The following is a 56541-nucleotide window of genomic DNA, read 5'->3' on the forward strand; positions in this document are numbered from 1 at the left end:
CGCGAAAAACCTGAATCACAGATTTGCGCGAAACGCAGCGCAACATTCAGGCGTTGCACGCGTTTCGCCTTTCGCTGATGTCTCAGGTTAAAGGCGAAACGCTTGAGTTTGCGGAGGAACCGGCCAATCGCATCGGGGTGCGCCTGCACACCGGTTGCATCAACCAAAGCTCCAGCCAGTTCGGGCATGGTCATGTCGCCGTCCTGATCTATCAGCTCAATCAAAAAGGAACGATGCGGATCAAGCTTGCCCTTGCCGCAAGGCCGACCCTGAGGCGCGGCCCTTGCCTGACCCGTCCGCCGGATCGCGAGCCCCCAACGCGCCCCGGTGGCCGGCGAAAGTTTCAGGCGCAACGCTGCCGCCCGCCCGCTTAACCCTTCCTCAATCAACTGCTGAAACCGCGCCCGCAGCGCATCCGGCAAAGGTGCTGACATGATCCATCCTCCCAAACAGGATGAATCACAGATCAGCGCNTGGCGGAAATGCTGGCTGAACATCACAGGTGCAAAGTCTCACGCGAGACGATGCGAAAATGGATGCAGGACGATGGTCTTTGGTTTTCCCGCAAAAAGCGGCTGAACCTTTCATCAGCCCAGACTGCGCCGGGAGTTTTTTGGCGAGATGATCCAGATCGCCGGATCGGATCATCCGTTGGTTCGAGGATCGCGGGTCAACCTTCACCCTTCTCGTTTTCGTCAATGACGCGACCAGCACCTTGATAGAACTGCGGTTTGTAAATTCGGAGAGCACATTCGGCTATTTCGAAGCGCTTTAGGGCTATCTGCAAAAGCATGGCCGTCCCGCTGCCTTTTACAGAGACAAACACACCGTGTTCCGCGTGGATAAGGAAGACGCCAAGGTGGTGCGCGCATCACCCAGTTTGGACGCGCTTTGAATGAGCTGAACATTGAGATTTTGTGTGCGAACAGCAGCCAAGCAAAGATCGTTTGGAACGGGTGCAACCACACGCTGCAAGATCGGCTGGTGAAGGAGCTACGTCTCGCGGGCATTTCTGACATGGAGGTTGGAAACGCCTATCTGCAAGGTTTTAAGGAATGCTACAACACCAAGTTTGCTGAAGCTCCGGCCAAACCTGACAACCTGCACCGTGCGCTGAACGTCGAGCCGGATCGGCTGGCAGATGTCCTGTGCTGGCGCGAGAGCCGGTACGTCGGCAAGCAACTGGCTTTTTCCTATGATAGAAAGCGGATCATGCTGGAGGAAAGGGTTCAGGAAAGCCCTGCGCGAGATATTTGCAACAACCAGGGAACAGCGTTGCTGGGGCCATAATACCATAGACTTGCTGAACGCGATGCCGAAGTCCAGTCAGGCGAAGGCCAAAGGCCACCTGCACGAAATCTGGCAAGCCGAGACCAGGGCTGAGGCCGAAGCTGCCTTCGATTTCTTCTTCGAGACCTACGGCGTGAAATACGACAAGGCGGCCGCCAAGCTGAACAAGGATCGTGAGATGCTGCTAAGTTTCTATGACTTCCCGGCCGACCATTGGAAACATATCCGCAGATCAAACCCGATCGAGAGCACCTTCGCCACTGCCCGTCACCGCACTGGTAAAACCGAGGGCTGCTTCGGCCGCAAAACCGAGCTCGCCATGGCCTTCAAGCTGATGATGTCAGCCGAGACAAAATGCCTCAAACCCGATGGTGCCAACCGCATGCCCGAGATCATCGAAGGGATTGAACTCAAGGACAGAATCAAGCGACTTCAAGTCGCCACCTGATCACGCCGTCACCAACTTTTGGCCATAACTCCTATCCTTCCTGCATTTTCTAGTTTCAGGACAGTTGAGCCTCACAGATTGAGGCAAAACCCAATTAAGGGCTACGTGACACTCAGGATACGCCCGCAGCACAATCTAGAACAATCTCAGCTCCTTTGGCAGCGCGAATATTTCTTCTGTCTTTTCAAGTGTCATGTTGATCCCTTTAACCATGCACCAGCGCCGAGCTGCATTGTTTGTCGGTGTGATGAAGGCACCGTGATAGGACCACAGAGAGTTCAGGAAAATAGCAATTCGACCGTGTTTGAATGGGATAAGAGAATAGGAATCTATATTTATATCTGGTTCAGTAATGCCCGGGACTTTGGCAAAATTTGACCAAGGATCGACAATATTGGCCCGGTCGACGTCGAATAGCCTAGTACCCCAGCTTTCATCGGCACCCCCGTCAGGATCAAGATACAACACTACACTAACCAATCGGTTCGGCCAATCTATGTGTGGTGGCAGTTGGTTGCCCTGCGCGCGGATATTAATTGCGCCCGCCAGGTCCCAATCTGACAGTGCGATAGCATCCAATTTCCCTTTTGCGTCCGCACCAAAGACGGTTTCAAAGTTCTTCATCAACGAGGGCCGAAATCGTTGAAAAATTAACTCGGCTATAGATTGGGTAAACAGATCGCAATTGAGCGCGCGCAAGAAATGCGCTCTCTGCGCGGAGACCTGTTTCAGGTTTTCGGCCTCTTTCCAGATTTCAAGCACTTTCATGCCCGATCCAACATCTTGAAAATGCGTCTCGTCCCGAATGACCTGAACGATCTGTTCCATCTCTGCGGATGTGAATACATTGTCCAGCCAGAAATGGGGAAAGGGTGCGTGATGCAGTTCTGCGGCCCGGATCTCGTGGCAAAGACGCGCGCGGATTTTCGCAAGGTCCAACATGTCTATTCCTTATCCACAAAGTGAGATTCGGCAATCGTCAGCGCCGCGGAAACATCCTTACGAGGCAACGTAGACAAGAGATCCTGTGGCAACTGCCACCATGGGCTGCGCAGCAACCGGGTTCGGGTTGGTTCGTCGAACCGATACCTGAGATGTCTGGCAGGTACCCCTGCCACTATCGAAAACGGCTTGACCGATTGTGTCACGATGGCCCCCGCCGCAACGCAGGCGCCATGACCGATATGGCATCCTTGCAAGACGACAGCGTTTGCCCCCACCCAAACGTCGCAACCAATTGTTGTGATCGCCAAAGGAGAGCGGAAAATCTGCCTGTCATGCAATTCATCAAGCGCCTCGGCTTCGACATCCAGGCAGCCCGTGGTCAGATCACCGACATTATGGGAAACAGCGCCAATCAGGGCCAGCGCGTTTATCGAGCAGTGCCGCCCGATTATTGTCTGGTTCGGCATCTGGGTTCGGCAATGGTAAAAACTGTGGCGTCCCATCATGAAGTTGAAAGCATCGAAATCGACACCCGTGCGACAGGGTGTTTCCAGAAACTGCGCGGTTTCGAAAGTCCCATGAAACCGACATAGATTGGCGTCCTTAGGTGGCATCCAGTCTATACAATCAATGAGATAGCGAAATTGCTCTTCAATTGTGTTCATTCGTGGTTTGCCTTTTTCTGACGATACGCATTCCCATGCGGGTGCAGGTCCGCGGCCAGTATGTCCTGATATGGCACCCCGGCCAACTGACGCTGCGCCAGATCGGATTGGATATGGCCAAATCCAACCCTGCGCTGGGTGCCCGGCTGCAGTAATCCCCTGCGATGCGTGAGGGATGTATCGAATACGAGGACGGATCCTGCCGATGCCTCAAGCGTTTCGAACTCTTGTCCGAGACCCGCACATTCAGGTCTTTCGACATAGGGCCGGTTATCTTTCCACTCCTTCAAACGCTGAAGGTGGTTGGCATAATGCGTGCCGCGTACGATCTCGATGGCCCCGGTTTCTTTTGATACATCCGAAATATACAGCATCAGACGTAACGACAGACTGGGATCCCAATGCGGATGGTGATTGCCCGGCCCTGTGGGGTCTTGTTTCTCGTGGTCCAATGCCAGAGATACAAAGGAGACCGGTATGGGCGCGGACGCATTAAAGTAGCGTTGCGCAAGCGCCGAAAACCACCGCGGGCTGAGAGCCATCGCCAATGTATCGCAACCATGTGCCCTCAGGCCCACGGGGCTTGTCGGAACGATGCATTCACCATCATGCGACACTGCAGTCGCTCCAAGCGGATGCAGCGGTTTAAAAATCTGCACATGCTGCTCCGCCAGAGTGTCAATAATGGAAGTATAAAGCCCCGGCAGCGTAACGACACCATCGCGCTGCAAAAGCGATAACATCGCATCGACATCAATCTCGGGGTGATCTAGTTGCACTTCCTTGCACTTTCCGCATTCATGCTCTCAGCCAAATCGTAGAGTTCATATTCCCATCTGAACTTTTCCCGAAAGGAAGATTGCCAAGGGGTCAAATCCGACATGACGCCGAGCCTTGGTGCCCCATTTTTGCGAGGCATTGACCCAACGCTGGTCAGGTTCAACGCCACCGCCAGATTATCAAGCGACTGCGGCAGCCGTTCAACGCACCCAAGCCAGACGAATTTAGCTTCAACCTGATCCCGATCAAGGCGAGCATCATACGTCAAAGGCAATCCAATATAGGGAAAGAGGCGCGGCCAAGTTAACACATGCTCAATGTACCGATCTAACGTCGCAAAGGGCGCATCACCCATCTTACATTGATAAAAATAGCTGGAAATCATCATCTGCACCGGATCCCTCAGGACAGTAATGAACTGCTTCGCTTGAGGGTAATAGCACGCCGCAGAAATGTCCCACTGATGATGGAAAAAATGGCCATGTACACAGTGCACATTCGCTGTTGTCACTGGCTCGGGCGGTCCACTGTTCGGGTAATGCAAATGAAGGCGATCCCCAAACGCACCGGCCAGCCAGTTGCCAAAGCTTGTACCCGCGCATTTTGGAACATGCACGGAAATCAGCATTTTTTCCGGGCTATAGGACATCATTGATGCATCCCTTCCAAGCGCAGCACCGAAGGCAGGTCTAGTGGGTAAGCCGCGCGCAGAAGGCTGTAGCCAATCCCCGCCAGCCCGTCAAAAAGACCCGGAGCTAGGAATTTGTTACCGGGTGTTCTGAAGTTTTCCAACGGTCCAGCCCGCTGGACCATAGACTGGGCAACTTTTCGGGCCTGCTCTGGCTTTTGCATTTGCAACCACATGTCAATGGAGGCTCCTGCACCCGCAGCAAGCGTGTCGTACTCCGGCAAAGGACTGGTTGCAAAACCATCAAGAGCCAGAGAAATCTCGGGCAGATCTAGTCCGGCCAGCATGGTAAGGATCCCGGCATCGCCACTCGCCCAGCCCTCAGGCACTTCAGAGCGTAGGGTTTCTGACCGATCCGGCTTCTCCGGGTTCCAAGAAGCTATCTTTGGTTGCCAAAACGTGTCACGTAGCGCGTTGCAGGCTGTGCGCATCACTGCATCCGCATCGGCACAGACGGGTCGCAATCGATTCAATCCAAGGATAATCCCAGCCAAACCATGCCCCGCCCCACTTTGATGACGCGCCTTACCAGAGCTAAGCGCGCGTGAAATCGCTCGGGTAACTGAAGATGGGTAATCGGAATGCAAAACCTCTGGGTAGATCAGCAAAGCCGCCGCCTCGCCGGACAGCCCGGTAATCCAATCCACTTCGGCATCATTAGTGACCGATACCGATGTTAGCTCTGCGGCCAATTGCCTGCCGGCATCGTAATATTCCGCTGTGTTCAGCAAACGCGCACCAGTCTGAAAGGCGTATACAATAGACCCTGCCCCGACGCAGCCACCCCGATCACGTTGCAGCGGCAGTCGGGACGATACACCCACCAGCAGCTGATCATAGATACACCGTGCCAAACGGCCGCTTTCCCGGTGCCCCGTCGCCGCAAACAGCGCGGCCAGAAAGACCGCGATACCGCTGCGCCCGTCGTACAGATCGTTTCCTATAGTCGCCAATTCAAACAGGCCGGTGCGTTTGCAAGACTGAGGTGCAACCCAGTCCAGAGTATCCTCTCCAAGCGCCAATGCCGCGAGAGTTGATCCGATCTCCAACGCGCATGATTCCAAGTCACGGCAAGCTGAATCAACATGGATTGGTTTTGCAGCGTGCATCGAGGCGCGGATCAGGCCGACTTGGGCGTGCGCACCTTCTGGTGACATACCGCACAGTCTCTCTTGGATAACATCGGTTCCACTCTTGCTGAACAATCTGGGCACAGAGTTATTGTCGGCATGCCAACCATGTGCATTTGTTGAAGTCGTGAAATAGGGTATGTCGCCACGAAGCAGCGCCTCCTTTTCGTGCACGCACAGAGGCCAGAATTCAACCGTTTCCCTGGACGCCAAAAAGGTCGAACTGAGCACTTCGAGTTCGATATCCGCATCTAGAAGTGTCAGCAGATACCGAGGCAACCTGAGACGCTGCTGCAAAATGGCGTAGATGTTGGTGTCACGTACGAGAAACCGTACCGTACATCCTGCAAACGCACTAACAAATCTGTCCGTCCCATGTGTTTCAACCAGAGTGCGCAGCGCACTGCAACACGCCTCGAATCCCTCAATCAGCTGCGACGTATATACCGACGGTTCGTGCTTTGCCGCCTGCGCTACATTTGGGGACGAGACGACGAGGTCTTCGATGACAAGCCGCATATCATCGGTGTTCACATCCACAAACCGTTGCTGTTTCATGCCGGTCGATTGTTGCCGACCCCCCGCCAGCCCATTCACAAGAAGATCACTGCCATCTTCGTAAGACACCCATCGCGGCAGCAATCCAGAGCGCAAGACAGTGTTAAACTCGGTCATGTTTTTTCGATAGATCGGAGCCCCAGAAACGCTTTCCGGAATCGGCGAGGCAAACATTTCACCGTCAACGATAACCGGTGAGGTTGACATCACGATATTTTCATCGTGCAGATCCGTTCCCCCTAAAGCCCACGCCACCGCCAAAACAAAACCGGCATCAAAATAATATGGGGCAAGCTCCGGAATGTCGGTGCTGGCATGTGCGACCCACCCATACCCATTGCGGACCAAAGATGCTGGAAAAAGCGAACCACCGCTTTTCATCTTAGTACACAGCGGTTGGGTTAGCTGGCAAAGTTCCGCTTCCATGCAAATATCACGCGGCTTGTAATAAAAAATTCTGTCATTGCTTACGGTGACTTTGGTGACGCTCCGGCCTTTGTTGTGCGGATCTCCCAAACCGAATTCCAAAGCCTCTACGCGAAGGTACTCCGTGCCAGAGCCCGCGAAGCTATTCAACGCCGCACGATCGGCCGCAAACCGCGCAAGCATTTCGCGCATGTTGTGATTCCAGTGGTCGACAGATAACGTTGCAAAGCGCGCCGCCGCTGCGAATTTGATCATCAGATCATAAATATTACCGTCCAGAAGCGCATCAAGGAATTTTTCATATAGCTCCGTTCCAAGATCTACTCCTGCAACTTGGTCAGTTTCGGCCCTCTTTAGGCTTGGCACGGTCGCAAGCCGAAACCGCGAAAATTCGTGCTGCAAACATTTCGACAGATCGTTACTCAATGTCAGGCACAGATTTTTTGCAATCGCATATTCGGCGTCGGGACCAAGCATGCAGGGGTCATGCTCCAGATCATTCAGCAGGCTTTGCGTTTCAGACACGGCAAATTTTTCAAACAAATGACCGAACGGTACATCGCCGGTTTCGTGCCGATCAAAGGTGTATCCTAGACGGCAAATCTGGGACAGTATGCGCCAACACCTGTTCGCCCAGTCTGGTTGCTGGGCCTTCGGAACTTTCTCTACCGGTCGCAGCCTGAGTGCGATCTGCTCGAACGACAGGTCCTGCCCCGTTAGGCGCAGCCTTCGGGAAATCGCTGCGGCCTCGGAACGAGTGACGATTTCTTGCCATCGGGCTGCGCGTTGGCGTCCCATATCGTGGGCAGAAGCATCGTCTTTGAAAATCAGGCCATCGAGCAGCAAGTGATCCTGCAAAGTCAGGCTTCGGCAAGCGATCCGGGAAACAAACTCTACTCGCTTCATCGCTTAGAAAGTTCTTCTTCGCGTGTGCGCCAAATCTCGGCATAGCCGGGACAAAGCTTCATCAGTTCCTCATGCGTTCCGGCCGCAACGATCGCGCCATCCTCGACATACAGGAAATGATCGGCCTTCCTGAACAACTCAACTCGGTGACTTGCGAAAACGATCGTCCGGCCTTTAAGTTTGAGCATGATGTTGTCCAGAACAAAAGCTTCAGTGACGGCATCCAAGCTTGATGTAGCTTCATCGAACAACATGATCGGCCGCGGAGAATTCAGAGCGCGTGCGATCGCGACTCGCTGCCTCTCTCCGCCCGACAAATTATGACCGCGTTCGCCCACTTGCATGTCCAGCCCGTTCATCTTGGAAGCCACCACGGGCGCCAGTCCTGCCGCCACGACGATCTTGGCCAGTTCTTCCTTTGAGCGGTCCACATCTGGATAACTGATGTTGTAAGCGATCGATTGGTTGAACAGGCCTGCGGACTGAGCGACGTAGAGGACGTTTTGGGCAAGCTCCCCGAGCGTTATCATCTGCCCCTCTACCTCAATTTCGCACCGCTGATCACCCAACGCCCCCGCCAGTCCCCTCAGAAGCGACGATTTTCCGGAACCGGAAGCCCCGGTGATCAATGTCGTGTTGCCAAGCGGGATATCTAGTTTGCCCGCCACGAGGGTGCGCTGTTCATGATCCCTGAAATCACAGGATCGGATCGCAAGTGTCCCCGCCTCGGGGATCACCACACCCGCATCCGGTGCGACACTTGATCTCTGCGTCACTTCCGAAAGGCGCCGTTCCAGATTATTGATGTCGGTAAGTGCCTGCGCAAAAGAGGCGAGCAGGAGGCCGATGGATTGAAGTGGCAGAAAGACCTGAATCACATACATGTTTACCATGACCAGATCAGCAACAGAAACAGGGTGCTTTGCGGGCATGAGGTACAAAGTACCAAGTACCAGCAAAAGCCCTGCCTGAATGATCAAAGATTGAACCCATTTACTGCTTGATAGTTGTTGTTGTTGTTTGCGCCATGCCTCCAGCAATTTGGCATAGCCACCGCGCAAGCGCCGAATTTCCTCTGTTACGCCATCGTAGCTGCTAACGGTTTCATGATTTAGAAAACTATCTCCTATATCGGCAAATATTATGCCATCATGTTCTATCCGCTTGGCATAAAGTGTCTTTTGTTTGCGGATCGAGCGCATGGTAAAAACTAGATAGGCCGCCATCGTCACCGCCAAGATAATCGAAATCGTGACATTTTGCAGCAGCGCCAGCAGCAGGAGCGCTAGAACAAATTGAATTAGTGACGGAAACAGGTTGAACAGACCGATATTGCAAAAGTTGTCCAGACTCCACGAAGCGCGGTTGATCAGGCGTGTCACTTCGGGCGTAGATTCGGAGGCCTTGAAATTACCAGCCCCTAAATGCAGTTCGTTCACTGCATCCAGCACCATTTTTTGCTGCTCGGCCTGAAGCGACGGCAGGAAATGCAGCAATTTGAATTCGGACAAAGCAACCGCGATCGCGGTCGATCCACAATAGGCAAACAGCGCAAAAACTATGATGTTGGGTGCACCGTCCTCCCACTCGGCGACGATGAGCGAAAAAAGGATCGGTACGAGCGCGCCAAAGCCTCGCTCTACAATCGACAACAAAAGAGCAAAGGCAGCCCTATACGGTGAGGAACGTCCGAGCTTCCTAGCGACAAAAAAAATCTGGTGAAGCATTGGCTTCGCCAACTGTGTCGACACCGGAACCTAGCCGCAGGTAATCGACCGGGACTGATGTATGCAAACTTGCTGCGCACTGCCGATTACAGGCTGAAAAACCGTTTCTAGAAGTTTGTCAGACACTTTGGGATCAGTGGCTTGGTCAATCGCCTCGACATCTCTCAGCTCATTCTCGATCTGGTCTGCATCTTGAATTTCTAACTTGGACATATTACCCCCCCTCAAAATATACTTTGTCAAACTTAGAAAGTGACATGAGCATATTATGCCGTCAAGGGGTCTAGTCACCCGAAACTACATTTCGCATCATTTTCTGACAGATATGAGGTGATGATGCGATGGACGCCGGTCTGACAGATCGGCTTTGGGATATTGCCGATCTTGTCGCTATTGTAGATGCAAACGAGCCTGCACCGAAAAAGCGCGGCCCTTACAAGAAACGAATTTTAAAGTGACCCACTACCGGAATCGTGATTGACTGGCCTGTGCTTCGCGACGACTGAAGAAAGCATGCCCGGAAAATCCGACATTGATCTGCTGTCCAAGCAGCAGGTGCCGCTCTGCGCCATCGGAGCGTCCGCAGGCGGGGTAAATGCGCTTCGCAGCCTTTTCCGGCAGCTTCCCGATGACCTTGGTCTTGCCTATGTTGTGATCGTCCACCTTGCACCAGAGCACCCAAGCGCTATGGCCGAGATTCTCTCGGCTTGCACGAAGATGCCGGTCCACCAAGTCGACGACACGCCGGAGCTTCACCCTAACTGCGTCTACGTGATCCCGCCGGACCGCGAACTGGTTATCGAAGGTGACAACGTGACCGCGCGCGAGTTTTCCGAACCACGGGGGCGCCGGGCGCCGATCGACATGTTCTTCCGCTCCGTGGCCGCGGCGCGCGGTGACGGCCTTGCGGTGGTGCTTACCGGGTCCGGGTCCGACGGCTCGACCGGCGTGCGTGCGATTCAGGAGGCTGGTGGCGTGGTCTTCGCGCAGGATCCGGCGGAAGCCGAGTTCCCGCCGATGCCGCAGAATGCGATCGCAACCGGAGTCGTCAGCTTCGTCGCGCCGATCAGCCGCCTTGCCGAGCGGATCGCGGAAGTCTCGCGAAGCAAACATGCCGTTGGATCACTCGACGAAGATGGCGCGGCGAACGACCTGCGTCGGATTGTCAGTTTCCTTCGGGCGCGCACCGGGCACGACTTTTCCGGCTACAAGCGGGCGACCGTGATGCGCCGGGTGCTGCGGCGCATGCAGGTCTGCCGGATCACGAGCTTGGCGGATTATGGGGAAATGGTGCGTAGCACGCCGGAAGAAGCCCAAGAACTGTTAAACGATCTGCTGATTTCGGTCACGCAGTTCTTCCGGGACGAACCGGCCTTCGAGGCGCTGGCGGCGAAGGTGCTCCCGCCGCTTTTCGAGCATGCCACCGAAGAGGGGCTCCGGATTTGGTCTGTCGGCTGTGCCACCGGCGAAGAGGCCTACAGTCTTGCTATCGTGCTTCTTGAAGAGGCCGAGCGGCTCAAGGTGCGCCCGTCAATCCAAATTTTCGCAAGTGATCTCGACGAGGGTGCGCTGGCAACCGCGAGAGAGGGGCGCTATCCGCGCTCAATCGAGGCGGACGTGTCAGAAGAGCGGCTGCGTCGTTTCTTCGTCGACGAGAAAACCCATTACCGCGTCCGCAAGGATGTGCGCGAAGTGGTGCTGTTCGCCTCGCATAGCGTCCTGAACGATCCGCCGTTCCTGCGGCTCGACCTCATCACCTGCCGCAATCTGCTGATCTACGTGGAACGCTCGCTTCAGGGGCAGTTACTTTCGCTGTTTCACTATGCGCTGAAGCCTGAGGGCTATCTTTTCCTCGGCACGGCCGAGACAGCCGACTCGGCAGCCTCAGAATTCGCATCATTGGATCGAGAGTCGCGGCTTTACTGCGCGCGGCCACAGACGCACCGGCACATGCCCGCCCTGCCTCATTCGTCACAAGGGCACTTGCCGACCGTGCCAGAGCGAAGGCGAACCGCGGCTCATGGCCAAGGCGGGACGGCAGGCGATACGCACGCGGCAGCGCTTGAACAGGCAGCGCCGCCTAGCGCACTTCTGGACGAGAACAAGCATATCGTGCATTTGTCCCCTAGCGCCGGGCGGTTCATCCTGCATTCGGGCGGAACGTTCTCTGGCAGTCTTCCTGACATCGTTCGGCCTGAGCTGCGGCTCGACCTCAAGGTTGCGCTCGACCAAGCGCTGGAGAAGAAGCAGCCGACTCTGACACTCGCGACGCCTGTGTTCTTTGACGGCAAAGCCACGCGCGTTGCCATGCAGGTCGCTCCGGTTCCCGGGTCGGCCGATGCGGCACCGCAGGCTCTCGTGGTCTTTCTGGACGCAGGGCCGGTCGCGCCGAATGGAGACGCCGAAACCGATGCCCCGGAGGCCGGCACCGACGAGGTGCGGCGGTTGCATGCCGAACTCAAGGCGGCGCGGGAAGCCCTCGTCGCGAGCCGCAGCGAACATGAGTCGGCGATCGAAGATCTGCGGGCCGCGAATGAAGAACTGCAATCGATCAACGAGGAATATCGCTCCACGTCGGAGGAATTAGAAACCTCCAAGGAAGAACTCCAGTCGATGAACGAGGAGTTGCAGGCGGTGAATGCCGAGTTGAAAAACAAACTCGAAGGCATCTCGACGGCGCATAGCGACCTGCAAAACCTCATCTCTGCGACAGAGATCGGCACCCTGTTCCTTGATACGAAGCTCCGGATCAGGATGTTCACACCGCCGACGGAGGGACTTTTCAACATCACCGAAATGGATGTCGGACGCACCATTACCGACTTCACCAGCCGGCTGGATTATGCCGGGCTTGAAGAGGACGCGCGCCACGTCTTGCGCGACCTGGCGCCGATCGAGACTGAATTGCAGAGCCGCGACGGGCGTTGGTTTATCGTCCGGCTTCGTCCATACCGCACCGTCGAGGACCGGATCGACGGGGTCGTTCTGACTTTCCTGGACATCATCTCGAGACGAAAGGCCGAGCAAGAACTCATCGAGAGTCAGCAGCGCTATCAGACGCTTTTCGACTCGATTGACGAGGGCTTCGCCGTGTTCGAGGTCATCTTCAAGAATGGACGTCCCGTCGACTACCGATTCCTGGAGGTGAACGCCGCCTTCGAGCGGCAAACCGGGCTTGCCGATGCTGTGGGCCGGACGGCACGAGAGATGATACCGGAGCACGAGGATTATTGGTTCGAGATCTTCGGGCGGATCGCGAAGTCCGGCACGCCAGAACGCTTCGAGGCGCCGGCAGAGGCGCTCGATCGCTATTACGACGCTTACGCGTTCCCGGTCGAGGCGCCGCAGGACTACTATGTCGGTGTGCTGTTTCGCGACGTGAGCGAGCGGAAGAAAGCAGAGGCACATCGCGACATGCTGACCCGTGAGCTGAGCCACCGGGTCAAGAACACGCTGGCAGTGGTGCAGGCGCTCGCCAGACAGCCGAGTGCTCCGGATCTGACGGTGGATGCGTATCGCGAGCGGCTCATCGGTCGAATCCAAGCCCTTGCTCGGGCCCACGATCAACTGCTCGAGACGGAGTGGCAGTCTGCGGAACTGTGCGCTCTGGTCGAGGCAACGCTGGCGGCCTATGGCAAGATCGGTGACCGCGACCTCAAGGTCGAGGGGCCGAACGTCCTGCTGACGCCAAAGCAGGGTCTTGGCCTCGCGCTGATCCTCCACGAACTCGCTACCAATGCCTCGAAATACGGCTCCCTCTCCATTCCGGGCGGCAAGTTGAGCGTAACGTGGACCCTGGAGCACGACGATCAGGGAACGCAGGTGCGCATGGAGTGGCAGGAGCGCAAGGGACCTCCGGTAAGTTCCGATATCCCGAAAGGCTTTGGCACGAAACTGATCAAACAGGCCATCGACTACGAAATCGAGGGATCGGGGGAACTTCTCTTCGAGCCTGCGGGTTTAACAGCAAGGATCGTTTTTCCAGTTGCATAAGGAGTGCCGAGCATCGCCGATGAGTCATTCACCAAAAGCTTGCGAGGACGCCGTATCCTTATCGTGGAGGACGAGATGCTCCTCGCGTTGGATTTGCAAGAACTACTCGAAGGGCGCGGTTGCCACGTCGTGGGCCCGGTTCCGAATGTGGAGCGTGCCCTTGACACGGTTGCGTCGCACCCCCCGGAGTTTGCGGTTCTTGATCTAAACCTGAACGGAGAATCCTCGGCCCCGATCGCCGCCGCGCTTCAGAAAATCAGCGTTCCGTTCACCGTCGTCAGCGGATATGGCAACAAGTATCTAGACGATCCAGTTTTTCAGAATGTGCTCTTGGTAACGAAGCCCTACAATGAGGCGGAATTGCTGCGAACGTTGTCCTTGTTGAGCAAATGACGGGCAGTCGGCTCGGGTGCCGGATCACTACTTTTTTCCGATTTCCGGGTCTCTGATACGGTGTCAGGAGCCCGGCCTTCGTATTGTCAATTACCGCTGAAGCGGAAAACGGCACTCGCCTTAAGCGTTTCGCCTTTGGTCTGAGACATCAGCCAAACGCGCACCGCTTGAGGCGAGAATGGCCTCGGTTCGATGCGCGCGCGCCTTGCGGAGATCAATCGGGAAGCGGCAGGTCCGGCGGTTGGGTCCGGTGGATTTCACCCATATCGAGAAGGGGTGAGGCATCCAATGCCGATGCGTTCAACATGGAGACCACCCGTTCCAGCGCGGCCACGATCATCGCCTGCTCCCAATCTTCCAACGCCTCAAATTCATCTACATATTTCTGCTGTAGCGGATCCCCCACGCCCTCGATTGCGTTCCGTCCGGATTCAGTCAGCACGATGTTGGTCTGGCGCCGATCGACCTCCGAGCGTTGGCGCTCCACCATCGACTTGGCGACGAGCCTGTCGAGCAGGGTCGAGACGGTGGCTGCGCTGACGCCCAGTTGTTTCGCAATTTCCTTGGGTGTGACGCTGTCACGGCTTAGCACGATTTGCAGCACCCGGACCTGCACAGGCGTCAATCCGGCCGTTTGCGCAAGTGTGCGCCCGTAAAGCTCGGTTGCCCGCAGGATTCGACGCAGGGCGATGAGGGAAATGTCAGTCCGATCCACACGCTCTCCTGCAACAGATTACCGTGGTAATTTACAGATTTGCGAGCCGTTTCACAAGTTATAATATTAGTTAGCATAACAAAACAAATAACTTACTTACGTCGCGGAATTGTTCTGATATCCACAGAAATGAGAGGTTAAATACATATAAACAAACAATAAACATCATTATAGAATAATATTGCTTAGCCTAATTGATTTCTTGCTGAAGCTTCGTATATCTTCTGTCTTGAACGAAGCAGTAACCGAGGTATCCCGTGAACGATATCCATCAGATCAAGTCGCGTCACGATGACGTCCAGTTCCGTAAACCCGACGCCGAAGATGGCGCGGCCATTTGGGAGTTGATCGCAGCGTGCAAGCCGCTTGATGAGAATTCGATGTATTGCAACCTGATCCAGTGCGATCATTTTCGCGATACCTGCATCCTGGCCGAACTGGACGGCACGCCGGTTGGCTGGATTTCAGGCTATGTCCTGCCGCGTGATCCGGACACGTTCTTTGTCTGGCAGGTCGCGGTCTCGGAAAAGGCGCGCGGTCTTGGGCTGGCCAAGCGGATGTTGGACCAATTGCTGACGCGTGACGAATGTGAAGACGTGACCCGGATGCAGACCACGATCACCAAGGACAACGATGCAAGCTGGGCGCTTTTCCGCAGTTTTGCGGACGCCCAAGACGGCGAACTGGATCACGAGGCTCATTTTGAGAGCGATACCCATTTTCAGGGTGAGCATGACACCGAACATATGGTGACGATCCACTTGCCCGAGTCCGACGAGCTGGACGCGGTGGCCTGACCCGCGTCTACCCCGGGCTGAACACCCCACAAAAAAGGAACCTGTTATGACGACTGAGACTTCAGCCGACAAGACCATCTTCGAGCGCCGCGAATCCAATGTGCGCAGCTATTGCCGCAGCTTCGATGTGGTGTTCAACCGCGCCACCGGGTCGACGCTTTTCGATGACGCGGGCAACAGCTATACTGACTTTCTTTCTGGCTGTTCGTCGCTGAATTACGGGCACAACGACCCCGATATGAAGGCCGCGCTGGTGGCGCATATCGCCGATGATGGCATCGCCCACGCGCTGGACATGTATACGAGCCCCAAAGCCGAATTTCTGGAGACCTTCGAGCGTCTGGTGCTCGCCCCGCGAGGCATGGATCACAAGGTGATGATGACCGGCCCCACCGGCACCAACGCCGTCGAGGCCGCGATCAAGCTGGCGCGCAAGGTGACGGGGCGCACCAACGTGATTTCCTTCACCAACGGCTTTCACGGCATGACCCTTGGTGCGCTGTCACTGACCGGCCATTCGGGCAAGCGCGGTGGCGCGGGTGTGCCGCTGAGCGGCGTGACGCATCTCCCTTACGAAGGATCGCTGGGTGAGGATGTGGATACACTGGCGATGGCCGAGGCCATGCTCGGCAACGGCTCCAGCGGGATCGACGCGCCTGCGGCTTTCATCCTTGAGTTGGTGCAGGGCGAGGGCGGGCTGACCGCCGTGTCGCGCGAATGGGTCGAGGGAATCGCACGGCTGGCCAAGGCGCATGGGGCCAAGCTGATTATCGACGACATACAGGCCGGGGTCGGTCGCGCTGGCAGTTTCTTCAGCTTTGACGGGATGGATATCGAGCCTGACATGATCGCGATGGCGAAATCTCTGTCCGGTTTCGGCCTTCCGTTCGCGCTGACGCTGATCAAGCCCGAGTTGGACGTCTGGAAACCAGCCGAGCACAATGGCACGTTTCGCGGAAACACCCATGCCTTTGTGACCGCCAAGGTCGCGCTGGAAAAATTCTGGTCCGATGATGCCTTCAAGACTGAGATCGCCGACAAGGCGGCTGTCCTGACCGACTGTTTGCAGGGCATTGCCAACATCGTTCCCGGTGCGCGGCTGAAAGGGCGCGGCATGATGCAGGGTGTCGATGTCGGCAGCGGCGATCTGGCGGGCGCAATCTGTGCCGAGGCGTTCGCGCGCGGGCTGGTGATTGAAACGTCGGGTGCCGACGACGAGGTCGTCAAGGTGCTGGCACCACTGACCACGCCGATGGATCAGTTCAAGGCCGGGCTCGACACGCTCACCGACGCCGCGCGCAATTGCGTCGAAACCAAAATCGCAGCGGAGTGACACCATGATCGTTCGTGACATCAAAGACCTGAAGAATACCGACAAGGACGTGCATGACGCGCAGTGGACATCGGTGAGGATGCTGCTGGCAAGTGACGGGATGGGGTTTTCATTCCACATCACCAATCTAGAGGCCGGTTCGGAGCATACATTCCACTACAAGAACCATTTCGAGAGCGTCTACTGCATGTCGGGTAAGGGCTCGATCACCGACCTTGCCACGGGTGAGACGCATGCGATCTGCCCCGGTGTCATGTATGCGCTGGATCAGCACGACAAGCATATCCTGCGCGCCGAGGAAGAATTGGTGATGGCCTGCTGTTTCAACCCGCCGGTAACCGGCAAAGAGGTTCATCAGGCCGACGGCTCTTACGCCGCTGCCGACTGAGACCGCGCATTTCACAATTCGCCGAGGGCAGGGGCGCGCAATATCGGTGCACTTTGCCCCCGGCGAGGCCCGCATCCGACAACAACAAGAGGCGTCCCGTATCAACAGGAACGGACAGTTATGAGCAAAGAGACCCATACCGTTGAAAAGATAGGCGGCACCTCGATGAGCCGCTCGGCAGACCTATTACAGCCATTGCTGCTGAATGATGGCGGCGATCCCTATGGCCGCGTCTTCGTCGTGTCGGCTTATGGGGGTATCACCGACATGTTGCTGGAGCACAAGAAAACCGGAGAGCAAGGTGTCTATGCCTATTTCGCCAATGCCGAAAATGCGCATGGCTGGTCCGACGCTCTGAACCGTGTGGCGCAGGCGATGAACGATGCGCACCGCAAGGTGCTAAGCGCGCCGGGCGATATTCAGGCGGCGGATGATTTCGTGCGCGAGCGGATCGAAGGCGCGCGCTCGTGCCTGATCGATTTGCAGCGCCTGTGTTCCTATGGGCATTTTCGCCTCAGCCAGCATATGGGTATCATCCGCGAGATGCTGGCGGGACTCGGCGAAAGCCATTCGGCCCATGTCACAACGCTGCTGTTGCGCAGCGCCGGGGTGAATGCGCGTTTCGTCGATCTGAGCGGCTGGCGCGACGACCGCGAGGTCACGCTGGACGAGCGGATCGAGCAGGCGTTTCGCGATGTCGATTGTGCCAGCGAATTGCCGATCGTGACCGGCTATGCGCAATGTACGGAAAACCTGATGTCTCTTTATGATCGTGGCTACTCCGAGGTCACGTTCAGCCGTCTCGCCGCCCGCACCGGCGCGGACGAGGCGATCATTCACAAGGAATTCCATCTGTCCTCGGCCGATCCGAAACTGGTTGGGCTGAAAAACGTCAAGAAGCTGGGCCACACCAATTACGACGTGGCAGACCAACTCTCGAATATGGGAATGGAGGCGATCCACCCCTCGGCGGCCAAGACCTTGCGTCAGGCGGGCATTCCGCTGCGGGTGACGAACGCGTTCGAGCCGACAGATCCCGGCACACTGATCGACGACGCGCCCGCCCGATCCCCGCAGGTGGAAATTCTGACGGCGCTCGATGTCTTTGCGCTCGAGGTGTTCGAGCAGGACATGGTCGGCGTCAAAGGTTACGACGCGACTATCTTACAGATCCTGACCCGGCATAATGTCGATATCGTCGCCAAGACGTCGAATGCCAATTCGATCACCCATTATGTCGATGCGTCACCCAAGCTGCTCAAGCGGGTCGAAAACGATCTGGCAGCGGAATATCCAACTGCGTCGGTCACGGTTCAGGGGCTGTCGGTCGTGGCCGCGATCGGGCGCGATCTGAGTGGGTTGAACGCACTCGGACGCGGGCTTGCCGCGCTGGAACGGGCGAAGGTTGCACTGGTTGCCGTGCAACAGGGGCCGCGCAATGTCGACATTCAGTTCGTGACCACGCGCGAGGATGCGGACACCGCCGTTCGTGCATTGCATGACGCCCTGATCGAACAGGACAATGAAAGTGCGCGGGAAGCGCGGGCCACGGTGGTCAAGGATGGGTCCCAGTTGGCCGCGTGACGCCGACGGGTCACCGGCAAATTTTGGGATAACCCAGCCCCGTCCAGTAGGAACTCCGCCCTTCGTGTTTTGAAGGTCTTCTGAACTTAGAAAACCGCACTCATTCCATTACTGGAAGCGGTTCCAGGCCTTCTGGAAGGAGTTCGAGATGTTTTCCCACGCGTTTTCCATCCCTTTGCGCATGTCGTCCCATGCCGCATCGCTTGCCGCCTGTGCTTCTTTCATCTTGACCTGAGCCTCGTCGCGTTGCTTGCGCATCTCCTCGAGCTGCTCTTCGTATTTCGCCTTGTTTTCGGCTTCCGCGGCCTTGGCTTGGGCCTGCAACTTGTCGATGTCGGCGTTCCACTCGTCCAGTTTCGCCTTCATCTTTTCAACATATGCGTCGCGATCCATTTTCTTCTCCTCATTGCTACGAGGTGAGTGTGTCACATGCAGGCAGGAATCTGAATAGCATCGCCCCTGAAGTATCAAGTTCGGCATCTATCCTGACCCTGTCTCCACGATGCCCGCAGAGACGGCGCCGATCCCGCACCGCAAGTCCTTGGCAAGGAATTCCACGCCATTTTCGGATCTTATGAATGCAGGTCGGTCGCGCGCTGTCGTCGTTTTGGGCATGGCCTTGGGCGTCAACGTGTTGCATCATTCTGAAATGAAGGAATTCCGCCGCACCCTGAGGCTGCTTTATACAGGCCAGAGCCAGCGCGCCAGACGATTTCGCTATGGGCTGATCATCTTTGATGCGATCACGATTGTCTATTTCATCGTGACAGCGGCTTTGCCCACGACGCCGGTCACGGCCGTACTTAATACCGTGTTTGGTGTGGTAATTCTTATTGATCTGTCGGCGCGGTGCTGGATTTCCGAGAACCTGCGCCGGGAACTCACGCGCATCTACACGATTGCGGATTTGGTTGTTGTCCTGTCGCTGCTACTTGCGCCGCTGCTGACAGAAAGCCTTGCGTTTCTGCGTGTGCTTCGGGGGCTGCGTGTGCTCCATGCGTATCACCTCTTACGCGACCTCAGGCGCAAGAGCCTTTTCTTCCGCCGCCACGAAGATGCAGTCCTTGCCGCAGTCAACCTGTTTGTGTTCATCTTCGTGACAACGTCGCTCGTCTTTGTGCTGGCCTTCGACGAACAGGCCGGGATCGCGGGTTACATCGACGCGCTGTATTTCACCGTGGCGACGCTGACGACTACGGGGTTTGGCGACATCATCATGACAACGCCGGGGGGCAAGCTTCTCGCTGTTTTCATCATGGTTGTCGGGGTCGCGCTTTTCGTTCAGTTGGCGCGCGCCATCTTTCAGCCCTCCAAGATCAAGTATAAATGTCCGGAATGCGGCCTAAGCCGGCATGATCCGGACGCGATCCATTGCAAGCATTGCGGTGAGTCGCTGAAGATCGAGACGGAGGGCGAGACGGGAACATGAGCCCATGCCCGATGATGCGAAAGCAGATATCCATGACCTCTGGAGATGCAGCGACAAAGAGTCTGCTGAAGGGCGTAACCGCGCCGCGCCTCAGCCTCGCCGGGGTGGTTCGTTTCCTCCGGCACCTTTGCGCGACCGGGCGGCACCGGGCCGTGAGTCTTGCGGTTTTGGCGTTCCGGGCTTGCCTGTCGCCTTTGGGGCGGTAAAGCGTTTGGAGGTATCGGCGGCATTTACGCGCGGCGCTTTCGGCTTGGCATCCGGTTTGCGCCCACCGGCGCCCGCCTTGGCCGATCGCTTGCCCTTCGGGCTTGCGGCATTCGCAGGCTTGCTGCCGGGTTTTCCCTTGTATCTCTCCACGGCCTTGTCCTTGGATTTGGACTTGGGCTTGGTGGCGGGCCGTTTGTCTTCGTTCGGCTTTTCGGAAGGCTTGGCCCCCGGCGCAGGCGGTTGCGCCGCGCTGTGATCGGTTCGCTTGGCCTCGGGCGACTTCGTGTCGGGTGACTGTGGCAGGCGGGAGGGCGAAGCTGGGCCCTGTTCCGGTCGTTTGTCGGGTTTAGGGCCGGTCGCGCGCTCGGGGCGGCGCGGTTTGGGGTCGGCTTTGCGAGGTGCGGATTCAAGATCCGGTGCGGCATCAAGTTGCCGGACCTTCACTCCCTCCTCCAGTTGCCTGTCATCGCCGAGCGCAGCCAGAAAGCCCGACACGCCGGCCTGTGCGATTTCGACAAAGCTTTCGGATTTCTGAACGCGGATCGCACCGATCGCGTCCTTGTCGAGGTTTCCGGTCCGGCACAGAAGTGGCAAAAGCCAGCGCGGTTCGGCCCGGTCGTCGCGCCCCACGGAAAGCGCGAACCACACGCTTGGACCAAAAGGTTTGCGGTCCCTTCGCTCGGGGCGGGTATCGGGATCGATCAGATCTTCGGGCGCGGACTGCCGCGCGCGGTGCAGCGCCAGATATGCGGCGGCGATCTTTTCGGGACCGTGCAGGGCAAGCAGCCGGGCGGCAAAGTCATGTTGCTCTGGTGTCGGTTCCGTGCTCCACACCGGATCCGCCAGAAGGCGCTCTTCGTCTTTACGCAGAACCTCATCGGCGGAGGGCGCGGCGATCCAGTCCGCCTTGATCTTGGCGAATTTCAGCAGGCGTTCGGCCCGCTTGAAGATTTTCGGCGCCACGACAAGGGCCGAAATCCCCTTGCGCCCGGCACGTCCGGTCCGCCCGGAGCGGTGAAGCAGGCCTTCGGCGTTCGATGGCAGCTCGGCATGTATCACCAGTTCCAGTTTGGGAAGGTCGATGCCCCGCGCCGCGACGTCGGTTGCCACGCAAACCCGTGCGCGCCCGTCGCGCATGGCTTGCAAGGCATGGGACCGCTCTTTCTGACTGAGTTCGCCTGACAGCGCCACGACAGAGAAACCCCGGTTCGTCAGCCGGGCAGTCAGCCGGTTCACCATCGCGCGGGTATTGGCAAAGACGAGCGCGTTTTCCGCGTCGTGATAACGCAGCAGGTTTATGATGGCGTTCTCGGCATCCTGCTGGGCCACGCGCACGGCCTGATAGGTGATGTCGGCATGCTGGCTGCCACCTTCAAGCGTGGTCACCCGCTTGGCGTCGCGCTGATATTGTTCTGCCAGCTTGGCGATCATCGACGGCACGGTGGCCGAGAACATCAGGGTCCGCCGATCTTCAGGCGCTTCGCCCAGTATATATTCCAGATCCTCGCGGAATCCGAGATCCAGCATCTCGTCGGCTTCGTCCAGAACGATGGCCCGCAAACCGCCAAGGTCGAGTGACCCGCGCTGGACATGGTCGCGCAGACGCCCGGGGGTGCCGACAACGATATGGGCCCCGCGCTCAAGTGTGCGACGTTCATCGCGCATGTCCATGCCGCCGATACAGGTTGCCAGCCGCGCTTCGGCCTTGGCATACAACCAACTGAGCTCTGTTTTCACTTGCAACGCCAATTCGCGCGTCGGGGCGACGATCAGGGCAAGCGGTGCCTGTGCCGGCCCCAGCGCACCGTCGTGGTCGAGCAGGGTCGTGGCAATGGCAAGGCCGAAGCCCACTGTCTTGCCCGATCCGGTCTGGGCCGAAACCAGAAGGTCCGAGTCGTGCAACTCGGGGGCGGTGACGGCCTCTTGGACGGCGGTCAAATTGTCGTAGCCGCGCTCGGTCAGCGCATCGGCGAGGGTCTGGAACATGGTTGGAAACTGTCTGGATTATGGGGCGCGGTTGCGCATACGGCCTCTGCCGGTCAACAGAGGCAAGATCAGCCTCTTAAACGCATGCGTCGGGGGTGTATACCGCGAATCTTGCGCGGAAGTTCAATTCATCAAACGCTGCCCGATTCCAAGGCCAGTCCGACACCGCCTGTCATCTGACCCTTTGGCCGAGGGACATCATGTCGCTTGGTATGCGATCTGTCCTATTTCACCGCCCGGCCTTGACCTTTGAAAGACCCCGATACGTCAACCCCTTCGGGCAAATCGCGCGCGACCGAGGTCGCGCCAGCGGATGACACCGGCGATGCGGTCGTGGAGGCGCTCGCTTCGGGGGATGTTCTGCCCGAGGACATATCGCGAAAATGTCGACGAGGCCAAGGAGGCGATGCTTGACGCCTTTGCCGAGTTGAAGGGTGATCCCGAGCAGGCCAGCGGCATCCTCGATGATCTCAAATGGTTCGGCGTCAACGGCTTTGGTGACAGGGCGGTGGCCGGGGTCTTGGCACCACCGCCTTGCCATTGGGTGAATCGGAGGTCGGCGAGAGCTTCTTTGACACCTCGCCGGCCTGAGCTTTATCGGCTTCAAGATGTCAAACGCGCGTCCCTTGGGGGGGCACATCATCCCGAGTGAAGCCGGTCGCCCTGTCAGAATGACATGATACGGGCGTTCGGCGCCAGCAGGCGTGCGGCCATCTCGGGCGGCTGGGCCGCTGTGACGCCATCGAGTAGCGCGTCGGGCTTTACCCTTTTGTTGGGAAGATAGATTGCGCAGACCTCGACGGTCGCGCCGGTCCCCATGATTTTCTGCATCAGGCCTTGTGGGCTCATGCCCTTGGGCTTTTGCGGAGCAGTGGCCGCATCCGGCGCATCCTTCAAGGCGAGGTCACCGGCAGGTCCGCAAAGCAGGACATAAGCGTTGGCCCCCTGCTGGATCGACTGCATGGTCAGGACCATGCTCATCAATTGCGTCTGTGACTCGTCCGAGGTCAGGATGGTGACGAGGTCGGGCTTGTCTTGTGCCGTGGCAGTTGTACCCAGTGCAAGGGCGGTGAAAAGACCGAGGAGTGAGCGTTTCATAGGATAACCTTTCTAGAGAGCAAGTTTGATGAGAAGTGCGATAATGCCGAGTGTGGTGACGCCGGCGGCCCAGAGCCCGACGAACCAGAGCAACTTTTGCGTGGTGCTGCGTTGCCGTGCCATCAATGATATCCTTCGGAGGGGTCCATTTTTCCGCGAAAGACCCAGTAGGCATAGACGGTGTAGGCCAAAATCAACGGGATCAGGATGACCGCTCCGACCAGTGCGAAGGCCAGACTCGAGTCGGGTGCGGCCGCCTCCCGGATCGTCAGGGAGGGCGGTACGATCATCGGATAAAAGCTAATTCCAAGGCCGATGAAACTCACGACGAAAAAGCCGAGCGCGGAGAGAAAGGGTTGCAGATCTTTCTGATCATTCAGACCGGCGAAGAACGCCCAAGCCAAGCCAAGCATCATAAGAGGAACAAGCATTGACCACAGGCTTCCCGGAAGGTTGAACCAGCGCTCGAAATAGACCGGGTCCTGTAGCGGGGTCAGAATGCTGACAAAACCGATAAGGGCGAGCGTTGCGGCGCCGAGCCACCAAGCATATCTGCGCGCCTGAACCTGGATTTCGCCTTCGGTCTTGTAGATCAGCCAGCACGCACCCAAGAGCGCGTATCCAACGACCACGGCAACGCCGGTCAGAACGGAAAATGGGGTCAGCCAATCGAACCAGCCCCCCGAATAGGCGCGGTCCGTGACGTCGATGCCCTGCACCAAAGCGCCCAGAGCGATACCTTGCGTGAAGGCGGCAACCAGGGAGCCGCCGAAAAAGGTCATGTCCCACAGGCCCTTTTTGTCGGTCCGCCATCGGTTTTCGAAAGAGACCCCACGAAAAACAAGCGCCAAGAGCATGAGCATTATCGGCATGTATAGCGCGGGCATGACGACGGCGTAGGCCAACGGAAACACGGCAAAAAGACCGCCGCCGCCCAAGACGAGCCAAGTTTCGTTTCCGTCCCACACGGGTGCGACCGAATTCATCATCAAGTCGCGGTCATGGTCAGATTTGGCAAAGGGAAAGAGAATGCCGAGGCCAAGGTCGAACCCGTCAAGAATGACATAGGTCAAGACGGCAAAGGCGATCAGACCAGCCCAGATGAAAGCAAGATCGAATGGCATTGGTTAGGCTCCTTCTTCGCCGGGTATGACATCGGGGTCTTGTTGCGGGGCCGGCGTGACGCCGGCTGTCCGGATGGGGCCTTCGCGCAGGCCAAGCTTGGGAGTGGCCGGGCGTTTGTTCATCATTCGCAGCAAGTAAACGGTGCCAGCGCCGAAGATGAAGAAATACACGACGATGAATGCGATGAGCGATGTCGCCACCGCCGGTGCGTCGACTGGCGCAAGGCTGTCGCCGGTGCGCAAGAGACCGTAAACCGTATACGGCTGACGACCAACTTCGGTAGTGATCCAACCGGAGAGAACCGCCACGAACCCGGTCGGCCCCATGAGCACGGCCGTGCGATGCAGCCAAGGCGAGTTAAAAAGGCTGCCGCGCCAGCGGGCATAAAGGCTCCAGATCCCCAGGCCCAGCATGGCGAACCCAAGGGCAACCATGATGCGGAAGCTGTAAAAGACGATCGCAACCGGCGGCTCCTCGTTGTCCGGAACTGTATCCAACCCATCAAGTGGCGCATTCCAATGATGTTTGAGGATAAGCGAACTCATGTTCGGGATCTCAAGCGCGTAGTCGATTTCCTTGTTTTGCGCATCCACGATCCCGAACAGGATCAAGGGCGCGCCGTCGGGGTGACTTTCGAAATGTCCTTCCATCGCCATGACCTTGGCTGGCTGATGCTTGAGCGTGTTCAACCCGTGCAGATCGCCGGCGAAAATCTGGATCGGTGTCACCACGGCGGCCATCCACATGGCCATGGAGAACATGCGGCGCGCCTCTTTGTCGGTCTTGTCGCGCAGCAGATGGATCGCGCCCACCGCGCCCACGACAAGCGCGGTGGTCAGGAAGGCCGCCAGAACCATGTGAACGAGGCGATAGGCGAAGGACGGGTTGAAAACGATCGCCCACCAGTCTTCGGGCACGAACTGACCGACAGCGTTGATGCTGTATCCGGCGGGGGTCTGCATCCAGCTGTTGACGCTGAGAATCCAGGTGGCGGAGAGCAGCGTTCCGAAGGCCACCATTGCCGTGGCGAACATATGCAGCTTCTCGCCCACGCGTTCGCGCCCGAAAAGCATGATCCCGAGGAAGCCGGCCTCAAGGAAAAACGCCGAAAGAACCTCATATGCCATGAGAGGCCCGACGACCGGCCCTGCCTTGTCCGAAAAGACCGACCAATTGGTGCCGAACTGATAGGACATCACGATGCCCGACACGACCCCCATGCCGAAGGCCACCGCGAAGATCTTTTTCCAGTAATCGAAAAGCGTGAGATATGTCTCGTCCCGCGTCCAGAGCCAGAGACCGTTCAGCACCGCGAGATAACTGGCAAGCCCGATTGAGAAGGCAGGGAAGATGATATGAAACGAGACCGTGAACGCGAACTGAACCCGCGCCAAGATCTCGGCACTGAAACCATCGAGCATCGCTTCATTTTCCTCAATTGATTGGATCAGAGACGCTGCTGCCCCAAAAGTTAGCCTTGGGTCAGCTGATGTCCACGGTGCGCAGGTAAGGCCGGACGGTTTTGAACCCTTGCGGGAAACGCACCTGCGCGTCAGCGTCACAAACCGATGGTGGAATGATGGCGCGGTCGCCGGGCCGCCAGTCGGCGGGGAGTGCGACACCTTGGGTGTCAGCAGTCTGCAACGCGTCGATGACCCGCAGGATTTCGTCGAAGTTGCGCCCGACGCTCATGGGATAGGTCATGGTCAGGCGCAGTTTCTTGTCGCTGTCGATAATAAAGACCGAGCGCACCGCGGCCACCTCAGACTGCGCGGGATGGATCATCTCGTAGAGTTCAGAGATCGCCAGATCGGGGTCGGCGACGATGGGAAAGCGCAGTGTAGTGTCCTGAGTGTCGTTGACGTCTTCGATCCACTTGAGGTGTTCATCCACCGTGTCGGTGCTCAGGCCGATCGGCTTGACGCCACGTGCGGTGAACGCATCGCTCAGTTGCGAGGTGCGGCCCATTTCGGTCGTGCAGACCGGCGTGAAATCGGCTGGATGGCTGAAGAAGAACGCCCAATTGTCGCCGATCCAGTCGTGAAACGAGATCGGTCCGGTGGTGGTGTCGGCAGTGAAATCGGGAACGGTATCTCCAAGAAGCAAGGCCATTTCTCATTCCTTCTGTATGTTGCTTTTGTTTTGGGTAAGCCGGACCACCGCCGTGTTCAGTGACATTGTCACCTGTCTGGAAAAAAGATATACGGTAGGTATAAGTTATGGATAAGGGACAAGATGAAACTCACCTCATATTCAAACTATGCGCTGAGATCGCTTCAACTTGCTGCACTCAAGGCGCCGGATCTTATCCGTGTGGATGACGTGGTGCGGGTGCATGGGTTGGCGCGGCCCCATATCGTCAAGATCGTTCACGAGCTTGGCCGTGCGGGATACCTTGAAACCCAACGCGGTAGGGGCGGTGGTTTCCGGTTGTCAAAACCGGCGGAGGACATCGTCATCGGCGATGTCATCAGGTTGACCGAAGGGCCGCTCGACATTGTGGAATGTTTTAAACCGAGCACAAACACCTGCCCGCTTATCGGCATCTGCAAATTATCGCGTGCTTTGCAGGCGGCGACGCACGCCTTTATGGCGGTTCTTGATGATCTGACATTGGCAGACATTGCTTCGAACCGCGAAGATCTGCTGGCCCGGATCGCGCCGATCGAGGAGGGCATCGTCGCACCGATGCGCAGGACGCGATGAACCTGGGTGACTGGACCGAGCTGTTTCAGGGGACAAGATCGCTGCCCAGATCTGTCCGGGACCGGCTTCTGGCTGCGGCGCGCACTCTGAAATACCCGACCGGGCGCGTGGTGTTCGGGCCGGACAATGTGCCCGACAGCCTTTTGTTTCTGGTCGATGGCACGATCCGGGTATCCCAGACATCCGAGTCGGGGCGCGACATTGTCTTGTACCGGGTCGAAGCGGGTGAGAGCTGTGTTCTGACCACGGCCTGTATGCTGGCTGAAGAAGCTTATAATGCCGAAGGCTTGGCGGAAACGGACGTGGTGGCGGTTGTGTTGCCGCGTTCGGATTTCGACAGGCTCGTCGCAGAGGAGCCGGCGTTCCGCACATTCGTTTTTGCGGCGTATTCGCGCCGTCTGATTGATTTGCTGCGCGTGATTGATGACGTGGCTTTCGGGCGGATTGATGTGCGGCTTGCGCAGTGCCTGTTGGCCCTTGCCAAGGACGCACGAGAAATCCTGACAACTCATCAACAACTGGCGACCGAACTGGGCACTGCACGCGAAGTCATCTCACGGGTGCTTCAGGATTTCCAGAAACGTGGTTTGATCGCCCAGTCGCGGGGGCGCGTCGCACTGATCGACCGCGCCAAGCTACAGGCTTTGGCCGTGAGTTGATTTTTTCGGTGCAGTCACAGGCTTTGGTCCGCCCATTGTGACAATATCACTGAACGCCACCCTTAAAACATATACCTCAGGACCAACTTTTGATTCTGAGGTATCATCCATGACACCAAATGTAGGGTTCATTGACCGCCTGTTTCGCGCGGTTCCCGTCTTCGGGCTTATGACGCTCGTATGCGCGAACGGCCTGCCGCTTTTGGCGACGGCATGGATGCAGATCGCCGTTGCCGCCCTTGGCGTGGTGATGCTTGCCGTTGCTGCACCCCGTATCGACCCGATCCATGTGATCTCGGGCGTCAAGACCTGTGGGGGCTGAGGCCATGGAAACAGTATTCACCCCTTGGGCGTCGTTGGGCGGCGGTATCCTGATCGGGCTTGCCGCGACACTTCTGATGCTCACGCTTGGCCGCGTGATGGGCGCGACAGGTGTCCTCAGTGGTGTGATCGCACCAACCTCGCGTCAGGACTTTGCGTGGCGCGCGGCGCTGCTGGCCGGGATGGTGTCCGGTCCACTCGCCATATTCGCGGTCAGCGGTGCGATGCCAACGGTCGATGTGCCGGTCTCGCTTCCGATGCTTCTGATCGGCGGCGTGGTTGTCGGGTTGGGAGTGACCTATGGGTCCGGTTGCACGTCAGGGCACGGTGTTTGCGGGATGGCCCGGCTCAGCCTCAGGTCGGTCGTGGCCACTGCGACCTTCATGATCTTCACCTTCGCCACCGTTTACGTGGTGCGGCATGTTCTGGGGATGTGATCGATGCGTCTTTTCGTGACTTATCTCATTGGTTTGGTGTTCGGGGTCGGTATCTCGATCTCGGGCATGGTGAACCCTGCCAAGGTGCTGAATTTCTTCGACATCGCCGGTTCTTGGGATCCCTCGCTGATCTTCGTAATGGGTGGTGCGCTCGTGACAACGTTCATCGGTTACCGGCTTGTCTTTGGACGCGCCGGGCCGGTCATGGCCCCCCGCTTTGAGGTGCCGACGAACCGCGCGCTTGACATGCGGCTTATCGGTGGCGCCGCCGTTTTTGGAATAGGCTGGGGCATTGCCGGTTTCTGTCCTGGTGGCGCGTTGCCCGCGCTGGGGACCGGCCGATTGGAGGTCGTGTATTTCGTGGCCGCCGTGATCGTGGGCATCCTGATTGCCAAACTGACCTTGGGGATCAAGCCGGTGCGAACGGTCTGATCCCTGCAACATATGCTCTCGGCGATGCTGGATCGCCGGGCGCGTCAACACTCACCGAAAGGCCCGGTCAAGCCGGGCCACATGAGGAGAAAAATCATGACGCAGTATCCTGTGAATATGGATGTGAAGCCCGATGTCGAAGCTTTCTTCGACGAGGCGACAAACACCATCAGCTATATCGTCAAAGATCCGACGTCTGATTGTTGCGCAATCGTCGATAGCGTCATGGACATCGACTATGCCGCCGGTCGGATCACATATGAGCATGCCGACGCTCTGATCGCGCGGGTCAGGGAACGTGGCCTGACCCTTGACTGGATTATCGAAACCCATGTGCATGCCGATCATCTGAGCGCCGCGCCCTACATCCAGGAAAAACTGGGCGGCAAGATCGGGATCGGGTCGAAGATCATGGTTGTTCAGGACACGTTCGGAAAGCTTTTCAACGAGGGGACCGAATTTCAGCGCGACGGCTCGCAATTCGATCGCTTGTTCGAAGATGGCGACACCTACGAGGTCGGCAACATGACCGCCTTTGCCATGTACACGCCCGGCCATACGCCTGCGTGCATGGTGCATGTCATGGGCGATGCCGCGTTCGTGGGGGATACGCTTTTCATGCCCGATGGCGGCTCGGCGCGGGCGGATTTTCCGGGCGGTGACGCAGGGGTTTTGTACGACTCGATTCAAAAGGTGCTCAGCCTGCCGGACGGGATGCGGCTGTTCATGTGCCACGATTACGGCCCGAATGGGCGCGATATTCAGTGGGAGACCACAGTGGGCGAGGAAAAGGCGCACAATATTCATGTCGGCGGGGGCAAGACCAAAGAGGAATTCGTCAAGTTTCGCACCGAACGGGATGCGCAACTGGCCGTTCCCAAGCTGATTATACCGTCTTTGCAGGTCAACATGCGCGCGGGTGAGGTGCCCACGGACGATAGCGGCAAGCCGATGCTCAAGGTGCCAGTCAACAGCCTGTAATCCCATCGGAGGACCGCCAATATGGAACTGAACAAGATATCGCCCAAACTTACCGTCAGCCCACAGATCAGCGTGGACGACATGGCGACACTCAAAGCCGAAGGCTTCAAGGCCATCATCTGCAACCGACCCAACGGGGAAGGCGCGGATCAGCCGGCATTCGAAGAGATCGAAGCCGCGGCGCGAAAGCACGGGATCGAAGCACGCTATGTCCCGGTCGTGGGCGGAAAGGTTTCTGATCAGGATGTCGAGGATTTCGGCGACGCGTTGCGCGAACTGCCGCGCCCGGTGCTGGCTTATTGCCGCTCGGGCACCCGGTCCGCGACACTTTGGTCGCTCTGGGAGGCCAAGAAACAACCTTTGCCGGAGATCCTGGCGGCAACCAAGGCTGCCGGGTATGACATGAACGGCGTCGCCCGGCGGATCGCCAACGGTGGCAAAACCCCGACCGACGAGGGGGACGCGAAATACGATGTTGTCATCGTCGGGGCGGGGGCGGGCGGTATTTCGGTCGCGGCAAGCCTCAAGACCCGCAAGCCCGATCTGGATATCGCTATTATTGATCCCGCCGATATCCATTATTATCAGCCGGGTTGGACCATGGTCGGCGGTGGTATTTTCGAGGCGCAGGATACCGCCAAGACGATGGGGTCGCTGATCCCCGGCGGGGTCAAGTGGATCAAGGCCGCCGTCGCCGCCTTCGAGCCAGAGAACAATGCGGTTGTTCTCGATGGCTGCCGGGTTGTCAAATATGATCGCTTGGTGGTCTGCCCCGGTCTCAAGCTTGACTGGAACAAGGTCGAGGGTCTGGAAGAGACGCTGGGCCGCAATGGGGTGACGTCAAATTACAGATACGATCTGGCGCCCTATACATGGCAACTCGTTCAGGAAATGAAGGAAGGCCGGGCCCTCTTTACGCAGCCTCCGATGCCGATCAAATGCGCAGGGGCGCCGCAAAAAGCGATGTATCTCTCGGGCGACGCATGGTTCCGGCGTGGCGTGCTGAAGGATATCGACATTCAATTCATGAACGCAGGTGGCGTGCTGTTCGGGGTCAAGGATTATGTTCCAGCCTTGATGAAATATGTCGAGAAGTATGACGCGACGCTCAATTTTTTCCACAATCTCGTGTCGGTCGACGGGCCAGCCAAGACGGCCGTTTTCGAGGTCAAGGAACCCGACGCCGATCCGATGCGAGTCGAGGTCGAATTCGACATGATCCATGTCTGTCCGCCGCAGTTGGCCCCTGATTTTATCCGGGTGTCTGCATTGTCGGATGCCGCTGGCTGGGTCGATGTCGATCAGTCGACGCTGCGTCACAAGAGCTTTGACAATATTTGGTCACTTGGTGACGTGATGAACGCGCCCAACGCGAAAACCGCGGCCGCCGCACGTAAACAGGCGCCGACAGTCGCCGAAAACATCGTTGCCGATATGGCGGGACGGTCGGCTGTGGCACAATATGATGGCTATGGCTCCTGCCCGCTGACGGTGGAGCGCGGCAAAATCGTATTGGCGGAATTCGGCTATGGCGGCGTGTTGAAACCAAGTTTTCCGGCGTTCTTGGTCGATGGCACCAAGCCGACGCGGGCCGCATGGTTTCTGAAGGAAAAGATGCTGCCGCCGATCTACTGGAAGGCGATGCTCAAAGGCCGCGAATGGATGGCAAAGCCCGAGCAGGTGAAGGTCGCCACCCGCTGAGATGGGTGTGAAACCGTGCTGCACCGCCGCGCGAAAACACATCGATCACAGGGCTTCCGGCGGCTTGTTCAACTGAAAATGACGGCTACGTTCTAGCTATGTCGCGATGCGTGTGCGGGGCGCGTGATCGTCCTGTCCGCCCCCTTCTCAAGAGATCAACATGCCCAATCTTCGCCGCTATCTTCCCGTTCTTGATTGGAGCCGTTCCTATGACCGGCGCACCTTGTCCAACGATCTGATCGCCGCTGTCATCGTGACGATCATGCTTATCCCGCAATCGCTGGCTTATGCGCTTCTGGCGGGCCTGCCACCAGAAGCGGGGATATATGCCTCTATCGCTCCCATCATCCTCTATGCGATCTTTGGAACAAGCCGTGCGCTGGCGGTGGGGCCGGTTGCTGTCGTCTCCCTGATGACAGCGGCCGCCGTCGGACAGGTCGCCGAGCAGGGCACCGCCGGATATGCCGTCGCCGCGCTGACGCTGGCGTTTCTGTCCGGTGGGTTTCTACTTCTTCTTGGGATATTTCGGCTTGGCTTTCTTGCCAACTTTCTAAGCCACCCGGTCATCTCGGGGTTTATCACTGCGTCAGGTATCCTGATCGCCACCAGCCAACTCAAGCATATCCTCGGAGTGACCGCGCAGGGCCATACATTGCCGGATTTGCTAGGCTCCATTTTCTCGCATCTGGACGAGACGAATATCTGGACCGTCGCCATCGGAAGTGCGGCAACCGGGTTCCTGTTCTGGGTGCGCAAGGGGCTTAAGCCGCTGCTAAAGCGGATGGGGACGCCGGCTCTTATGGCTGACATCCTGACCAAGGCCGGCCCGGTTGGCGCGGTCGTGGCGACCACGGTCGCGGTCTGGTGGCTGGAGCTGGGCGCGCAGGGGGTCAACATCGTGGGCGAGGTGCCGCAAAGCCTCCCGCCGTTCACGCGTCCCGAGGTCTCCCCGGATCTAGTCGGCGCGCTCCTGCTTCCGGCGATCCTGATTTCGATCATCGGTTTCGTGGAGTCGGTTTCGGTGGCTCAGACGCTCGCCGCAAAGAAACGCCAAAGGATCGACCCCGATCAGGAGCTGATCGGACTGGGAATGGCCAATATCGGTGCCGCATTCTCCGGCGGCTATCCCGTCACTGGGGGTTTCTCGCGTTCCGTCGTGAATTTCGATGCAGGGGCCCAAACGCCCGCAGCGGGCGCTTTTACCGCCATTGGTCTTGCTGTTGCGGCCGTCGCTTTGACGCCTCTGGTCTATTATCTGCCGAACGCCACCCTTGCGGCGACCATTATCGTGGCGGTTCTGAGCCTCGTGGATTTTTCGATCCTTGGTAAGACGTGGAGCTACTCCAAGGCGGATTTTACGGCTGTTGCCGCCACGATCCTTCTGACCCTTGGACTGGGGGTCGAGGTCGGCGTGGCCTCGGGTGTCGCTATTTCCGTTCTGTTACATCTTTACAAAACCTCGCAACCTCATTTCGCCGAGGTCGGGTTGGTTCCCGGGACACAGCATTTCCGCAATATCCTTCGCCATGCGGTCGAGACGGACCCAAGCCTCCTGACGCTTCGCGTCGATGAAAGCCTTTATTTCGTCAACGCGCGTTTCCTCGAGGATCTGATCCAGAAGCGTGTGGTCGAAGGAAATGGCATTCAGAACGTGGTGCTGATGTTCTCGGCCGTGAACGAGGTCGATTTTTCCGCGCTTGAAAGCCTCGAAGCCGCCAACCAGCGGTTGAAAGACATGGATGTCGGATTCCACCTGTCCGAGGTCAAGGGGCCGGTCATGGACCGTCTGAAGGCAACCCATTTCCTCGACACACTCAACGGTGAGGTGTTTCTGTCGCAATACGATGCGTGGACGAAACTCCGCCGATCTTCGTCAGCATGAACACCGCCTGCGCGGCTGCTGATTGCGCATGTCCGGATTTGGTGTTGCTCCGCGCCGGCCAATTGCCTATCCATGGCGCACGCAGGGGAGTCCCGACCGAGGGACTGAGAGGCGGATAGCAGCGCATGCTGCAGTGTCGCGACCCTTTGAACCTGACCCAGTTGATACTGGCGTAGGAAGCTAGGTTTGCAACATTGTGGCCAATGGCCATGACATGTGCAGACCCGAGGGGAGGGCGAGGCACAGAGGCCGGGCCCCCCGGTGTTTCCCGTCCAAACATCTTCTGGTGTCTTTTTGAGTGGAAGCTTGAGGAGCACCGAAATGAACATCCCCAATCCGAAAACCACCACCGGTGAATTGCCTGCCTCGCGCAAGATATACGTGCCGGGCGACATCCATCCCGATATCCGGGTGCCCATGCGCGAAATCGCGGTGCACCCCACCGCGGGCGAGCCGCCGTTGACGGTGTATGACAGTTCCGGCCCCTATACCGATCCGGGGGTGAACACCGACATACGGCAGGGACTTGCGCCATTGCGCCGGGCGTGGATCGTGGCCCGTGACGATATCGAAGAGTATGACGGGCGCATCGTGAAGCCCGAGGATAACGGTTTTGTGCAGGGCGACCGCCTGACCCCCGAATTTCCGGTCCGATCGCGCCCGCTTCGGGCGAAGGGCGACTGTGCCGTCACGCAACTTGCCTATGCGCGGGCCGGGATCGTCACACCGGAAATGGAGTTCATCGCGATCCGGGAAAATCAATTGCGCGAGGTCGAGGGAAATGACCGTGACGGTAATGACTGGGGGGCAAACATTCCCGATTACGTGACCCCGGACTTCGTCCGCGACGAGGTGGCGGCGGGCCGCGCCATCATTCCCGCCAATATCAACCACCCCGAACTTGAGCCGATGATCATCGGGCGCAATTTCCTGGTCAAGATCAACGCCAATATGGGCACCTCTGCTGTCACATCGTCAATGGAAGAAGAGGTGGACAAGCTGGTCTGGGCGATCCGATGGGGCGCGGATACGGTGATGGACCTCTCCACCGGGCGCAACATCCACAACACCCGCGAATGGATCATCCGCAATTCCCCCGTGCCCATCGGCACCGTGCCGATCTATCAGGCCTTGGAAAAGGTGAATGGCGTGGCAGAAGACCTAACATGGGAGGTGTTCCGCGACACGCTGATCGAGCAGGCCGAACAGGGCGTGGACTATTTCACCATCCACGCTGGCGTGCGCCTGCACATGGTGCCGATGACCGTGGACCGGGTGACGGGGATCGTCTCGCGCGGCGGCTCGATCATGGCTAAGTGGTGCTTGCATCACCACCGCGAGAGCTTCCTTTATGAGCATTTCGAGGAAATCTGCGACATCTGCCGCCGATATGACGTGAGCTTTTCGCTGGGTGACGGGCTGCGCCCCGGCTCCATCGCCGATGCCAACGATGCCGCGCAATTCGCCGAGCTTGAGACGCTTGGGGAGTTGACCAAGATCGCATGGGCGAAGGACTGCCAGGTGATGATCGAGGGGCCGGGCCATGTCGCCATGCACAAGATCAAGGAGAACATGGACAAGCAGCTTGAGTGCTGTCACGAGGCCCCGTTCTACACGCTCGGGCCGCTCACCACCGACATCGCGCCGGGCTATGACCACATCACCAGCGGCATTGGGGCGGCGATGATCGGCTGGTTCGGCTGTGCGATGCTGTGCTACGTGACACCCAAGGAGCATCTCGGCCTGCCCGACCGCGACGATGTGAAAACCGGCGTGATCACCTACAAGATCGCGGCCCATGCCGCCGATTTGGCCAAGGGCCTGCCGGGGGCGCAACGGCGCGACGATGCGCTTTCCCGCGCGCGGTTCGAGTTCCGCTGGGAGGATCAGTTCAACCTCTCATTGGACCCCGAGACGGCCCGTGATTTTCACGATCAGACCCTGCCCAAGGAGGCGCACAAGGTGGCGCATTTCTGCTCGATGTGCGGGCCGAAATTCTGCTCGATGAAGATCAGCCACGACATCCGCGCCGAGGCGCAGAAAGAGGGTATGGAGGCGATGGCGGCCAAGTTCCGCGAGGGCGGCGATCTCTATGTTCCGGTGGAGGGCGACGAAGAATGATCACCATCGCGGGGGCCGGGCTTGCCGGTCTCGTCTGCGCTTTGGAATTGCTCAGGCGGGGTGCGCAGGTGACCCTTTATGACCCGTCAGGCGGTCCGGGCGAGGCGAGCGTCGCACGCTTTGCGGGGGGCATGCTCGCCCCATGGTGCGAGTGTGAAAGCGCGGAGGATGCGGTTGTCGCGCTCGGGGCGACGGCGGTCGATTGGTGGGCGCGGGTAACACCGGTTGTCAGGCGCGGCACGCTCGTTGTGGCGCCGCCACGGGATCGCGCAGAGCTACGGCGTTTTGCCCGCCGCACCACCGGCCACCGACCCCTTTCCGAGGGCGAGGTGGGTGCAATGGAGCCGGCGCTTGCAGGGCGGTTTGCCGAAGGTCTCGCCTTTGACCGCGAAGCGCATCTCGATCCGCGCCGCGCATTGCGCGACCTCGCAATCGAGGTGCGAAAAATGGGCGGAACCATTCGGTGGGGAGAGCGGGCCACAAGGCCAGTGGACCTTGATTGCACGGGTATCGCCGCCGGTCTTCCCGGTCTGCGCCCGGTGCGCGGCGAGATGGCGATCCTGCATGCGGCGGACGTGACGATCACTCGCACGGTGCGGCTCCTGCATCCGCGCATGCCGCTCTATCTCGTGCCGCGTGGGGGCGGCGTCTACATGATTGGCGGCACGATGATCGAAAGCTCATCGGAGCGTCCACCGGCGGTGCGGTCGCTGTCGGAATTGCTGTCGGCGGCCTATACCCTTCACCCCGCCTTTGCCGAGGCCAGTGTTATGGAGATCGGCGCCGGGCTTAGGCCCGCCTTTGCCGACAATCTGCCGCGCATCCTGCGGCATGACGGCACCCTCTGTCTCAACGGTCTTTACCGACACGGCTTCCTTCTTGCCCCGGCCATGGCGGCCCGGGTTGCCGACCAACTTGTCCCGGAGATGACGAATGAAAATATCTGTGAATTCTGAACCCCGTGAGATTACCGGTGCCACGCTTGCGGATGCGCTGGATGAGCTGGGCTTTCCCGGTGCGGCCCTTGCCACAGCCCTGAACGGGGCCTTTGTGCCGCGCATCGATCGTGGGGCGACATTGCTGAAGGAGGGCGACAGGCTCGAAGTGCTGGCCCCGATGCAGGGGGGCTGAGATGAGGGTTTACGATGTTGATCTGACCTCGCGGCTTTTGCTGGGCACGGCACAATATCCGTCGCCCGCGATCCTGACCGAAGCGATACGTGTTAGCGGCTGTGAGGTTATCACGGTCTCATTGCGCCGCGAAACGGCTGATGGTTCGGGGGCGGGATTCTGGGATACGCTGAGCGAGACGGGAGCACGTATCCTGCCCAACACGGCCGGGTGCCATTCGGGGCAGGAGGCCGTGACGACCGCGCATATGGCGCGTGAGGTGTTTGGCACCAACTGGATCAAGCTCGAGGTGATCGGGCATGGAGACAGCTTGCAGCCGGATGTATTCGGCCTTGTCGAGGCGGCGCGTATTCTGTGCGCCGAGGGTTTCGCGGTCTTTCCCTACACAACCGACGATCTGGTGGTGGGTGACAAGCTTCTTGCTGCGGGGTGCGAGGTTCTGATGCCGTGGGGTGCGCCCATCGGGTCGGGGCAGGGGCTTCGCAATCCTGACGCCCTGAGGTCGATGCGGGCGCATTTTCCGGACACGCCACTTATCGTGGACGCAGGCATAGGGCGACCTTCGGATGCCTGTCAGGCGATGGAGCTGGGGGTGGATGCGGTTCTTTTGAATACGGCTGTCGCCAAGGCCGGAAACCCGGTCACCATGGCGCGGGCCATGGCGGACGCCATAAATGCGGGCCGCGCGGGGTGGGACGCGGGCCCGATGGAGCGGCGTGACATGGCGGTGCCATCAACCCCCGTCCTGGGATTGGCGGGGCTGACATGATCGCGCGGTTCTATCTCATCGTGGGGCATGTCGGGCGGCTGGAGTTTCTGGTGCCGCAAGGGGTGGAGCTTGTGCAATTGCGCCTCAAGGATCAGCCTGAGCCAGAGGTTCGCCGCCAGATCGCCCGAGCGCGTGATTTCTGTGCGGTCCATGGCGCGCAACTTGTGGTCAATGATCATTGGCGTCACGCGCTCGACATGCGCTGTGGCTTTGTGCATCTGGGTCAGGAGGACATGGAAACTGCCGACTTTGCCGCGCTGCGCCGTGCGGGTGTCCGGGTCGGGCTTTCGACCCATGACGAGGATGAGCTTGAGCGCGCATTGTCGCATGATCCGGCCTATGTCGCGCTGGGCCCGGTCTATCCAACCCGCCTCAAGAAGATGGCATGGGCACCGCAAGGGATTGACCGCGTCGCCCGGTGGAAGCGACTGGCGGGGGCGGTTCCGCTTGTTGCGATTGGTGGGCTGACGCCCGAGCGGGCAAAAGCGGTTCTGGCTGCGGGAGCGGACAGCGCGGCGGTGGTGACCGACATCCAGTGTGCCGAACATCCCGAAGCCCGCACCCGTGAGTGGATCAGGGCCTGTTCGCCATGAGCCGCTATGCCAGACAGATCGCCTTGGCCGAGGTCGGCGAAGAGGGGCAGCGCAGAATTGCCGGGGCGCATGTCCTTGTCGTCGGGGCCGGCGGGCTTGGATCTCCGGTGATTGAATATCTTGCCGGGGCGGGCGTGAAGCGCATGATACTGGTCGATCCCGATCACGTGGAAGAAAGCAACTTGCATCGGCAAACGCTTTACCGGATGTCCGACATTGGCCGATCCAAAGTCTCGGCGGCGCGCGATCATATCGCCGCCGCCAATCCGGCGGTTTCGGTAGAGACATGGTTTGGCGCGGTGCACCCCGGAAATGCCGATGGGCTTGTCGCCGGTGCAGACGTGGTCGTGGATGCCGCGGACAGCTTCGCCGTTTCCTACATCCTGTCGGATGCCTGTATGCGCACGCCGCGCCCTCTCATCTCGGGATCGGCGCTGGGATTCACGGGGTATGTGGGCGGATTTTGCGGCGGTGCCCCGTCGCTGCGGGCGGTCTTTCCCGACCTGCCATCGTCCGGCGCGACCTGTGCCAGTTCGGGGGTCATGGGGCCGGTCGTGGGTATGATCGGTGCGCTTCAGGCACAAATGGTATTGCAAATCCTGCTGGGGATCGCTCCGTCCCCGCTGGGTCGGCTGACACGCTGTGACATGACGGCACTGCGTTTTGGCGGGTTCGTCTTCGACGGTGCGCCGGAGCCACGCGTGTCCCTGCCTTTCGTCTCGCGGGCGGACCTTTTGCCAGACGATCAGGTGGTCGAACTCAGGTCCATGGAGGACGCCCCCGATGCCGTCAGCGCCGAGGCCCTTCGCACGCGCCCCGAAGAGGTCACAGATATCGGGGTGGTTTCGGGACGGCGCGTCGTGCTGTGCTGTGCCACGGGTTTGCGCGCGTGGCGCGCGGCAGAGCGGCTTCGGCAGGTGGGCCATGACGATCTTGCGCTCTTGGCGATGAGCGCCTCGGGATGACCTGTGTCCTGATGATCGGCGGAACCGACAGCAGCGGTGGTGCGGGCCTGACGCAGGACACGGCAGTTGTGGCGCGGTTCGGATGCCATCCAAAGCCGGTTGTGACCTGTGTCACCGCACAGACCGACAGCGCGGTGCAAGAGACCTTTGCGATTCCGGCGTCCGTGGTTGCCGCACAGATTGACGCGGCTTTTGCCGATACGGCGCCCTGCGTGGTCAAGATCGGCATGATCGGCAGTACGGAATTGGCCCAAGTGATTGCCGCGCGGTTGGCACCCCATGATGTGCCGATCATTCTTGACCCGGTTCTGAGGGCAAGTTCGGGTGGTGTCCTTGGCAACGAGGCGTCTTTCAGGCCCCTTGCCGGGTTGGTCGCGCTGATCACCCCGAACCTGATCGAAGCGGCGCAGCTTACCGATCGGCCCGTGGCCGAGAATGACGACGAGATCGCGGCGCAGGCCCGGACATTGCAAGAGCACGGCGCGCAGGCGGTCCTGATCAAGGGCGGCCATGCCAGCGGTGGGACCTGCACGGATCACCTTTTTGGCCCCGACGGGCATCGCCGCCTTGGCGCGCCGCGCGTCGCGCGCGCCAGGCGCGGAACAGGCTGTGCCCTGGCCTCGGCCATTGCCGCACATCTGGCGCTAGGGCGTGAGCTTGACGAGGCGTGTGCGCAGGCGAAAATGTTCGTACAGACTTGGCTGACGCAGCCCCGGAACTGAGGTGGTCGATCCTCGGGTCGGATATTTTCAGGCGCCGGGCATATTGATCAAAGATGGCTGGCCCAAGACGGGCCAGCCGAGCGAACGCTGTTCAGCCTTCTTTCCCGCGCCCGAAAATCTGTGCCAGCGCCATCATCAACGTGGTGACGAGGATCATGATGGTCGAAATGGCGGCGATGGTCGGGTCGATCTGGTCGCGCAGGGCGTTGAACATCGAGCGTGTGAGCGTCGGATTGTCACCGCCCGAGATGAACATCGCGATCACCACTTCGTCAAAACTCGCCAGAAAGGACAGAAGTGCCGAGGTCACGACAGCGAAACGGATCTGCGGCAGCGTGATGGTCAGGAACGCCTTCCATCGCGCTGCCCCCAGCGAGCGCGCCGCCATCTCCTGATTCATGTCATAGGATTTGAGCGCCGAGCCAGTGACGATCAGCACAAGCGGAATAGCCAGAAGCGAATGCGCCAGCACCAGCCCGGTCATGGTATAAAGGATCTGGAGCTTCACATAGGCATAAAACGCCCCCACGGCGATCAGCACAACAGGCACCATCATCGGCGTGATCAGCATCACGAAGGCCGCGCGGATGAACGGAACCTTCGAGGCGTGCAGCCCATAGGCCGCCAGAACGCCCATTGGTGTCGCCACCAGCATTGTCAGGAACGCCGCCATGAACGATGTTCGCGTGGCCAGCATCCATTCGTCGGAGTTGAGATAATGTGAATACCAGCGGGTCGACCATGTCTCGGGCGGAAACTCAAGGTATTGCGAGTCCGAGAAGGACATCGGGATCACGATCAGGGTCGGTGCGACCAAAAGGATCATGATGATGATCGCAAGCACATAAAGCCAGAGCCGTTGACCATGGGTGACCTGTGTCTCGGAGGCCGGAGATTTAAGCCATGTCAGCATCAGTGTCCGCCTCCCGTCATCTGATCGAGGTTGAGGAAGCGTGAGGCCACCCAAAGAACCACGATGGTCATCGCGAGCAGCACCACCCCAAGGGCCGATGCAGCACCCCAGTTCACGAAAAGCTCGATATTCGAGACGATTTTCATCGACACGAGGATCACCCTGCCGCCACCCAGGATCGCGGGCGTTACAAAGAAACCAAGGCATAGGACAAAGACCATCAAAGAACCGGCGAAAAGACCCGGAGTGGAAAGCGGAAAGAACACTGTCCAGAATGCGCGGCGTGGACTGGCTCCAAGGTTTGACGCGGCCTTGAGATAGTCCCGGTCAATCGCCTTCATCGCGCCATAGGTGGGCAGGATGAGGAATGGCAGCATGATATGCACCATCCCGATCAGCGTCCCGTTGAGGTTATGCACCATCTTGAGCGGCTCGTCCCACAGGCCGAGCGATATCGCCCAATTGTTCACAAGCCCCTGTTTCTGAAGGAGCACGAGCCACGCATAGGTGCGCACCAGAAGCGAGGTCCAGAACGGCAGAAGCACGGCGAGCAGGCACAGGTTGGCAAGCCGCTGAGGCAGCTGCGACATGAAGTAAGCCAGTGGATAGCCGATGAGGATACACAGGCCGGTGGTCAGAATGCTGACCTCGAACGTGGTCTGAAAGATACGCGCATAGGACTTGCGTTCGATCATCCGTTCGTAATTCTCAAGCGAGAAGCTGCCATCGGCGCCGACGAACGACACATAGAAAAGCCAGCCGACGGGAATGACGAGGATGACCAGAACCAAAAGCAGCGCGGGCGAGGCCAGACCGAAAAGCTTCAGCCGTTCCATCCGTTCGTCCTGACGCAGGCCGCCGGCATTGATATCGGTGGTGGCCATGATCAGCCCTCCCGGTCGGCAATGAGTACCGTGTCGGCAGCAGCCAGCCCGAGGCGCACCGGCGCACCGGCGCGGGGAAGCCCGGCGAAGGTGTCGGCGCGGATCGCCCCGCGCACTGCCACTTCGGAGCCATCGGACAGCTTGGCATAAAGCAGGAAGCTTTCGCCCTGATAGACAACTTCCGTCACCGTGGCGTCAAAGACGTTGGTTTCGTCATCCGCTGCGTCCTCAAGCAGATGAATCCGCTCGGGCCTCAGCATCAGCGCAAGACTGTCCCCCTCGGGCACGTTGCAGCTCGTTCGGAGCTTTACGCCGCCTGCGGTCAAGGTGCCACCCTCGCGTGTGACACTCAGAAAGTTCGAATCGCCGATGAAGTCGGCCACGAACTTGTTCTCGGGTCGGTCATAAAGTTCCTGCGGTCCGGCAAGCTGCATGATGCGGCCATGGTTCACCACCGCGACCCGGTCCGACATGGTCAGGGCCTCGCGTTGATCATGGGTCACATAGACCGTGGTCATACCAAGTTGTTCGTGCAGGTGCCGCAGTTCGATTTGCATGCGGTCGCGCAGTTTCTTGTCGAGCGCGGAGAGCGGTTCATCCATAAGCAAGATGCGGGGCTCGAACACGATCGACCGGGCCAGCGCCACGCGCTGTTTCTGTCCGCCAGACAGTTCGGTGATGCGGCGCCCGCCATAGCCGCCAAGCTGAACCGTATCGAGGGCGCGCTCGACGCGGGTCGCGACGTCCTGCTTCGAGACCCCGCGCAGGCGTAACGGGTAGCCCACGTTGCCTTCCACGGTCATGTGCGGGAATAGTGCATAATTCTGAAACACCATGCCCACGTCGCGTAGATGCGGCGGCTTGCGGATCATCTCCTCGTCGCCGAACTTGAGGCTGCCGCAATCGGGCCGGGTAAAACCCGCGAGCACCATGAGAAGCGTCGTCTTGCCCGAGCCCGATGGCCCGAGAAGCGTCAGGAACTCACCGCTTTTGACGTCGAGTGAGACATCGTCCAGCGCGTAGACGTTGCCGTAGGTTTTCGTAACATTGCGCACCGTGATCGGTAGCGCGTCCTTGTTTGTATCGCTCAATGAACCATCCCTGTCCGTGATGCCGCGGGCGCGTTGGGCGCCCGCGGCTTTGTTACGTTGTCGCAACCCTTATTCGGTCAGCATTTCCTGATACATTTCGGCGGCGGTGGTTTCCCATTCGGCATACCAATCAAGCGAAACCGGAAGCTGCATCGCGGCGTTCTCGGGCGACGAAGGCAAGCCTGCCGCGGTCTCCTCGGAGATCACGCCAGTGTCATAAGCGGCCTTGTTGGTCGGCCCGTAGGTGATGTATTTCGGCAGGTCATCCTGATACTCGGGCTTGGAGATTTCCGCGAGAAACTCCATCGCCGTATCACGATTGGGCGCGCCTTTGGGAACGGCAAAGCAATCATAATCAAGAAGCGCCTGATTGAAGCTATAGGCGACCTTGCCGCCATCCTTCTTGGCGTTGTCGAAACGGCCGTTCCAGCCGGTTGTCATATCGACCTCACCATCCTTCATGAGCTGCGCATGCTGTGCGCCAGACGACCAGAAGACGTCGATATGAGGCTTCAACTCGCGGATCTTGTCGAGCGCGCGGGTGATACCCTCTTCCGATGCCAGAACGTCATATACATCCTCGGGGGCGACACCGTCGGCCATCAGCGCGGGTTCAAGCGCGCCGGCGACCTTGCCACGGTAGGCGCGGCTTCCGGGGAATTTCTCGACATCCCAGAAATCAGCCCAGCTTTGAGGTCCGTCCTCGCCGAACGTGTCGGTGTTCCACGCATAGACGGTCGAGAACACGTCGCCGCCGACGCAGTGATCGGAATAAAGGGTTGGATAGAAGTTCGACACGTCGATCACATCGTAATCAAGCGGTTCAAGCAGCCCTTCGGCGGCGGCCCTTGCCGCCGAGCCCGAGCCCGAGGCGACGATATCGAGCGTGACCTGACCCGAGCTGACCTGAAGGCGGACGTCGGACATGCCGCCATAGGTCACTTCCTTGACCGCGATTCCGGTGGCCTCTTCGGCGGGTTGGAACAGCGCCTTGCTTTGGGCCTCCTGATACGAGCCGCCCCAGGATGCGATCGTAACTTCCTTGTCGGCGGCCAAGGCAGTTGTGCCCAGCAGGCCTGCGGCAAGGGACAGGGTTAATGTGCGTTTCATATTGTTCGGTCCTCCTCTGTTTTCGTTTGGCCCCGCAGATGGGGCATCGTCTCATGTCGCCCAGTTTGGTCCCGGATGGGTGGCGACGCGGCCGCCCGGGTATTTCGTGATCAGGCCGATGACGCGACCTTTCCGGTCGCGCGTCGATGCTGCATTCGGTCACGCCAGCGATACCAAGCCACCATTGGCGGCAAGAACCACGGCTTCCCGGAATAGAGCGGGCGGGTCGAGAAAGGCAGATCGTCGAACGCCGTGCGGCCTTCGGCAAGGCCAAGCACCTTCTGGCCCGCGCGCATCCCGAGGTAGGACGCCATCGACACCCCCGAGCCGCAATAGCCCATCGCGTAATGCACCCCGTCATGGACGCCCACATGGGCCAGCTCGTCGAAGGTATAGGCCACGGTGCCCATCCATGAATGCGACAGCCGATAGTCGCGCAGTTCGGGAAAGATACGGCACATATCCTCGTATAGGCGCGGGCCGCTCACGTTGGTTTCGGTTTCACCCGCAGACACACGTCCGCCGAATACCACGCGCCGCCGGTCGGGCGAGGCCCGGAAGTAATAGACCACCTTGCAGGTGTCGCTGGCGATGCGGTCTTTGGGAAACAGCCGGGTCATCAGGTCATCCGGCAAAGGTTCGGTCGCCACAACATAGCTTCCGATGGGAATGACCCTGCGTTGCAGCCAAGGTGTCAGGCCCCCGGTATAGCCGTTGGTGGCCACGATCACGTCGCGGGCGCGCACCGTGCCAAGCGCCGTCGTGACGGTAAAGCCATCTGTGCCGCGCTCGATGCCGGTGACCGCGCAATGCCCGATGGCCGTGGCCCCGGCGTTGCGCGCGACGTCGAGAAGCCCGTTGTGATAGCGCGCCGGGTGAAGCGAGGCATGACGCGGAAAGACCACGCCGCCATGATAGAGATCGCTGCCCAGTTCGGCGCGCTGTTCCGTGCGCGGGATGACATTTGCCTCGATGCCTTCTTCGCGGGTCATCTTTTCGGCATCGCGGGTCAGGTGTTCATAGCTTTGGGCGCTGTGCGCGGCATGGAAACGACCGACGCGACGAAAGTCACAGTCGATCCCTTCCGCTGTGATGCGGTCTTCGATCCATTCGAGGGCGGTCTCTCCCTCGGCCCTGATCGCGCGACCGGGGCCTGCGCCGTGTTTCGCGCTGAGTTTGGCGAGCGACGGCTTGATGCTGGTGCTGATCTGTCCGCCGTTCCGAGTGCTGCAACCATGGCCAAGCGCCCCGGCATCAAGCACGAGCGTCGTGCGCCCACCGCGTGCCGTTTCGATCGCGGCGTTGAGGCCAGTATAGCCGGACCCGACCACAAGCACATCCACGGACCCCGGCAAATCGGACGTTTGCGCCGGGTGCGCGGGTGTGGATGAACATACCCAATAGGGCTGATCGGACCAGTCGCTGGTCATCACGTCAGACAAGCTCAGTTTTACATCCGTGCCGAACAAGACATTCCCCCCGCGCGAAATAGAGTTGCGCAAACGCGCCTGACCCAGTGGACGTGGGAGGTGCGTTACCGGACGGTAGGAAAGCGATGTGGATTAATCAATTGAATGTCTTTAATACTTCTATTCGGAATTTTTATACAAACCACTGAGGTGATCATGCGACTCAAACTGCGACATCTGGAAGTGTTCAACGCATTGTTCGAGGCCGGATCGGTTTCGCGCGCGGCGGCGCGGCTCAACCTGTCGCAGCCTGCGGTGAGTGTGGCGTTGAGAAATCTTGAAAGCGAACTGGGGTTTCGCCTGTTCCACCGCGACCGCGGTTTTTTCGCACCAACGAACGAAGCGCTCTTGCTTCGGGACGAGGTGCAGCAGGGGATCACTGCGCTTGCGCGGGTGGAGCAGCGCGCCGGCGAGATCCGCGAAGGCGGGCTTGGCAGTATCATCGTCGCGACCAACGGGGCCATGGCCTATAACCTTGTGCCCAACGTCATGGCGGCGTTTCAACGGGATCATCCCGACACGTTTGTCGAACTTCGCGTCCACAGTTCACGCCGCGTCGCAGCTTGGGTCGGAAGCCGCCAGATCGACATCGGCCTGATCGACGCGCCGGTGCCCGCGGCGGGCATCGAGGCGAGGCTTTATCAGATGGCTTGCGTCGTGATCATGCGTGAAGATGATCCTCTTGCGGCACTTGAGGTGATTACCCCCGCCGATATGGCGGGGCGGCCCTGTATCGCCGTTACAGGTGATCATCAGGTGGATCGTCAATTGGCGCATCTTCTGGCGCAGGCCGAGACACGGGTGCAATATCGCGCGTCGAGCTATTTCTATGCCATTGCCCGCAACCTTGTCGCTGCGGGCAACGGCATCGCGGTGATCGACCCTGTTAACGGCCATGCGCCACAGGGTGACGGTGTTGTCGCGCGACCGTTTCATCCGGTCGTGGTGCATGATCTTGCGATGATCACGGCCAAGGGACAACCCATGGGGATCGCGGCGGCGCGGTTTCACGCAAGGCTTTCCGCCGCGCTTTCGGAATATGCGTTGCCCGACGATGCGGGGAAGATGACCGAGACCTCCCTGCGCGGTGCCGCAGCCCCGTCGCGGACATGAGCACGCAAGGCTCAGAGCAGGCCGCGATCCTTGAGATCAGAGAGGATGGCGGCGTGATCCTGTCCGCGTGCGGGGGGTGTCGGGATGGGAGGTGTCCGGTTGTCGAACCGCGGGGCGGGGGCGGGCTGAAGCGGGGTGCCGCCCCATATGCGCCGCGCTGCGTTATGCGGATCGGTGGCGGCCTGAGACGGGCTCAGAACCGGCGCGGCACAGGCGTCTGACCCCTCGAACAGCTTGGCCCAATGGGTCAGGGGTTTGGCGGAAAACACCTGAGTGAGCCGTGCGATCTGAGCGGGCCAAAGCGCGGGATCGGTCTGAGCCTGCATCTTGGGGTCGTCAGAGAGCCCGAGCAAGTCAATGAATTCACGATAAAATTTCGGCTCGATCGCCTGCACCGCGATATGACCGCCACAGGCGCAAACATAACTACGCGACCAATGCGGCCCGTCGAGCAGGCCGGTGCCGCGCGTTTCGGGCATGTGGCCCGCCTGCGATAGCGCAATGAGCAGTGACATCATATGTGCGGACCCATCAACGATGGCGGCGTCGACCACAGTGCCCTGACCGGTTCTGAGCGCAGATATATGCCCCGCAAGAAGCCCAGCCACAAGATAGAGTGCTCCACCGCCCACATCCCCCAGAAGCGTGGGGGGCGGAAAGGGCGGCTGACCGGGCGGAGAAGCATACCAGAGCGCGCCGGAACTGGCGAGATAGGTGAAATCATGGCCCGCGCTGTGGGCCTTGGGGCCGGTTTGCCCCCATCCGGTCATGCGCCCGTAGACGAGCGCCCGATTGGTCGCGTGCATTTCGTCAGGGCCAAGTCCCAGCCGCTCCATCACACCGGGGCGAAACCCCTCGATGAGCATATCAGCACCAAAAATCAATGCCTTGGCAACCTTCAGATCGGTCTGATCCTTGAGGTCGAGCAGGATCGACCGCTTGCCACGGTCAAGAAGGCTGGGGTCGGATGTCAGGGCATCGGGCTTGGACCGGCGGTGGATCACCGTCACCTCGGCCCCGAGATCGGCCAGCATCATCGCCGCGAATGGGCCGGGGCCCAGCCCTTCGATTTCGACCACGCGCACCCCGTTCAGCATGTCCGTCCTCTCTTGTCGGTTCTGTCCTGTTCCGGCGTCCCGTCAGGCCGTCCGTGCCGTGGTTCCGACCGAAAGGTTAACGGGTCGATCCGGACGTCGGTATCACGTCGGTATCGTGTCTGCATCACGTATGTACAGGGCGAGTCGCGGCAATGGTGAATGACCCGTGCGCCTACATGCGTTTCTGGGTTCGCCGCCCGCTCGCAACGGGCCGCCCGAGCCGGCGTTCACGCAGGAAGACAAAAAGGCCGGCCCCCAGAATGAGCAGGATGCCGGTGGTGGTCACGAGATCGGGAAGGTCGCCGAAGATCGTCCACCCCCAAAAGATCGCGAGGGGGAGGCCGGTATATTCGAACGGCGCGACGGTGGCAGCGTTGGACATCCGGTATGCGGCGGACATGCAATAGCCCACCACGCCCGCGATCAGACCCAACAGCAGGAAAAGCCACAGGTCGTTACCGACCGGCCACATCCATTCGCGCAGCAGGAATTCGAGGCTGGGACTGTCCACCTTTTCCGCGAAGCGCCCATCGCCTGCGACAAGCCAGAAAAGACTGCTGACCACCAGAAATGTCCCCTGAAGATAGACCGCCAGCGCCGAGGCGCGGCTTGTCACCCCGAGTTTGCGGGTGAGAAGTTGTGTCGTGGCGTAGGCGAAGGCCCCGGCGACGGGCAGGAAATAGACGAAAAGCGGCGCTTCGCGGTTGGTGAGCCCCTCCCATGGCCGGGTCACGATGATCACGCCGATCAGCCCGATGACCACCGCGCCGATCCGGTAGGGGCCGACCTTTTCGCCAAGAAACGGGATGCTCAGAAGAGTGATGAGCAGGGGCGAGATGAAGAAGGTTGCCGTCGTCTCGGCAAGGCTGAGCGCCGCGAGCGCGGTGAAAAAAGACATGTTGGCCACGACGATCATCAGCCCGCGCAGAATGTGCAGGCCGGGCCGTGCCGTGCGCAGGATTGTCCAGCCGCCTTCGAACTGCACAAGGATGAGCGAAAAACAGATGCCGATAAGCGAACGCGTGAAGACCATCTGATGAAGCGGGTAGCCGCCCGAAAGAAACTTGATCAGCATGTCGTTGACCGAGATCGCAGTGATACCGATAAGCATGAAGGCGATGCCCGCTGCGGGGTTGGGGTGGCTCTGTGACATGGAATGGGTCCCTTTCGAGGGCTACCCTATCGGGTTTGCCGGGAACGTCACCCCCTCACCGCATTTGATCTCAGCGCATCCGATATCGTCATGCGCTTTATTGCGCATGGTGGGGCAATGTGGGTAGACTTGATCTCGAACGAGAGGGAGCCATCCGATGAAGATGACCGGAGAGCGAGAGATCGCAGCACCGCGCGAGACCGTCTGGGCCGCGCTGCTGAGCGAGGAGGTGCTTAAGGAATGCGTGCCGGGCGCGCAGGAGGTGAGCGGAACCCCCGAGGAGGGCTTTGACGCGGTGGTGACCCAGAAGGTCGGCCCGGTAAAGGCCACGTTCAAGGGGCGCGTCCTTTTGACGGACATGGTGGCGCCGGAAAGCCTGACTCTGAGCGGAGAGGGCAAGGGCGGCGCCGCGGGATTTGCCAAGGGCGAGGCGGATGTGACGCTTGAGGAAACCGAGGGCGGCACCCGGCTTGTTTATGATGTCGAGGCCAAGGTCGGTGGCAAACTCGCCCAGCTTGGCAGCCGGATCGTCGACGGGTTCGCCAAGAAGATGGCGGACCAGTTCTTTAGCCGACTCGAAGAGGTTATCGAGGGTCCGAAGCCCGACGATGAAGAAGAGGTGGCCGAGAAGAAAGGCTGGCTGAAGAAGCTTATCAGCTAGGGCGTTTCGCCTTTCGCTGATGTCTCAGCCCAAAGGCGCAACGCTTTAGGGGGCTTTGCCCCCCGACATGAAAATCCGGGGGATTTTCATGCCTCCCCCCAGGATATTTGCAGCAAGAAGAAGGGCCGGTTTCGGCAGGGTCAGGATGTATTTTTCGCGCCGCCAGTCACGTGCCTTGCCATACGAGCCGCCACGTCGCGCCCGCTTTGCCATGCGCCATGGGCGGTGGCCTGCCAGTCGAGCGAAAACGCCTCGCCCGCGAACGCGACGCGGCCCGTGTCGGCGGCGATCATGTCGAGGCGGTGCTGGGCAAACCCCGGTTCGGTGCGCGAATAAGAGCCGCGAATCAACGGGTTGTTGAGCCAGTCGGTCGTGGCCGCATGGGTGATCGTGCGGGTCAGGTCGGAGCCGAAGACGGTTTGGAGCCTGCTTCGGGCGAAATCGACGCGCGCGGGGTCGGGCAGCGCGGCGAGGTCACGCGCCGGGCTGCCGGCGATGTTGCAGATCAGCATGGGATGCGCGCCATGCACGATCTGAAATTCGACGACCGGGTCGCTGTTGCCGGTTTCGATCAGCAGGTAATCCTTGCCCTTCAGCTCGTCGGGGAGCCGTGGCAGGGCGAAGGCCACCTTTTCGAATGCCCCGCAGGAGAGGTGGGATATGGTGTCGAGCAGGTCCGAGGCGGGCCCTGCGCCGAATTGGATCGTGCCGGAGGCAAGCACCGATGTCGACGCCGTGACGATCGCCGCGTCCGCAGTGAGCGTGCCGGTGGGCGTTTCGAGCCGGGCGCCCGACGTGGTCTGGGTGATCTTGGTGACGGGGGTATTCAACCGGATGTCGAGCCCGTGCGCCATCGCGGCGACGAGCGCCCCCAGACCGGAGCGCACCGGCCAGTCGGCCTCGGTGTCATCGTAATTGGCGTAGGCGGCGGCGGAATCGGCTTCGGGGTCGTCGCCGATCAGGAGTTGCAGGATGCATCTGACATGCGGCGCCCAGCGGCCCGCGTCGGGCAGGACGGTGGGAATGGCGACGTCGCGTCCGGCTTCGCCCGCGTCGTAGATCGCGTCGAACGCGGCCTCGACCGTGGCGTGGCACTCGTTTGCCTCAGAGGTGGTGAGGAAGGCGCCGTGGGACCAGCCGACGAAGTTTTCATCGTCTCCCGACGTGTCATAGACCGCGCCAAGCCGGTCGGCCCATGGCACGAGCGGGTTTTCATCGGCGCAGTGGAGCCAGTGGCAGCCCTTGTCCCAGGGAGCGGGCAGGCTGTGACTGTCGGTATGGGCGCGACCGCCGATGCGATCCGCCGCTTCGAGCAGGATGCAGGAGATGCCGCGATCCGCGCATTCCATCGCGGCCCCGATTCCAGCCGCGCCTGCGCCGACGATTGCGATTTCGGGTTGTGTCATGGGCTGTCCTTTGCGGATCGGTCCCGAGGAGCCTATGCGGTTTGACCGGCACGGGGGAAGGCCTCTGTTCAAATGCGCAGACCCGGCCCTGCCGCAACGCGCGCTTTGCCTGCCGGGCAGTTTGGCATATGTCGCAGGAAACGGCGAACGGAGAGAGCGATGACGACGATCGTGGAGATCGAGAATCTCAGCAAGACCTATGATGGCGGGTTTCAGGCGCTCAAGGGCGTAACGCTCGGGATCGAGGAGGGCGAGATCCTGGCACTTCTGGGCCCGAACGGCGCGGGCAAGACGACCCTGATTTCGGCATTGTGCGGGATCGTGACGCCAACGGGTGGCGCGGCGCGTGTGGGCGGTCACGACGTGGTCACCGGCTATCGTGCGGCGCGGGCCATGGTGGGCCTCGTGCCGCAGGAAGTGGCGCTTGAGCCATTCGAGCGGGTGATCAACACGGTGCGGTTTTCGCGCGGCCTGTTCGGGAAGGGGCGCGATGAGGCGCTGATTGAACGGATCCTGCGTCAGTTGAGCCTTTGGGACAAGCGCGACGCACGCATCCGCGAACTGTCGGGCGGGATGAAGCGGCGTGTGCTGATCGCCAAGGCGCTGTGCCACGAGCCGCGTGTCCTGTTTCTGGACGAACCGACGGCGGGCGTGGATGTGGAGCTTCGCCGGGACATGTGGGAGATCGTCGAGGGGCTTCGCCGGGATGGGGTCACCATCATCCTGACCACCCATTACATCGAGGAGGCCGAGGCCATCGCCGACCGCATCGCGGTGATCACCGGGGGCGACATCCTTCTGGTCGAGGAGAAGGCCGCGCTGATGCAGCGGATGGGGCGCAAGGTGCTGCGCATCGACATTGGTGAGCGGCTTGAAACGGTGCCCGAGGGGTTGGCCGGGTATGACCTGACGCTGGGCGCCGATGCGATGAGCCTCACGTATACCTATGACAGCCACGGTCAGGGCACCGGGATCACCCGGCTTCTTCAGGCGATCGCCGCCGAGGGGCTGAGCCTGCGCGATGTGCACACCAAACAATCGAGCCTCGAAGATATTTTCGTGGGACTGATCAAGGAGAACGCGGCATGAATTTTCCCGCGATCAAGGCCATATATGTATATGAGATGAAAAGATTTTTCCGCACGTTGATGGAGAGTTTGCTGTCGCCTGTCATCTCGACCACGCTCTATTTCGTCGTCTTTGGCGCGGCGATCGGCAGCCGGATCAGCGAGGTCGAGGGCGTGAGCTATGGCGCGTTCATCGTGCCGGGGCTAATCATGCTGAGCGTGATGACACAGGCCATCAGCAACGCGAGTTTCGGCATCTACTTTCCGAAATTCATCGGCACGATCTTCGAGCTTTTGTCGGCGCCGGTGAATTTCCTCGAGATTGTCGTGGGCTATGTGGGCGCGGCGGCCTCGAAGGCGCTTCTGATCGGGGTGATCATCCTGCTGACCGCGCGATTTTTCGTGGATATCGAGGTTGCGCATCCGGTGGCGATGCTGGCCTTCCTGCTGCTGACCTGCATCTCGTTCAGCCTCTTTGGGTTCATCATCGGGATATGGTCGGAGAACTTTCAGCAGCTTCAGTTGATCCCGCTTCTGGTGATCACGCCGCTGGTGTTTCTGGGCGGTGCGTTCTACTCGATCTCGATGCTGCCACCGGCGTGGCAGACGGTGACGCTTTTCAACCCGATTGTTTATTTGATCAGCGGGTTCCGCTGGGCGTTCTTCGGCGTGGCGGATGTTCCGGTGATCGCGAGCCTTGCCGCGATTGCGGGGTTCACCGCGATCTGTCTTGGTATTGTCTGGGCGATTTTCAAAACCGGATATCGCATCAAGAGTTGACGCGTTGAGGGGTCACGCGGCGTCACGCATGGCTGTGAATTTCGGCCATGCGTCGGGGTCGTGAATAGTTTTGTCGCGGCAGAAAGCATTGCAGAACCCCCAGATGCGGCCTTCGGTTTCGAGCAGATGCGTGACCGGGTCGCCGGAATAGGGGCAGACGGTATTTTCGGCGGTGCCTTCGGCAACGGGCCGGGCGGGGCGAGGTGCCGGGCCGGGCCAGTTCGTGTGAGGAAGGTCAAGCGCGTAGGGCATCGGATCGTAGTGCCGGGTCAGCCCCATGGCGCGCCATTGCCGGAATCGCGTGTCGGCCAGTGTCGTCGCGACATAGTCGCGCGCGACATCACCCACAGGCAGGTCATAGCCCGCGATGCGCGCGGCGACCGGGGCAAAGAATGCATCCGCGAGCGAGTAGTCGCCAAACAGCCAAGGCCCGCCGGTGCCATGGCGGGTGCGGGCCAGCGTCCAGAGGTTTTCGATGCGGAGCAGATCGGCGCGCACCGCCTCGGAGGGGGCAAAACCCTGCCATTGGTGCAGAAGCTGCATCGGGCAGTCGGCGCGCAGAGCGGTGAAGCCTGAATGCATTTCCGCCACCATCCACCGGGCCAATGCGCGGGCGGCGGGGTCGCGCGGATAGAGTGCTGCGTTCGGGTGACGCTCGGCCAGGGTTTCGGCCATGGCGAGGCTGTCGCCGATGACGATCCCGTCGGCATCGCGCATCACGGGCACGAAGCGGGCGGGGGCGAGGCCGGCCAGATCGGTGGTCATTGTGCCCCCGTAAAGCCCGACCATCCGGGTGCGCACCGGCAGGCCGAAATTCACGAACATGAGCCAGCCGCGCAACGACCAGCTTGAGAAGCTGCGGTCGCCGATGAAAAGATCGTAGGTCATGAAGTAATCCCCGTCATGTTCCAGAGAGGATACCCTTGGACGTGGCGGGGCCAAAACGCTGAAATGTGAGGGATTGCATCACGCGCGGTGATTGATCCGCCCAATCCGCCATGTGCCCTTGTCGAAGGCGATATCGGTCACCGAAAGATTGTCGATCCGGTGCGAGAAGGTCTCATATCCCGAAAGACCCGTGGCGCGTTGCACCTGTGTCAGGATCGCGCCGAAATGCGCGACGATCACAAGCTCGCGCCCCGGATGCGCCGCGAGGAGACGGTCGGTTGCGCGGCTGACACGGGTCGAGACCTGATGCCAGCTTTCGCCATCAGGGGGGCGGACATCGCCGGGCGCGTCCCAATATGCGCGCAGGTGGTCCTGATCCTCGACGCTGTCGGGGGTTTGCATTTCCCATGCGCCGAAATTGATTTCGCGCAGGTCGGGATCGTGATCAAGCCGGGTACGCGGGCCGGCGATGGCGTCTGCGGTGGCGGCGGCGCGCGTCAGATCGGAGGATACGACGACCGCGTCAGCGGGGAGATGTGCCGCGAGACGGTCAAGTGCAGCGGTATCCGAGAGGTCGGCGGGTAGATCGGTCCATCCGACCATGCAACGCGCGTGGGTCGGGCCGTGGCGCACCCAGTGAACGCGGCTCACGGACACTCGCCCTTGAGCGTGCGGGGCAGGCCCGCGATGACCTGCACCACCAGATCGGCGCGCGCCGCCAGTTTCTGATTGAGGCGGCCCTGCGCGGTCTGAAAGCGCCGCCCGAGCGAGGTGTCGGGCACGACCGACTGACCCACCTCGTTGGTGACGATCACCACGGGGGCGGCCGAAAGCGCCAGTCCGGCCATCAGCCCGGCCTCGGCTTCGGCCAGATCGGAGTTGGCCAGCATGTGATTGCTGAGCCAGAGGGTAGCGCAATCCACCAGCACCGCCTGATCACCGCCGATCGCAGCAAGCGCGCGGCCCAGATCGAGCGGCACTTCGAGTGTCGACCAGCCCGCGCCACGCGCTTCGCGGTGGGCGTCGATCTTGGCGCGCATCTCGTCGTCATGGGCCTCGGCGGTGGCGATATAGACGCAATCCCGTCCGGTCGCGCGCACGAGGGATTCAGCGAAAGCGGTCTTGCCGGACGCTGCGCCGCCAAGGACGAGAGACACGGCTGGAAGGGAATTGGACATGAATTGTGATCCGAATGAAGGGAACCTGCGTAGCTCTAGTGGATTACTTAATTGGGCGCGCAATTCAAGCGTTCGAACCGACGGGGGAAAATATGGCACTGGATGCCTCGGAAACAGCGTCTATGTCGCGCACGGCGATGACGGCCGAATTGCTCGACGCGGAAACGGAACTCAGGCTTGCCTATGCGTGGCGCGATGAGCGCGACGAAGCGGCGCTGCACAGGCTCATTAACGCCTATATGCGGCTGGCGATTTCGATGGCGTCCAAATACCGACGCTACGGCGCGCCGATGAACGATCTCATTCAGGAGGCGGGTGTCGGCCTTATGAAGGCCGCCGACAAGTTCGACCCCGATCGCGGTGTGCGCTTTTCGACATATGCCGTCTGGTGGATCAAGGCGGGCATTCAGGATTACGTGATGCGCAACTGGTCCATGGTGCGCACCGGATCGACCAGCAGTCAGAAATCCCTGTTCTTCAACATGCGGCGCGTGCAGGCGCAGATCGAGCGCGAGGCGGCGGCGCAGGGCGAGGAACTTGACGGTCACCAGCTTCGCGAGATGATCGCGTCCGAAGTGGGTGTGCCGCTTAGGGATGTGGAGATGATGGAGGGGCGCCTGTCGGGGTCCGATCTGTCGCTCAATGCCACGCAATCGGCCGAAGACGAGGGCCGTGAGTGGATCGACACCATCGAGGATGAGGGCAAGCGAGGCGACGAGATGGTCGAGGAAAGCCACGATTATTCCACGCTCAAGAGCTGGCTTCGCGATGCGATGGAGGGCCTGAACGAACGTGAGCGTTTCATTGTTCGGCAGCGCAAGCTGTGTGAGGACGCCCGCACACTTGAAAGTCTTGGCGAAGAGCTGGGCCTGAGCAAGGAGCGCGTGCGTCAGGTTGAGGCCGCCGCGCTGGGAAAGATGCGCAAACGGCTTGAACGTAACGGCGCCGAGGTGCAAAGCCTGTTGGCATGAGATGGCTGACAGCGATTGCCCTTGGGTTTGGGTTGAACCTTGGGCCCGCATGGGCGCAGGACGTAATCGTGTTGGGCGAGGTGCATGACAACCCCGCCCATCACACTGAACAGGCCGCGCGGGTGGAAGCCCTCAATCCCGCCGCGCTGGTTTTTGAGATGCTTGACACGGCGCAGGCGGCGCGCGTCACACCAGAGCTTGTCTCGCAGCCCCGTGCGATGGCAGAGGCGCTTGAATGGGCTGACAGCGGCTGGCCTGATTTTTCCATGTATCATCCCATTTTCGCGGCGGCCCCCGAGGCCGCTGTTCACGGTGCGGCCCTCCCGCGTGCGGCGGCGCGAAAGGTGCTGTCGGAGGGGGCCGAGGATGTGTTCGGGCCTGACGCGGCGCGCTATGGTCTGACCGAACCTCTGGGGCCGAAAGAACAGGCGGCACGCGAAGCCTTGCAGGATGCGGCGCATTGCGGCGCCTTGCCCGAGGAGATGCTACCTCAGATGGTCATGATACAGCGCGTGCGCGATGCGATGCTGGCGCGTGCGGCACTTGATGCGATGGCGGCCACCGGGGGCCCTGTGGCGGTGATCACGGGCAACGGCCATGCGCGCAAGGACTGGGGCATGCCGGCCCTTCTGATGCGGGTCGCGCCTGAGCTTGATTTGCATGTTCTGGGCCAGACCGAGGAGGCCCGACCGCTGATTGGCGGGTTTGACGAGGTTCTCAGCGCGCCCG

General features: G+C 59.8%; 54 protein-coding genes, 4 pseudogenes and 1 riboswitch (1 of these 59 only partly in view). Of the genes and pseudogenes, 32 read left to right on the forward strand and 26 right to left on the reverse strand.

The genetic code is table 11. The features are described from left to right. Positions 1 to 194, reverse strand: a pseudogene (locus V8359_RS12965) (hypothetical protein); the annotation flags it as partial. Positions 195 to 476: 282 nt separating this feature from the next. Here V8359_RS12965 and V8359_RS12970 point away from each other — a divergent pair. Then, a pseudogene (locus tag V8359_RS12970) lies at positions 477 to 1224 on the forward strand (ISNCY family transposase); the annotation flags it as partial. A gap of 1 nt (position 1225) precedes the next feature. After that, positions 1226 to 1738: pseudogene (locus V8359_RS12975) on the forward strand (transposase); the annotation flags it as partial. Between the two features lie 135 nt (positions 1739 to 1873). On the opposite strand, the gene V8359_RS12980 reads toward V8359_RS12975, so the two are convergent. Genes V8359_RS12980 through V8359_RS13005 form a run of 6 tightly spaced genes read right to left on the reverse strand, consistent with a single transcriptional unit; the run spans position 1874 to position 9563 of the window. Then, positions 1874 to 2680, reverse strand: a complete 807-nt coding sequence (locus V8359_RS12980; RefSeq protein WP_336429378.1) for a 2OG-Fe(II) oxygenase — start codon at positions 2678 to 2680, stop codon at positions 1874 to 1876. Between the two features lie 2 nt (positions 2681 to 2682). Continuing rightward, positions 2683 to 3348: a CatB-related O-acetyltransferase gene (locus tag V8359_RS12985; protein ID WP_336429379.1), complete on the reverse strand. Its 666-nt coding sequence runs from the start codon at positions 3346 to 3348 to the stop codon at positions 2683 to 2685. Next, a complete protein-coding gene (locus V8359_RS12990) occupies positions 3345 to 4127 on the reverse strand; it encodes a phytanoyl-CoA dioxygenase family protein (protein WP_336429380.1) in 783 nt (260 codons plus the stop codon). Before V8359_RS12990 ends, V8359_RS12985 begins: the two co-directional genes overlap by 4 nt. After that, positions 4118 to 4780 carry a hypothetical protein gene (locus tag V8359_RS12995; protein WP_336429381.1) on the reverse strand — a complete coding sequence of 221 codons (663 nt, stop codon included), beginning with the start codon at positions 4778 to 4780 and terminating at the stop codon, positions 4118 to 4120. Before V8359_RS12995 ends, V8359_RS12990 begins: the two co-directional genes overlap by 10 nt. Continuing rightward, positions 4777 to 7836: a type 2 lanthipeptide synthetase LanM family protein gene (locus tag V8359_RS13000; RefSeq protein ID WP_336429382.1), complete on the reverse strand. Its 3060-nt coding sequence runs from the start codon at positions 7834 to 7836 to the stop codon at positions 4777 to 4779. The genes V8359_RS12995 and V8359_RS13000 overlap by 4 nt, the downstream gene beginning before the upstream one ends. Beyond that, positions 7833 to 9563, reverse strand: a complete 1731-nt coding sequence (locus V8359_RS13005; protein ID WP_336429383.1) for an ABC transporter ATP-binding protein — start codon at positions 9561 to 9563, stop codon at positions 7833 to 7835. The genes V8359_RS13000 and V8359_RS13005 overlap by 4 nt, the downstream gene beginning before the upstream one ends. Positions 9564 to 9901: 338 nt before the next feature. On the opposite strand from V8359_RS13005, the pseudogene V8359_RS19340 reads away from it, so the two are divergent. The 3 genes and pseudogenes from V8359_RS19340 to V8359_RS13015 form a co-directional block, all read left to right on the forward strand. Further along, a pseudogene (locus V8359_RS19340) lies at positions 9902 to 10021 on the forward strand (IS1 family transposase); the annotation flags it as partial. Positions 10022 to 10076: 55 nt separating this feature from the next. Continuing rightward, the gene (locus V8359_RS13010; RefSeq protein WP_336429384.1) at positions 10077 to 13556 is read left to right on the forward strand and encodes a chemotaxis protein CheB; all 3480 of its coding nucleotides are present in this window, start codon (positions 10077 to 10079) and stop codon (positions 13554 to 13556) included. 63 nt (positions 13557 to 13619) lie between these two features. Then, a complete protein-coding gene (locus tag V8359_RS13015) occupies positions 13620 to 13949 on the forward strand; it encodes a response regulator (RefSeq protein ID WP_336429385.1) in 330 nt (109 codons plus the stop codon). A 214-nt stretch (positions 13950 to 14163) separates the two neighbouring features. Here V8359_RS13015 and V8359_RS13020 read toward each other — a convergent pair whose 3' ends face one another. After that, entirely contained in the window at positions 14164 to 14664 is a 501-nt protein-coding gene (locus V8359_RS13020) for a MarR family winged helix-turn-helix transcriptional regulator (protein ID WP_336429386.1), read from the reverse strand. Between the two features lie 266 nt (positions 14665 to 14930). Here V8359_RS13020 and ectA point away from each other — a divergent pair, with 266 nt between their 5' ends. The 4 genes from ectA to V8359_RS13040 all read left to right on the forward strand — a co-directional run bounded on the left by ectA (position 14931) and on the right by V8359_RS13040 (position 18766). Next, complete coding sequence (gene ectA, locus V8359_RS13025; RefSeq protein ID WP_442970379.1) at positions 14931 to 15461, forward strand: diaminobutyrate acetyltransferase; 531 nt, start codon at positions 14931 to 14933, stop codon at positions 15459 to 15461. Positions 15462 to 15507: 46 nt separating this feature from the next. Next, complete coding sequence (gene ectB / locus V8359_RS13030; RefSeq protein WP_336429388.1) at positions 15508 to 16794, forward strand: diaminobutyrate--2-oxoglutarate transaminase; 1287 nt, start codon at positions 15508 to 15510, stop codon at positions 16792 to 16794. 4 nt (positions 16795 to 16798) lie between these two features. Further along, on the forward strand, positions 16799 to 17182 hold the full coding sequence (locus V8359_RS13035; RefSeq protein ID WP_336429389.1) for an ectoine synthase: 384 nt from the start codon (positions 16799 to 16801) through the stop codon (positions 17180 to 17182). Between the two features lie 120 nt (positions 17183 to 17302). After that, positions 17303 to 18766 (forward strand): aspartate kinase, encoded by a 1464-nt coding sequence (locus tag V8359_RS13040; RefSeq protein WP_336429390.1) that lies wholly within the window; start codon positions 17303 to 17305, stop codon positions 18764 to 18766. 108 nt (positions 18767 to 18874) lie between these two features. Here V8359_RS13040 and V8359_RS13045 read toward each other — a convergent pair whose 3' ends face one another. Further along, a complete protein-coding gene (locus V8359_RS13045) occupies positions 18875 to 19159 on the reverse strand; it encodes a hypothetical protein (RefSeq protein ID WP_336429391.1) in 285 nt (94 codons plus the stop codon). 220 nt (positions 19160 to 19379) lie between these two features. Here V8359_RS13045 and V8359_RS13050 point away from each other — a divergent pair, with 220 nt between their 5' ends. Continuing rightward, positions 19380 to 20195: an ion channel gene (locus V8359_RS13050; protein WP_442970380.1), complete on the forward strand. Its 816-nt coding sequence runs from the start codon at positions 19380 to 19382 to the stop codon at positions 20193 to 20195. A gap of 90 nt (positions 20196 to 20285) precedes the next feature. Here the strand turns inward: V8359_RS13050 and V8359_RS13055 are convergent, their stop codons facing one another. Next, on the reverse strand, positions 20286 to 22388 hold the full coding sequence (locus V8359_RS13055; RefSeq protein WP_336429392.1) for a DEAD/DEAH box helicase: 2103 nt from the start codon (positions 22386 to 22388) through the stop codon (positions 20286 to 20288). 325 nt (positions 22389 to 22713) lie between these two features. Between V8359_RS13055 and V8359_RS13060 the strand changes: the two genes are divergently transcribed. Continuing rightward, positions 22714 to 23040: a hypothetical protein gene (locus V8359_RS13060; RefSeq protein WP_336429394.1), complete on the forward strand. Its 327-nt coding sequence runs from the start codon at positions 22714 to 22716 to the stop codon at positions 23038 to 23040. Positions 23041 to 23054: 14 nt separating this feature from the next. On the opposite strand, the gene V8359_RS13065 is transcribed toward V8359_RS13060, so the two are convergent. The 5 genes from V8359_RS13065 to V8359_RS13085 form a co-directional block, all read right to left on the reverse strand. Beyond that, a complete protein-coding gene (locus tag V8359_RS13065; protein WP_336429395.1) occupies positions 23055 to 23486 on the reverse strand; it encodes a hypothetical protein in 432 nt (143 codons plus the stop codon). 12 nt (positions 23487 to 23498) lie between these two features. Continuing rightward, the gene (locus tag V8359_RS13070; protein ID WP_336429397.1) at positions 23499 to 23609 is read right to left on the reverse strand and encodes a DUF2474 family protein; all 111 of its coding nucleotides are present in this window, start codon (positions 23607 to 23609) and stop codon (positions 23499 to 23501) included. Next, positions 23609 to 24610, reverse strand: a complete 1002-nt coding sequence (cydB, locus tag V8359_RS13075; protein ID WP_336429398.1) for a cytochrome d ubiquinol oxidase subunit II — start codon at positions 24608 to 24610, stop codon at positions 23609 to 23611. The genes V8359_RS13070 and cydB overlap by 1 nt, the downstream gene beginning before the upstream one ends. Before the next feature lie 3 nt (positions 24611 to 24613). Beyond that, positions 24614 to 26032, reverse strand: coding sequence for a cytochrome ubiquinol oxidase subunit I (locus tag V8359_RS13080; RefSeq protein ID WP_336429399.1), 1419 nt, complete (start codon positions 26030 to 26032; stop codon positions 24614 to 24616). Positions 26033 to 26093: 61 nt separating this feature from the next. After that, the gene (locus V8359_RS13085) at positions 26094 to 26723 is read right to left on the reverse strand and encodes a peroxiredoxin (protein WP_336429401.1); all 630 of its coding nucleotides are present in this window, start codon (positions 26721 to 26723) and stop codon (positions 26094 to 26096) included. 123 nt (positions 26724 to 26846) lie between these two features. Between V8359_RS13085 and V8359_RS13090 the strand changes: the two genes are divergently transcribed. From V8359_RS13090 to thiD, 15 genes are all read left to right on the forward strand, one after another. Next, positions 26847 to 27317, forward strand: a complete 471-nt coding sequence (locus V8359_RS13090) for an Rrf2 family transcriptional regulator (RefSeq protein WP_336429403.1) — start codon at positions 26847 to 26849, stop codon at positions 27315 to 27317. Next, positions 27314 to 27976 carry a Crp/Fnr family transcriptional regulator gene (locus V8359_RS13095; RefSeq protein WP_336429405.1) on the forward strand — a complete coding sequence of 221 codons (663 nt, stop codon included), beginning with the start codon at positions 27314 to 27316 and terminating at the stop codon, positions 27974 to 27976. Before V8359_RS13090 ends, V8359_RS13095 begins: the two co-directional genes overlap by 4 nt. Before the next feature lie 109 nt (positions 27977 to 28085). Next, on the forward strand, positions 28086 to 28298 hold the full coding sequence (locus V8359_RS13100) for a YgaP family membrane protein (RefSeq protein ID WP_336429406.1): 213 nt from the start codon (positions 28086 to 28088) through the stop codon (positions 28296 to 28298). A 4-nt stretch (positions 28299 to 28302) separates the two neighbouring features. Continuing rightward, positions 28303 to 28734, forward strand: coding sequence for a YeeE/YedE family protein (locus V8359_RS13105; protein ID WP_336429408.1), 432 nt, complete (start codon positions 28303 to 28305; stop codon positions 28732 to 28734). 3 nt (positions 28735 to 28737) lie between these two features. Then, complete coding sequence (locus V8359_RS13110) at positions 28738 to 29166, forward strand: DUF6691 family protein (protein ID WP_336429409.1); 429 nt, start codon at positions 28738 to 28740, stop codon at positions 29164 to 29166. Positions 29167 to 29262: 96 nt separating this feature from the next. Further along, the gene (locus V8359_RS13115) at positions 29263 to 30147 is read left to right on the forward strand and encodes an MBL fold metallo-hydrolase (protein ID WP_336429411.1); all 885 of its coding nucleotides are present in this window, start codon (positions 29263 to 29265) and stop codon (positions 30145 to 30147) included. Positions 30148 to 30168: 21 nt separating this feature from the next. Beyond that, positions 30169 to 31848 carry a TIGR01244 family sulfur transferase gene (locus tag V8359_RS13120; RefSeq protein ID WP_336429412.1) on the forward strand — a complete coding sequence of 560 codons (1680 nt, stop codon included), beginning with the start codon at positions 30169 to 30171 and terminating at the stop codon, positions 31846 to 31848. 160 nt (positions 31849 to 32008) lie between these two features. Next, positions 32009 to 33730: a SulP family inorganic anion transporter gene (locus V8359_RS13125; RefSeq protein ID WP_336429413.1), complete on the forward strand. Its 1722-nt coding sequence runs from the start codon at positions 32009 to 32011 to the stop codon at positions 33728 to 33730. Positions 33731 to 33803: 73 nt separating this feature from the next. Further along, positions 33804 to 33926: riboswitch (TPP riboswitch) on the forward strand. Between the two features lie 125 nt (positions 33927 to 34051). Continuing rightward, entirely contained in the window at positions 34052 to 35851 is a 1800-nt protein-coding gene (gene thiC / locus V8359_RS13130) for a phosphomethylpyrimidine synthase ThiC (RefSeq protein ID WP_336429415.1), read from the forward strand. Continuing rightward, positions 35848 to 36807 (forward strand): FAD-dependent oxidoreductase, encoded by a 960-nt coding sequence (locus V8359_RS13135; RefSeq protein WP_336429416.1) that lies wholly within the window; start codon positions 35848 to 35850, stop codon positions 36805 to 36807. Before thiC ends, V8359_RS13135 begins: the two co-directional genes overlap by 4 nt. After that, positions 36797 to 36982: a sulfur carrier protein ThiS gene (gene thiS / locus V8359_RS13140; protein WP_442970377.1), complete on the forward strand. Its 186-nt coding sequence runs from the start codon at positions 36797 to 36799 to the stop codon at positions 36980 to 36982. Before V8359_RS13135 ends, thiS begins: the two co-directional genes overlap by 11 nt. 1 nt (position 36983) lies before the next feature. Next, a complete protein-coding gene (locus V8359_RS13145; protein ID WP_336429419.1) occupies positions 36984 to 37751 on the forward strand; it encodes a thiazole synthase in 768 nt (255 codons plus the stop codon). After that, positions 37751 to 38344, forward strand: coding sequence for a thiamine phosphate synthase (locus V8359_RS13150; RefSeq protein WP_336429679.1), 594 nt, complete (start codon positions 37751 to 37753; stop codon positions 38342 to 38344). The genes V8359_RS13145 and V8359_RS13150 overlap by 1 nt, the downstream gene beginning before the upstream one ends. Then, complete coding sequence (locus tag V8359_RS13155; RefSeq protein WP_336429420.1) at positions 38341 to 39309, forward strand: HesA/MoeB/ThiF family protein; 969 nt, start codon at positions 38341 to 38343, stop codon at positions 39307 to 39309. Before V8359_RS13150 ends, V8359_RS13155 begins: the two co-directional genes overlap by 4 nt. Next, on the forward strand, positions 39306 to 40031 hold the full coding sequence (gene thiD / locus V8359_RS13160) for a bifunctional hydroxymethylpyrimidine kinase/phosphomethylpyrimidine kinase (RefSeq protein WP_336429422.1): 726 nt from the start codon (positions 39306 to 39308) through the stop codon (positions 40029 to 40031). Before V8359_RS13155 ends, thiD begins: the two co-directional genes overlap by 4 nt. 91 nt (positions 40032 to 40122) lie before the next feature. On the opposite strand, the gene V8359_RS13165 is transcribed toward thiD, so the two are convergent. From V8359_RS13165 to V8359_RS13185, 5 genes are all read right to left on the reverse strand, one after another. Then, positions 40123 to 40944 (reverse strand): ABC transporter permease, encoded by an 822-nt coding sequence (locus tag V8359_RS13165; protein WP_336429423.1) that lies wholly within the window; start codon positions 40942 to 40944, stop codon positions 40123 to 40125. Continuing rightward, positions 40944 to 41828 carry an ABC transporter permease gene (locus V8359_RS13170; protein ID WP_336429424.1) on the reverse strand — a complete coding sequence of 295 codons (885 nt, stop codon included), beginning with the start codon at positions 41826 to 41828 and terminating at the stop codon, positions 40944 to 40946. Before V8359_RS13170 ends, V8359_RS13165 begins: the two co-directional genes overlap by 1 nt. Positions 41829 to 41830: 2 nt before the next feature. After that, positions 41831 to 42919 (reverse strand): ABC transporter ATP-binding protein, encoded by a 1089-nt coding sequence (locus tag V8359_RS13175; protein WP_336429426.1) that lies wholly within the window; start codon positions 42917 to 42919, stop codon positions 41831 to 41833. Between the two features lie 69 nt (positions 42920 to 42988). Next, positions 42989 to 44029, reverse strand: a complete 1041-nt coding sequence (locus tag V8359_RS13180; protein ID WP_336429427.1) for a polyamine ABC transporter substrate-binding protein — start codon at positions 44027 to 44029, stop codon at positions 42989 to 42991. A gap of 110 nt (positions 44030 to 44139) precedes the next feature. After that, positions 44140 to 45498: an NAD(P)/FAD-dependent oxidoreductase gene (locus V8359_RS13185; RefSeq protein ID WP_336429429.1), complete on the reverse strand. Its 1359-nt coding sequence runs from the start codon at positions 45496 to 45498 to the stop codon at positions 44140 to 44142. 156 nt (positions 45499 to 45654) lie between these two features. Here V8359_RS13185 and V8359_RS13190 point away from each other — a divergent pair, with 156 nt between their 5' ends. Continuing rightward, entirely contained in the window at positions 45655 to 46611 is a 957-nt protein-coding gene (locus tag V8359_RS13190; RefSeq protein WP_336429431.1) for a LysR family transcriptional regulator, read from the forward strand. Positions 46612 to 46622: 11 nt separating this feature from the next. On the opposite strand, the gene V8359_RS13195 is transcribed toward V8359_RS13190, so the two are convergent. Further along, on the reverse strand, positions 46623 to 47708 hold the full coding sequence (locus V8359_RS13195; protein ID WP_336429432.1) for a CaiB/BaiF CoA transferase family protein: 1086 nt from the start codon (positions 47706 to 47708) through the stop codon (positions 46623 to 46625). A 172-nt stretch (positions 47709 to 47880) separates the two neighbouring features. Further along, the gene (locus tag V8359_RS13200) at positions 47881 to 48861 is read right to left on the reverse strand and encodes a DMT family transporter (RefSeq protein WP_336429433.1); all 981 of its coding nucleotides are present in this window, start codon (positions 48859 to 48861) and stop codon (positions 47881 to 47883) included. A 157-nt stretch (positions 48862 to 49018) separates the two neighbouring features. Between V8359_RS13200 and V8359_RS13205 the strand changes: the two genes are divergently transcribed. Further along, complete coding sequence (locus V8359_RS13205; RefSeq protein ID WP_336429434.1) at positions 49019 to 49522, forward strand: CoxG family protein; 504 nt, start codon at positions 49019 to 49021, stop codon at positions 49520 to 49522. A 140-nt stretch (positions 49523 to 49662) separates the two neighbouring features. Here the strand turns inward: V8359_RS13205 and V8359_RS13210 are convergent, their stop codons facing one another. Beyond that, positions 49663 to 50928, reverse strand: coding sequence for a flavin monoamine oxidase family protein (locus tag V8359_RS13210; RefSeq protein ID WP_336429435.1), 1266 nt, complete (start codon positions 50926 to 50928; stop codon positions 49663 to 49665). Positions 50929 to 51087: 159 nt separating this feature from the next. Between V8359_RS13210 and V8359_RS13215 the strand changes: the two genes are divergently transcribed. Then, positions 51088 to 52017, forward strand: a complete 930-nt coding sequence (locus V8359_RS13215; RefSeq protein ID WP_336429437.1) for an ABC transporter ATP-binding protein — start codon at positions 51088 to 51090, stop codon at positions 52015 to 52017. Beyond that, positions 52014 to 52775 carry an ABC transporter permease gene (locus tag V8359_RS13220; protein ID WP_336429439.1) on the forward strand — a complete coding sequence of 254 codons (762 nt, stop codon included), beginning with the start codon at positions 52014 to 52016 and terminating at the stop codon, positions 52773 to 52775. Before V8359_RS13215 ends, V8359_RS13220 begins: the two co-directional genes overlap by 4 nt. Before the next feature lie 12 nt (positions 52776 to 52787). Here the strand turns inward: V8359_RS13220 and V8359_RS13225 are convergent, their stop codons facing one another. The 3 genes from V8359_RS13225 to cobU form a co-directional block, all read right to left on the reverse strand. Then, on the reverse strand, positions 52788 to 53663 hold the full coding sequence (locus V8359_RS13225) for a glutathione S-transferase (RefSeq protein WP_336429440.1): 876 nt from the start codon (positions 53661 to 53663) through the stop codon (positions 52788 to 52790). A gap of 78 nt (positions 53664 to 53741) precedes the next feature. Further along, positions 53742 to 54314, reverse strand: coding sequence for a histidine phosphatase family protein (locus tag V8359_RS13230; RefSeq protein WP_336429441.1), 573 nt, complete (start codon positions 54312 to 54314; stop codon positions 53742 to 53744). Then, positions 54311 to 54841, reverse strand: coding sequence for a bifunctional adenosylcobinamide kinase/adenosylcobinamide-phosphate guanylyltransferase (gene cobU, locus V8359_RS13235; RefSeq protein WP_336429442.1), 531 nt, complete (start codon positions 54839 to 54841; stop codon positions 54311 to 54313). Before cobU ends, V8359_RS13230 begins: the two co-directional genes overlap by 4 nt. A gap of 92 nt (positions 54842 to 54933) precedes the next feature. On the opposite strand from cobU, the gene V8359_RS13240 reads away from it, so the two are divergent. Both V8359_RS13240 and V8359_RS13245 read left to right on the forward strand, forming a co-directional pair. Further along, positions 54934 to 55812, forward strand: coding sequence for an RNA polymerase factor sigma-32 (locus V8359_RS13240; RefSeq protein WP_336429443.1), 879 nt, complete (start codon positions 54934 to 54936; stop codon positions 55810 to 55812). Beyond that, positions 55809 to 56541, forward strand: the 5' portion of a protein-coding gene (locus V8359_RS13245; protein WP_336429444.1) for a ChaN family lipoprotein. Its footprint extends 41 nt past the window's final position; the window shows 733 of its 774 coding nt (coding positions 1–733); it begins with the start codon at positions 55809 to 55811; the stop codon falls past the right edge of the window. The genes V8359_RS13240 and V8359_RS13245 overlap by 4 nt, the downstream gene beginning before the upstream one ends.

Source organism: Roseovarius sp. E0-M6, assembly GCF_037083845.1.
Lineage (GTDB): Bacteria > Pseudomonadota > Alphaproteobacteria > Rhodobacterales > Rhodobacteraceae > Roseovarius.

Excerpts from the sequence above, each read along its gene's own strand:
- V8359_RS13005 (WP_336429383.1), bottom strand. The coding sequence starts at position 9,563 with ATGCTTCACCAGATTTTTTTTGTCGCTAGGAAGCTCGGACGTTCCTCA.
- V8359_RS12985 (WP_336429379.1), bottom strand. The coding sequence starts at position 3,348 with ATGAACACAATTGAAGAGCAATTTCGCTATCTCATTGATTGTATAGAC.
- cydB (WP_336429398.1), bottom strand. The coding sequence starts at position 24,610 with ATGCCATTCGATCTTGCTTTCATCTGGGCTGGTCTGATCGCCTTTGCC.
- V8359_RS13080 (WP_336429399.1), bottom strand. The coding sequence starts at position 26,032 with ATGCTCGATGGTTTCAGTGCCGAGATCTTGGCGCGGGTTCAGTTCGCG.
- ectB (WP_336429388.1), top strand. The coding sequence starts at position 15,508 with ATGACGACTGAGACTTCAGCCGACAAGACCATCTTCGAGCGCCGCGAA.
- thiD (WP_336429422.1), top strand. The coding sequence starts at position 39,306 with ATGACCTGTGTCCTGATGATCGGCGGAACCGACAGCAGCGGTGGTGCG.
- V8359_RS12980 (WP_336429378.1), bottom strand. The coding sequence starts at position 2,680 with ATGTTGGACCTTGCGAAAATCCGCGCGCGTCTTTGCCACGAGATCCGG.
- V8359_RS13205 (WP_336429434.1), top strand. The coding sequence starts at position 49,019 with ATGAAGATGACCGGAGAGCGAGAGATCGCAGCACCGCGCGAGACCGTC.
- V8359_RS13180 (WP_336429427.1), bottom strand. The coding sequence starts at position 44,029 with ATGAAACGCACATTAACCCTGTCCCTTGCCGCAGGCCTGCTGGGCACA.
- V8359_RS13225 (WP_336429440.1), bottom strand. The coding sequence starts at position 53,663 with ATGACCTACGATCTTTTCATCGGCGACCGCAGCTTCTCAAGCTGGTCG.
- V8359_RS13035 (WP_336429389.1), top strand. The coding sequence starts at position 16,799 with ATGATCGTTCGTGACATCAAAGACCTGAAGAATACCGACAAGGACGTG.
- V8359_RS13100 (WP_336429406.1), top strand. The coding sequence starts at position 28,086 with ATGACACCAAATGTAGGGTTCATTGACCGCCTGTTTCGCGCGGTTCCC.
- V8359_RS13210 (WP_336429435.1), bottom strand. The coding sequence starts at position 50,928 with ATGACACAACCCGAAATCGCAATCGTCGGCGCAGGCGCGGCTGGAATC.
- V8359_RS13040 (WP_336429390.1), top strand. The coding sequence starts at position 17,303 with ATGAGCAAAGAGACCCATACCGTTGAAAAGATAGGCGGCACCTCGATG.
- V8359_RS13070 (WP_336429397.1), bottom strand. The coding sequence starts at position 23,609 with ATGGCACGGCAACGCAGCACCACGCAAAAGTTGCTCTGGTTCGTCGGG.
- V8359_RS13000 (WP_336429382.1), bottom strand. The coding sequence starts at position 7,836 with ATGAAGCGAGTAGAGTTTGTTTCCCGGATCGCTTGCCGAAGCCTGACT.
- V8359_RS13155 (WP_336429420.1), top strand. The coding sequence starts at position 38,341 with ATGAGCCGCTATGCCAGACAGATCGCCTTGGCCGAGGTCGGCGAAGAG.
- V8359_RS13165 (WP_336429423.1), bottom strand. The coding sequence starts at position 40,944 with ATGCTGACATGGCTTAAATCTCCGGCCTCCGAGACACAGGTCACCCAT.
- cobU (WP_336429442.1), bottom strand. The coding sequence starts at position 54,841 with ATGTCCAATTCCCTTCCAGCCGTGTCTCTCGTCCTTGGCGGCGCAGCG.
- V8359_RS13195 (WP_336429432.1), bottom strand. The coding sequence starts at position 47,708 with ATGCTGAACGGGGTGCGCGTGGTCGAAATCGAAGGGCTGGGCCCCGGC.
- V8359_RS13200 (WP_336429433.1), bottom strand. The coding sequence starts at position 48,861 with ATGTCACAGAGCCACCCCAACCCCGCAGCGGGCATCGCCTTCATGCTT.
- V8359_RS13190 (WP_336429431.1), top strand. The coding sequence starts at position 45,655 with ATGCGACTCAAACTGCGACATCTGGAAGTGTTCAACGCATTGTTCGAG.
- V8359_RS13125 (WP_336429413.1), top strand. The coding sequence starts at position 32,009 with ATGCCCAATCTTCGCCGCTATCTTCCCGTTCTTGATTGGAGCCGTTCC.
- V8359_RS13170 (WP_336429424.1), bottom strand. The coding sequence starts at position 41,828 with ATGGCCACCACCGATATCAATGCCGGCGGCCTGCGTCAGGACGAACGG.
- V8359_RS13010 (WP_336429384.1), top strand. The coding sequence starts at position 10,077 with ATGCCCGGAAAATCCGACATTGATCTGCTGTCCAAGCAGCAGGTGCCG.
- V8359_RS13045 (WP_336429391.1), bottom strand. The coding sequence starts at position 19,159 with ATGGATCGCGACGCATATGTTGAAAAGATGAAGGCGAAACTGGACGAG.
- V8359_RS13085 (WP_336429401.1), bottom strand. The coding sequence starts at position 26,723 with ATGGCCTTGCTTCTTGGAGATACCGTTCCCGATTTCACTGCCGACACC.
- V8359_RS13065 (WP_336429395.1), bottom strand. The coding sequence starts at position 23,486 with ATGAAACGCTCACTCCTCGGTCTTTTCACCGCCCTTGCACTGGGTACA.
- V8359_RS13060 (WP_336429394.1), top strand. The coding sequence starts at position 22,714 with ATGCGGTCGTGGAGGCGCTCGCTTCGGGGGATGTTCTGCCCGAGGACA.
- V8359_RS13090 (WP_336429403.1), top strand. The coding sequence starts at position 26,847 with ATGAAACTCACCTCATATTCAAACTATGCGCTGAGATCGCTTCAACTT.
- V8359_RS13110 (WP_336429409.1), top strand. The coding sequence starts at position 28,738 with ATGCGTCTTTTCGTGACTTATCTCATTGGTTTGGTGTTCGGGGTCGGT.
- V8359_RS13215 (WP_336429437.1), top strand. The coding sequence starts at position 51,088 with ATGACGACGATCGTGGAGATCGAGAATCTCAGCAAGACCTATGATGGC.
- V8359_RS13135 (WP_336429416.1), top strand. The coding sequence starts at position 35,848 with ATGATCACCATCGCGGGGGCCGGGCTTGCCGGTCTCGTCTGCGCTTTG.
- V8359_RS13240 (WP_336429443.1), top strand. The coding sequence starts at position 54,934 with ATGGCACTGGATGCCTCGGAAACAGCGTCTATGTCGCGCACGGCGATG.
- V8359_RS13105 (WP_336429408.1), top strand. The coding sequence starts at position 28,303 with ATGGAAACAGTATTCACCCCTTGGGCGTCGTTGGGCGGCGGTATCCTG.
- V8359_RS13115 (WP_336429411.1), top strand. The coding sequence starts at position 29,263 with ATGACGCAGTATCCTGTGAATATGGATGTGAAGCCCGATGTCGAAGCT.
- thiC (WP_336429415.1), top strand. The coding sequence starts at position 34,052 with ATGAACATCCCCAATCCGAAAACCACCACCGGTGAATTGCCTGCCTCG.
- V8359_RS13120 (WP_336429412.1), top strand. The coding sequence starts at position 30,169 with ATGGAACTGAACAAGATATCGCCCAAACTTACCGTCAGCCCACAGATC.
- V8359_RS13220 (WP_336429439.1), top strand. The coding sequence starts at position 52,014 with ATGAATTTTCCCGCGATCAAGGCCATATATGTATATGAGATGAAAAGA.
- V8359_RS13050 (WP_442970380.1), top strand. The coding sequence starts at position 19,380 with ATGGCCTTGGGCGTCAACGTGTTGCATCATTCTGAAATGAAGGAATTC.
- V8359_RS13055 (WP_336429392.1), bottom strand. The coding sequence starts at position 22,388 with ATGTTCCAGACCCTCGCCGATGCGCTGACCGAGCGCGGCTACGACAAT.
- V8359_RS13145 (WP_336429419.1), top strand. The coding sequence starts at position 36,984 with ATGAGGGTTTACGATGTTGATCTGACCTCGCGGCTTTTGCTGGGCACG.
- V8359_RS12995 (WP_336429381.1), bottom strand. The coding sequence starts at position 4,780 with ATGATGTCCTATAGCCCGGAAAAAATGCTGATTTCCGTGCATGTTCCA.
- V8359_RS13095 (WP_336429405.1), top strand. The coding sequence starts at position 27,314 with ATGAACCTGGGTGACTGGACCGAGCTGTTTCAGGGGACAAGATCGCTG.